Raw genomic sequence first — 41,964 nt, forward strand, 5'->3', positions numbered from 1 at the left:
CGACGATGAAGCCGTCGCACGCGCCGGTCTCGAAGACATACTGCAAATGATCGGCGATCTGCGAGGGCGTGCCGACGATCTCGTCGTTCTTGGCGTCCTTCACGGCCTCGGCGAGCGACAGGCCCTTGTCCGACATCGCTTGGCGGATGCGATCCTCCGCGCCGCGGATGCCCTGGGTGCCTTGCTGCTCGGCGAGGCCCTTCGCGTCGGCGATCTTGCTGACATCCGCGCCCAGGCTACCCGACACGCGCGCCGCCCAGAGCTCGGGCTTGATCAGGCTCCGGAGGTACTCCGCCCGTTCACGCGCGATCGATTCGGTCTCGCCGATGACGAAGGTGCTGGCCGCCAGGACGGCGCAGTCCTCGGGCCGCCGGCCGAATTGCGTCATGCGGCCCTTGATGTCCTCGTAGAACGCCTGCAGGGCGGCGAGGCTGCGCTGGTCGGTGAAGATCGCCTCGGCCCAGCGCGCGGCGAAGTCGCGTCCGCGATCTGAGCTGCCGGCCTGCATCAGCACCGGCCGCCCCTGCGGGCTGCGCGGCGTCGGCAGTGGCCCGCGGGTCCTGACCCATTTGCCCTGGTAGTCGACGTAATGGACTTTCTGCGGATCGGCGAACAGCCCGGCTTCCTTGTCGAGCACGAAGGCATCCGCGTCCCAGCTGTTCCACAGGGCGCAACAGGCCTCGAGCACCTCGTCAGCACGGTCGTAGCGCTCCTCGCGGGGCGGCAGGCTGCCGCCGACATTGCGCGCCTCGAGCTCGGCAGCCGAGGTGACGATGTTCCAGGCGACGCGGCCGCCGCTCATGACATCCATCGAGCCCAGCCAGCGGGCGAGATGATAGGGATTGTGGAAGGTCGTCGAGAGCGTGATGCCGAGGCCGAGATGACGGGTCTCCGCCGCCATCACCGGCAGGACGACCATCGGGTCGAGATAGCTGATCTGCCCGCCGTTCTGAACGTAGGTCTCGTAGCTGCCGCCGTAGATATCGTAGATGCCGATCAGGTCGGCAAAGAAGCAGCCATCGAACTTGGCGTCCTCTAGCGTGCGTGCGTATTGCACATAGCGGCTGGGCTTCAGGAAATCGTCGAGGACCGATTCAGGGTGACGCCAGCCCCCGACATGCCGGGCCGTCGGGCCCGTCTTGGAATAGGCAACGAGATGCATCTGACGTTTGGTCATCGCAACCGGACCACCTCTTGCCGTCCGTTGCCGGAACGCGCGACCGCGTGAGGCATCGGCCGCGCAGGCATTATTGTGTGTGTACGAACGGATGTCGATAGCACTGCCCGGCACGCTTCTTGCTGTGGCCGACAGCAGTGTAGGCGCGTCGTCCGCCGACACCGATGAAGCTGGTTCAAGATGGCCCGATCGAATCGCCTGGACAGCCGCGCGCTGACCGGGTGATTCGCTCCTGGCGCCCGTGCAATCGATTGCACGACCGCACGCCGCGCCGCCGAGCGCGCTGCGCCGCACCTTGGGTGAGACGGCGATCACCCGAAAAAATGCGAACCCATTCCCGGCGCGAGAGTATTGACACATGAAAAAGCCAATCATCACACGGAGTTGACCGACGGCCTCGCTCGCGTCGCGCTCACAGGAACAGGGAATTGCATCAGGGAATCCAGAAAAATTAACAGGGAAAAGATTTCGCGGAACAGGGAAGCGATTGCAATGGAGCAGGGATCGTGAAGCATCGCGACGAATGCTGCGACTTCCGGCAGCGCCGCGCTGCACCCGTGCGGACAAAGGTGAATCGACGGTTCGGAGCGCGACGCGAGCGCGGCAAGACAGACAGGCCGTCATGGAGGCCACGCTAGCGTGATCGTGCCAGCAGTCACCCCGTGTGTGCCGAGTTGGCTCCAGACTGCAGCCACGAGCGCGTGCAATCGAGTGCACAGGCCTTCCGGACCACGGGCCGGCGGAAGAGCGCCACGGAGAGTTTGTGAATTCACAACACATCGACCAGTCACTCAGCCGCAGAGCATGCTCGTTTCTGTCGTCCTGAGCCCAGCGAAGGATCTCATCGCCGCCTGCCACAGGTGCACTTTGAAACTTCCGGCGATGAGGTCCTTCGCTGCGCTCAGGATGACAAGAGAGATGCGCGTCCGCTCAATACTTTAACAGGCTCGGAGTGGTGCGGCGCATTCAAGGAAAAGACCCCGGACCCCGGATCCTGGTCACCCCACGGCCTGGAACGCGAGGCCGAACCGCCGCGGCGCCTTCGGCAGCGTAGGCCACTCGCCGCGCCGCATCGTCGTCACCGTGTCGACGGCCGGCAGCCCTGCCGCCGTCAGCCACTCCCCGAGGCGCGTGGCCTCGGCCGAGATATCGACGCGCAGCACGCCGGCCGGTGCGGCCTTGGCAGCGGCGGCGACCAGCGCAATGGCCGCGTCTTCGTCCGGGGCAACGACGGGACCGACCATCGTGCCGCGGCCGAACGGGCGAAGGATGGCAAAGCCAGTGGCGCCCGCTGCGCCTTGGCTCAGCCACGCGTCTCCACTCGCCAAAAGCCCATGGATCAGCGCGGAGCGGTCGGCGCCGAGGGCGGCAGCATCGAGGGCGCAGAGGGCGACATGGTCGGCCGGGGCGGCACGGCGCAGCGGGACGGCCGGAGCCGCCGGCACCACCGGTTTCTCGGCAAACCGCGCCTGGTGCTGTCGGACCAGCCCGGTCGGCACGAAGCCCAACTTCTCGTAGAGGCCCAGCCCTTCGGCCGTCGCGTTCAGCATCAGCGCACGAGAGCCGGAGTCGGCGATCAGCGACGTCATCAGGGCACGGCCGATACCCCTGCCCTGTCGCTCGCGTGCCACCAGCATCATGCCGATGGTGCCGGCGTCGTGGCCGAAGCTCCACCGCATGCCGACACCGACCGGGCCCTCTGCCCCATCGACGGCGACGATGCCGGCGCCGAGCTGGAGCAGCAGCGCACAGTCCTCCGGGCGATGCGGCCAGGACATCTGCTGTGCCAGGCGGTGCATCGTCGCAAGATCGCCGGCGTGCATCGGCTGAAATTTGGTCCCGGCGTCGCGCTGACGCACCTGATGATCGTTGCTCATGAATAGGCCAATGACCCCTCCGTTCGCGATTACGCGGATACCTCCCCAGCTTCGCTGGGGAGGAGTATGAAGGCGCGCCCAAATGTCCTGCCTGTTTCAGGGCATCCCGGCAGAGAAAGTCACTGCACGACACCGCGCATTTGGTGCCCGATCGCGCGCCGCGGCCGCTAAGGTCGCATCTCGCCGATCCGGCCGCAAACCTGGAGAGCCCGATGCCCGACGTCACCAAGTTCAACACGCTGACTTTCGATTGCTACGGCACGCTGATCGACTGGGAGCGCGGTATCCTGGCCGAGCTGCGCCCGTGGGTGGACCGCAATGGGCACCGCGACCTCGACGACAACGCGATCCTCGCGCTGTTCGGCAGCACCGAGGCGACCTGCGAGGCGGAGACGCCGGACAGGCTCTATCCGGACATCCTGGCCGAGGTGCACCGCCGGCTGGCGGACCAATGGGGCATCAAGGCCAACCCGGCCGAGGCGGCCGAATTCGGCCAATCGGTCGGGCGCTGGCCGGCCTTCGCCGACAGCGCGACGTCGCTGCAGTACCTCAAGCGCTACTACAGGCTGGTGATCCTCTCCAACGTCGATCGTGCCTCTTTTGCGCGCAGCAACGCGAAGCTGGGCATCGCCTTCGACCGCATCATCACTGCCCAGGACGTCGGCTCGTACAAGCCGAGCCCGCGCAATTTCGAGCATGCGCTGACCGACCTGGAACGCACCTTCGGCACCCGGAAGTCCGATATCCTGCACACCGCGCAGAGCCTCTTCCATGACGTCGCGCCGGCACGAACCATGGGGCTCGCCACAATGTGGATCAACCGGCGCAAGCTGGTCGGCGGCTGGGGCGCCACGCCGGCGCCGGAGTCCGCAGGCGCAGCGGCCACCCCCGACATCGAGGTCGCCAGCATGGCCGATTTCGTCATCTTGCATCAGGCCCATCTTCGCGGCGACCCTGCATGAGGCGCGGCCGATGGCCCGCGCAACCCAACGGGGGCGGGCATGAAACGCGGCGGCACGATCCGGCTCGACAGGATCGATCTGAAAATCCTGGCGACGCTGCAGACCACGGGCCGGATCAGCAACCTGGAGCTGGCCGAGACCGTCGGGCTTTCAGCCACTCCCTGCATGCAGCGGGTTCGCCGCCTCGAGGCGGCGGGCTACATCCGCGGCTACGACGCGCAACTCGATATCGACCGCATCTGCCGCAACATCGTGGTTTTCACCGAGATCACGCTGCGTAACCACCGCCGCGAGGACTTCCTGAAGTTCGAGCGCGCCATCCAGGAGGTCCCGCAGATCCTCAACGGCTTCCTGGTGACCGGCGGCTACGACTATCTGGTGCAATTCATTGCTCGCGACATTCACGACTATCAGACCGTCGTCGAGGATTTGCTCGACCGCGACCTCGGCGTCGAGAAGTACTTCAGCTACGTCACTATCAAGCAGGTCAAACGCGCCCAGGGCTATCCGCTCGCCGATCTGGTTTCTCCACTATAGTGTTGGCCGTTCCCCGCTCCCGCCCTCAAGGACCAAGTCGATGTCACCCCCGGTCACCCGCATCCCCAGCGACGAAAAGCTGCCTTCCTCCGCCGACATCGTCGTGATCGGCGGCGGCGTTGCCGGCATCACGGCCGCCTACAATCTCGCCAAGAAGGGACACTCGGTGGCGGTGGTGGAGAAGGGCCATGTCGCCGGCGAGCAATCCAGCCGCAACTGGGGCTGGTGCCGCCAGCAGAACCGTGACCTGCGCGAGCTGGAGCTGGCGCAGCGCGCGGTCGAGATGTGGAGCGGCATGAACGAGGAGCTCGGCGCCGAGACCGGCTTCCGGCGCACCGGGCTGGTCTATGTCACGACCAACCCGTCCGATCTCGACGCCTGGACGCGGTGGGGCAACGCCGCGCGCGAGCGGCAGATGCGGAGCCACGTTCTGTCCGCGGCCGAAGCCAAGGCGATGACCCCCGGCAGCACCGGCAACTGGATCGGCGGCATCCACTCGCCGACCGACGGCCGGGCCGAGCCTGCGCTTGCCGTGCCGGCGATCGCCCAGGGGGCGCGCCGGCTGGGCGTCACCATCCACCAGGAGTGCGCGGCGCGCGGGCTGGAGACCGCGGCGGGCCGCGTCTCCGGCGTGGCCACCGAGAAAGGCACGATCCGCACCAGCACGGTGCTCGTCGCCGGCGGTGTCTGGACCTCGATGTTCTGCCGCCATCACGGCATCGACCTGCCGCTGGCGGGCGTGCGCTCGACCTCGTTCTTCACCGCGCCGGCGCCGCAGATCACCGAAGGCGGCATCTCGACGCCGGACGTCACGTTCCGGCGCCGGCTCGATGGCGGCTACACGATCGGCATCAGCGGGCGCGGCCTGCTCGAGCTCACGCCGCAGGGCCTGATGTATGCCAGGCCGTTCTGGCGCAGCTTCAAGAAGCGCTACAAGCTCCTGACCATCCGCGCCGGGCGCTCGTTCTTCGACGGACCCGAGGCGTGGCTGCGCTGGGGTAACGACAGCGTCTCGCCGTTCGAGCGCATGCGCACCTACGACCCGCCGGCGCAGGAGAAGCTGGTCAGCTTCGCCCTGAAGCGGATCGCCGAGATCTACCCCGAGCTCGCCAAAATCCAGATCATGCACAAGTACGGCGGCCTGATCGACTTCACGCCGGACTGGCTGCCGGTGATCTCAGCCGTCGACAAGCTGCCCGGCCTGCATGTCTCTGCCGGCTTCAGCGGTCACGGCTTCGGCATCGGTCCGGGAGCGGGCCGCCTGGCGGCCGACATCGTCGCCGGCGACCCTCCAATCGTCGATCCGCGCCCGTTCCGCTACAGTCGCCTGGTCGACGGAACGGATCTCGGCGAGCCGGGAATGATGTGATCTGCCGTTGTGCGTGCTCACTGCGCCTCGCCCAGGAAGCGCCGGGCATTGCCCGACAGGACGAGCGCCTGGTCGGCGGCCGATAAAGCGAGCTTCTCCACCGCGGTGACCGGCTCGGTCTCCTCGATGGTGAACGGATGGTCGGTGCCGATGCAGAGCTGGGTGATGCCGAAGCGCTCGATCAGGAACTGCAACGTGTCGGTATCGTAGACCAGCGTGTCGTAGTAGAGCCGGCGTGCCATCTCGGCCGGTGAGCCTCCGGTCGCCTCCTTCATGCCGGGCAGCATCTTCCAGCCATGCATGAAGCGCGGCAGCACCAGGCCGAACACGCCGCCGCCATGGCTGAAGGCGATGCGCAGCTTGGGATGGCGGCCGATGATTCCGGCCATCATCAGCGACACGATCGCCGTCGAGGTCTCGCAAGGAAACAGCGCCAGCGCCGGCATGTTGGGCGGGCCGACCAGCCGCTCGGTGCCGGCCGGGTGCAGGGCATGCACGAAGATCGCCGCGCCGAGCCGCTCGGCGGCAGCGAAGAAGGTGGCGTAGCGCTTGTCGCCGATCGACACGCCGTTGACGTTGGTGCCGATCTCGACGCCCTTGAAGCCCATCGTCATCAGCCGCTCGAGCTCGGCCACCGCGCGATCGGGATCCTGCATCGGCACCATGCCGAGGCCGGCGAAGCGGCCCTTGCCGTCGGCCACCATGGTGGCGATGGTGTCGTTGACATGGCGCCCGAGCGATTCGGCGTCTTCCGCATCCAGCCAGTAGGACAGCAGCTCGGGCATCGGCGACAGCACCTGCCGCTCGATCCTCGCCGCCTCCATCACCTCGAGACGCCGGTCGAGGCTCCAGCAATGGTCGCTCACCGTGCGGAACACCTTACCGGCGATCATGACGTTGCAATGGTGGCAGTCGTGTGCCGGCGCCATCGACGGCCAGCGCGCATTGGCATGACGACCGGCATAGGCGGGAAAGCTCGCCGGCACGATGTGGGTGTGGATGTCGGTCGTGCCCGTCGTCATTCGTTCCCTCGATACCCTTGATGTATGTTGCATCGACGTTATGGGAGATCGCATGAAACTCAAAGACAAAGTCGCCCTCGTCACCGGGACCAGCCCCAACATCGGCGGCGGCATCGCCGAAGGGTTGGCCGCCGAAGGCGCGGCGTTGATCTGCGTCGATGCCTCGGCGGCCAATGCAACCGATTGCGCCAATTACCTGAAGAGCACCGGCGGCAAGGCGCTCGGCATCACCTGCGACGTCACCGATCAGGACGCGGTCGCGGCCGCGGTGCAGAAGGCGTGCGACACCTTCGGCCGGATCGACGTGCTGGTGAACAATGCGGTCGTCTTCAACAAGAAAGGCGTGCTCACCATGCCGCTCGACGAGTGGCGCAAGCAGATCGACGTGATCCTGACCGGCGCCTTCCTGTTCACCAAGCACGTCGCGCAGTCGATGATCGAGCGCAAGGTGCGCGGCAACATTATCAACGTCGTCTCGACCGCGGGCCACCAGGGCGAACCCAACAACATCGGCTACTCGACGGCCAAGAGCGGCCTGCTGAATTTCACGCGGTCCGCCGCGATGGAGCTGGTGAAGCACGGCATCCGAGTCAACAGCCTGACGCCGACCGCGACCGATCCCTCCGAATCGGTGGAGCGCGCCCAGCGCTGGGGTCGGCCGGCGCCCGATCTCTCGGCCGTCCGGCCGGTCTTCGAGATGTATCGCAGCCGCATCCCGATGCAGAAACTGCCCGCGCCCAGCGACTACGGGCGCGCCACGGCCTTCATCGCCTCGTCGGACGCCGAGATGATGACCGGCACCGACCTGCGCATCGACGCCGGCGCGATCGCCCGCTACTGGCCGTGGGATCCGGCGGCGGCCCGGTGACCCGCAAACCCCAGCCGGCCAAGCCCAAAGCCCTCAAACCCAAGCCCAGGCCGCGCGCCTTCGAGGAGATTTGCGAGCGCATCCGCCGGCAGCTCGCCAGCGGCAAGCTGAAGCCGGGCGACAAGCTGCCGGCCGAGCGCGAGCTCGCCCTGCAGCTCCAGGTGAGCCGCGCCGCGCTGCGCGAGGCGCTGCGCAGCCTCGAGATCGCCGGCGTGATCACCCTGCGCAAGGGCGTCAAGGGCGGCGCCTTCGTGCAGGCGGGCGATCCCGCCAACGTGACACGCGTCCTGCAGGACCTGGTCCATCTCGGCGCCCTCTCGCTCAGCGACCTCACCGAGGCGCGGCTGCTGATCCAGAGCGGCGTCGTGCGGCTCGCCTGCGAGCGGGCAACCGACGCCGATATCGAGGCGATCGGCCGCAACATCGAGCACACGGCCGAGATGTCGCGGCTCGGCCGCGGCGAGGAACGGCGCGAGGCGATCGCCGAGTTCTACCGCCTGCTGGCGCTCGCCACGCACAACGAGATCCTGAAGATCCTGGTCGATTCGATCACCGATATCCTGGTGCGCTACCTGCAGGGCGTGTCGGAGGACGTCGAGCTGCCCGGCCTGATCGCTCATCGCCGCCGATTCTACCGCCATCTCGAGGCGCGCGATGCCGCGAGCGCCAGCCGCGAGATGGAGCAGCATCTGAACAAGCTCCACCGGCTGCTGGCGCGGAATCGACAAAGAATGGTCTGACCATTATGGTGCGAGCAAGAAGACGGAGGAAACGTTGCCCGCTCGCCTGATGTTCAGCCTTCTGGCCCTTCTGGTCAGCAGCCTGCCGGCTCCGGCCCAGGACTGGCCCGACAAGCCGGTCAAGATCGTGCTGGGCGTACCGCCGGGCGGCGGCCTGGACGTGCTGGTGCGTGGCCTCGCCGCCGAGCTCTCGACCAAATGGGGCAAGTCCGTCGTGGTCGAAAACAAGCCCGGCGCCAGCGGTCTGATCGCCGCCGAGGGCGTCGCCAATGCGCCGCCCGACGGCTACACGCTGTTTGCGACGACCGACCAGATCTACCTGGGCAACCGATTCGTCTTCAAGACCCTGCCCTACGATCCCGACAAGAGCTTCGCCAACATCACCGTCATGGCGCGCGCCGAGCAATTCCTTCTGGCCAATCCGGAAGTGCCGGCCGAGACGCTGCCGGAGCTCATTGCCGCCGACAAGAAGAAGGCCGGCTCGCTCGCCTACGGCACGTGGGGCGACGGCAGCCCGCCACACCTGGTCTACGAGACGCTGAACAAGGGCGCCGGCACGAAGTTCCTGCACGTGCCCTACAAGGGGGTGGCGCCGGTGCTGAACGCGCTCGCCGCCAACGAGGTCCAGCTCTCGGTCGGCAGCAGCGGTGTGGCAGGCAGCCTCCTCAAGGCCGGCAAGCTGAAGGCGCTGGCGATCGCGGCCAGGCAGCGCTCGCCGCTGTTCCCCGACGTGCCGACCACGGCCGAGCTCGGCCATCCGGAGATCCTGGCCTTCATCTGGTTCGGCCTCGCGGCTCCTGCCGGCACGCCAACGGCGGTCGTCGACAAGATCAGCGCCGATGTCCGCGAGGCGCTGAAGCAGCCGGCCTTCATCGAACGATTCATCACCACGCCCGGCTGGTCGATGATCGCCACCACGCCCGCGGAGACCGACCAGCTCATCAAGAGCGAGCTGCCGATCATCCGCGACATGACCGCAGCCGCCGGCGTCAAGCCGCAGTGAGCCCGTCATGACGACCAACTCGACACTTCATTCTCCTCCCCAGCGAAGCTGGGGAGGTGTCGCCGCCTTCGGCGACGGAGGGGTCATGAGTCACGTGGGCGGCCTATGACCCCTCCGTCCGCGATTACGCGGACACCTCCCCAGCTGTGCTGGGGAGGAGAATGAAAGGCCCCAAGCAGGAGCAGCCATGCAGCTCAATGACCTCATCATCGACGATCGCCGCCAGGCGCGCTTCAAGGTCCATCGCAGCGCCTTCGTGTCCGACGAGATCCTGGCGCTGGAGCGCGAGCATGTGTTCGGCAAGTGCTGGCTCTATCTCGGCCACGTCTCGGAGCTCAAGAAGCCCGGCGACTTCATCTCGCGCCGCGTTGGCGGGCGGCCGCTGCTCTACACCCGTGACCGGGACGACAAGCTGCATGCACTCTACAACACCTGCCCGCATCGCGGCGCCCTGGTCTGTCGCGAGCGCTCGGGCAACCGGCGTGCCTTCACCTGCGGCTACCACGCCTGGACCTTCGACGAGAAAGGCCGCTTCGTGGGGATGCCGGGCCGCGAGGCGCTGCCGCCGGAGGCCACCGACGACTGCAAGCTCGATCTGGTGCCTGTCGAGCGCATGGAGGAGTTCCGCGGCTTCGTCTTCGTCTGCTTCGACCGCCGCGCGATGTCCTTGCGCGACTACCTCGCCGGCGCCGCCGAATATCTCGAATATGTCGCCGACCAGGGCCGCGACGGCATGGAGATCGTGATCGGCGCCCAGGATTACTGCGTCGGCGCCAACTGGAAGCTCTTGCAGGAGAACTCGGCCGACGGCTATCACGGCGTGCCGACTCATTCGACCTACTTCGATTACATCCGCTCGCGCGACAATTCGAGCTTCGGCGGCATGAACGCCAAGGGTTGGGTGAAGAACCTCGGCAACGGCCATGCCGTGTCCGAATCGATCGGCCTGCTGCCGTGGGGCCGGCCTTATGCCCGCTGGGCACCGGGCTGGGGCGAGGAGGCGCGCCAAGAGGTCGAGGCGCTGAACAAGGAGATCATGGACCGGCTCGGTCCCGAGCGCGGAAACGTCGTCGCCAACGGCGATCGCAATCTGCTGATCTTCCCCAATCTCGTCGTCAACGACGTGATGGCCACCACCATCCGAACCTTCTACCCGGTGCGACCGGATTACATGGAGGTCAGCGCCTGGTGCATCGCACCGACAGGCGAGTCCGAGACCTCGCGCGACCGGCGGCTGCGCAACTTCGTGGAATTCCTGGGACCGGCGGGTTTCGCCACGCCCGACGACGTCGAGATGCTGGAGCTCTGCCAGCGCGGCTACGCCAACGCGGCGTCGGCGCCCTACAACGACCTGTCGCGCGGCATGCTGAGCAACGCGCCGACCAAGACCGACGAGTTGCAGATGCGCACCTTCTGGCGGCGCTGGCACCAGCTGGTGTCGGACAATCCCGCGCGCGAGCTGGCGGGGCCGTGACCATGAAGCTGTCGCGTTCCGATGCCGAGGATTTCCTGATCCGCGAGGCCGCCCTGCTCGATTCCTGGAAGCTCCTGGAATGGGCCGACCTGTTCACCGAGGACGGCGAGTACCTGGTGCCGGCGACCGACGACCCCGAGGGTAAGGCCGGAAAGTCCCTCTTCCTGATCTATGACGACCGCCATCGCCTGGGCGAGCGCGCCAAGCGCCTGCTGAAGCCCACGGCGCACGCCGAATCGCCGCATTCGCGCACCCGCCACATGATCAGCAACGTGGTGACCGGAGAGGCCGCCGATGGCACCATCCCGGTCACCTGCAACTTCGTCGTCTTCCGCAGTCGCATGGAGGTGACCAACATCTATCCCGGTCACGCCGAGTATCGGCTGGTGCGGAACGGCGACGGGCTCCGGATCAGGAGCAAGAAGGCCGTGCTCGACGTCGACGCGCTCAGGCCGCACGGCAAGATCAGCATCATCCTCTGAGGAGGCCGCGATGGAAGGCTACGAGAAGCTGGGCTACCTCGCGCTGAACGTCACCGACGTCGGCCGCAGCCGCGACTTCTACCACAGCCAAGTCGGCCTGCAGGTGAGCGGCGAGGCCGACGGCATCGCCTTCCTGCGCTGCAGCGAGGATCATCACAGCCTGGCCTTGCATGCCTCGGACAAGCCCGGCCTCAAGCGCGCGGGCTTCGAGATGAAGAGCGCCAGGGCGCTCGACGATCTCGGCGCGCGCCTGGCCGGCGAAGGCTTGGCTGTCGTCGAGGTTCCTGCCGCCGAGCGCAAGCTGCTGGGGCTCGGCCGCGCCTTCCGCATCACCGAGCCGCATACCGGCGCCACCTACGAGTTCTACGACCACATGCGCCAGTGGGGCGGCCAGCCCTTCCGGCCGACCGTCGCCAAGATCCAGCGGCTCGGCCATTTCGTGCTGAAGGTGGCGGACTTCGACAGCGCCTGCCGCTTCCACACCGACATCCTCGGCTTTCGTGTCTCCGACATGATCGACGGCACGATCTGCTTCATGCGCTGCCATCCCAACCCGTATCATCACGGCGTCGGGCTGGGCCGCGCCAACGAAGTGCTGCTGCACCACGTCAACTTCATGGTGACCGAGGTCGACGACATCGGCCGCGCGATCTCGCGCTTCAACAAGGCACAGGTGCCCATCGTCAACGGTCCCGGCCGCCATCCGCCGTCCGGCAGCATGTTCCTCTACTACCTCGATCCCGACGGCATCACCGTCGAGTACAGCTTCGGCATGGAGGAATTCCCGGCCGAAGGCGCGCGCAAGCCGCGCGTGATGGAGCCGATCAAGGCCTCGATCGACTACTGGGACAGCTTCCTCGATCCGCGCAAGGCGACCGTGGGCGCAATCGAGAGCCTGAGCCACCGCGCCGCTTGAGATCCTTCGATCGGGCGTGCTTCGAGGACTGATCTACTCGCAGGTCATAGGATCACCGTTTGCCTTCTTGAGATAGGCGATCAGGTCAGCGCGCTCCTGCGGGTCCTTGACGCCGGCATAACCCATCTTTGTGCCGGGCACGGTCTTCAGCGGATTCTCGATGAAGTGGTCGAGCGTCTCCTCGGTCCAGGTGACGCCGTACTTCTTCATCGCCGGCGAGTAGGCGTAGTTGGGCACCGTGCCGGCCTTTCGCCCGAACAGGCCGCAATGGCGCGGCCCGACGCGGTTGTGTGGCAGCGCATGGCAGGCGAGGCAGCGCGTGTAGATCTCCTCGCCGCGCTCGACGTTGCCCTCGGCTGCCAGGGCGGGGGCGCTCATGAGCAGCGCAGCAAGGAACGCGGCGAGGAGGCCCATGATCACGACACGAACGCGTCTGGCACCGGGTTCTGGCCGAGCGCCTGGCGCAGCACCGCCCAGTGCATCGCCTCGTCGCCGAGGATCGAGGCCGCGGCCTTGGCGAGGTCACGGTCATTGAGAATCGGCACGGCCCCGAGGTAGGCACTGACCGCGCCCTTCTCGAGCGAGGCGGCGAAGGCCAGCACGTCGTTCTGGGACTTCAGCTTGTCCTTCGGGAAGCTGTAGTCATTCAGCGGCGCCACCGGCTTGCCGCCGAGCTTGGCCACCGCCTTGGCGAGCGCATCGGCATGCGCCTTGTGATGGCCCTGGAACTGGATGGCGAGGTCCTTCACGCCCCTCTGCAGCAGCCCGGAGTCGGCGCCGAGCTGGTAGGCGGCGATCGCCTGCTGCTCCGCGCCCAGCGCCGAATTCAGGATGGTAACGTCGTTGTTGGCGGTCTGCGCGGAGGCAGCTCCGACCACGCCGAGCCGCTCCTGGCCGGCCAGCAGGGCGATAGCCGTTGCCGACAATGTGAAGCCGGACAGGAAGGTCCGACGCTTGCCCTTGGCAGGCAGGGGGTCGAGTTTTGCGAGGATCATGGCTCTCTCCATGCACGAGGTCGACGAACTGCGGTCCGTCGTTCGGGAAACCCCGGCAAGCGGCGCCACGGATGCGCTTCTCGGCCGGTTCATTTTTCTGCCGCAGCCTGCATCCGTTCAGCGGGCGGCGGGGTAGTAGGGTTTGATGGGTGAGATCCTCAATCTCCGGCGCGGCATGGTGCAGCCCGGCATCATGGCGCCACCGGGGCCCGCTTCGGCCGACGCCGCCGCGTTCGATCCGCTGGCGCCGCTGCTGGCCGATGTTGCGATGGGCAACGAGCGCGCTTTCGCCCGCCTCTACGAGCTGAGCGGCAGCCGACTGCTGGCGATCGCCCGCGGCATCGTCGGCCGCAACGACATTGCGGAGGACGTGCTGCAGGACTCCCTCCTGCGCGTCTGGCGCTGGGCCCATCGCTTCGATCCGTCCAAGGGAACGGCCTATGCCTGGCTGGTCAAGGTGGTGCGCAACCGCGCGCTGTCGGCCACGTCGGTGCTGCAGCGGCGCGAGGGCGGGCTGGAGGTGCTCGACTCCGAGACCATGGTGCTGGACGAGCCCGATCCTGCCGACCGGGCGATGCGTAGCGAGGAGGCGCGGCGGGTCAATGGCTGCCTCGCCAATCTGCCGGCCAATCACCGGCGCTCGGTGACGCTGGTTTATTTCGAGGGCCTGACCCATCGCGAACTGGCGAAACGGCTGGGCGTACAGCTCGGCACCGCCAAGAGCTGGGTGCGGCGCGGCCTCGCTCAGATGCACCGTTGCTTGACCGGGACCGAGGCTGGCTGGCGCGAGCTGATCGCGGCCGAGTATGCCGCCGGCAGCTTGCAGGGCGCGGCACGTCGGGGCTTCGAGCGTCGCCGCGAGCGCGACGCCCGCTACTGCCGCGCCGTCGATGCGTGGGAAGATCGGCTGGCGCTGCTGACGGAATTCCTGCCGGATAACGGGCCGGCGCCGGCACACGTGTGGAGCCGCATCGAACAGAGGCTGGCGCGGGAGAGGATCGCCGTTCGCCGGCCGCTGCTCTGGCAGGTCACGAGCGGCGTGCTGGCACTGGCTCTCGCCCTCCTGTTGCTCAAGGTCCTGCGATAGCCACGTTCCTGATGGCCAGCAGCCCCGGATTCACAGACTGAGCGGTTGACCCGGCACCAGACGCCGGATAGGGTCCCGCCCCTTTTTTGCCACCCACAGGCGGACGGCCGCCCATGTCCCAGATCCTCGTCGAGGCGCTGGCCAAGACCTATCGTGTTGCTGAACGCGCACCTGGGTTGACCGGAGCGTTGCGCGGCCTCGTGCGCCGGCGATGGCGGGAGGTCCACGCCCTGGCCGACGTCTCGTTCAGTCTCGAGGCAGGCGAGCTGCTGGCCTTCATCGGCCCCAACGGCGCCGGAAAATCCACCACCGTGAAGATCCTGTCGGGCATCCTCCGGCCGACCAGCGGCCGAGTCGAGGTGGGCGGCCTCGTCCCCTACGAGGATCGCGTGCGCCACGTGGCGCGCATCGGCGTTGTGTTCGGCCAGCGCAGCCAGCTCTGGTGGGACCTGCCCGTCATCGACGGCTTCGATCTGCTGGCCGACATCTACCGCGTCGAGCCGCCGCGCTATCGCCGCCGGCGCGACGAGCTCGTCGCCATGCTGCGGCTCGAGCCGTTGCTCGACCAGCCGGTACGCCAGCTTTCGCTCGGCCAGCGCATGCGGGCGGAGTTCGCCGCCGCCCTGCTGCACGATCCCGCGATCCTGTTCCTCGACGAGCCGACCATCGGCCTCGATGCGCCCTCGAAGCTGGCGGTGCGCGCCTTCGTGCGGCAGCTCAACCGCGAGCAGGGCGTGACCGTGCTGCTCACGACCCACGACATGCATGACGTCGAGGCGCTCGCCGAGCGCGTCATCGTCATCGGCCAGGGCCGCCTGCTCGCCGACGGCCCGTTCGAGAGCCTGCGCGCCGGCGTTCTGGCCGAGCGACGCCTCTCTGTCGACTTCGCCGGTCCCGCACCCGACCTCGAGATGCCCGGCGTCACGATCCGGGCGCGCACCGAACGCTCACTCGAGCTCGCCTTCGACCCGGCGGACATCCCGGCGCCAAAACTGATCGCCGCCATCACCACCCGGCACGCCGTCGAGGACGTCCATGTCGACGAGCCTCCCATCGAGGAGGTGATCGCGCGTTTCTACGATCTGCACGACGCCCACGAGGCCTGACGATGCAGGCGATCCGGCCCTACCTCGCGGCCTTCCGCGCGCGCTTCCAGCTCATGCTGCAGTATCGCGCCGCGGCGCTGGCGGGCTTTGCCACACAGTGCTGGTGGGGCGCCATCAAGATCATGGTCCTCGCCGCGTTCTATGGCGTCCACGCCGCGGCGGCGCCGATCAGCCTAGCCGACGCCATCACCTATGTGTGGTTGGGCCAGGCGCTGCTGGCGCTGCTGCCCTGGGTGGCCGATCCGGAGATCGGCCAGGCGGTGCGCACCGGCGGCGTCGGCTACGACCGCCTGCGGCCGCTCGACGCCTACGGCTACTGGTATGCCCGAACCCTGGGATGGATGCTGGCCCGCGCCGCACCGCGCGCGGCGCTGATGGCGCTGGCGGCGGGCTTCGTCCTGCCGCTCGTCGGTCTCGGCGACTGGGCGTGGCGGCCGCCGTCAGGCATTGCAGCGGCGCTGCTGTTCATTCCCGCCTTCGTGCTCATGGCAGCGCTCGCAGCCGCCGTCCTGATGCTGGCGAACATCATCGTCGCTGCGTCGCTGAACGAACGCGGCGTGAACGCTGTCCTGACGCCGCTGGTGATCGTGTTTTCCGGTTCCCTCCTGCCGCTCGATTTTTTCCCGGATGCCCTGCGGCCCTTCCTGCACGTGCAGCCGTTCGCCGGCCTGGTCGACATCCCGTTCCGCATCTATTTCGCCGATCTGCGAGGCGTCGCGGCACTGCAGGGCCTGGCATTGCAGGCAGGCTGGACTTTGGTGCTGATAAGCCTCGGCCGGCTGGCCATGGAGCGCATGATGCGCCGGCTCGAGATGCAGGGCGGCTGACCATGAACGCGTTCGCGCTCTATGGCCGCTACGTCATGACCTCGCTGCGCGCGCAGGCGCAGTATCCGGCGGCGACCCTCATGCTCACCGTCGGCCACTGCGCAGCCACCGCGATCGAGATCCTGGGCGTATTCGCGTTGTTCGATCGCTTCGGATCGGTTGGCGGCTGGACGTTCGGCGAGGCCGCGCTGTTCTATGCGCTGGTCAACATCACCTTCTCGCTCGCCGACCTGCTCACCCGCGGTTTCGAGGTGTTCGGCAGCGACTTCGTGCGCACCGGCGCCTTCGACCGCGTCCTGCTGCGGCCACGCACGGCCGCGCTGCAACTGATCGGCTACGAGGTGCGGCTGTCGCGGCTGGGCCGATTTGCGCAGGCGTTCGCCGTGCTCATCCTCGCGACCAATCTGGTCCCGATCCACTGGGATGCCGCCGCGATCGCGACGGCGCTGTGGGCCGTGGCCGGCGGCGTGGCGCTGTTCAGCGGGATCCTGGTCCTGCAGGCCACGCTCGCCTTCTGGACCGTCGAGAGCCTGGAGATCGTGAACGTGCTCACCTACGGCGGCGTCCAGGCGGCACAGTATCCGCTCAACATCTATGCGGCCTGGTTCCGGCGCCTCCTCACTTTCGGCGTGCCGCTGGCCTGCGTGGCCTACTATCCGGTGCTCGCCATCCTGAAGCGGCCAGATCCGCTCGGCGCGCCCGACTGGCTCCTGCCGATCGCGCCGGCCGCAGGCTTCGCCTTCCTCGGCTTGTCATTCCTGGCCTGGCACGCCGGCATGGCGCGTTACGCGTCGACCGGCAGCTGAGATCGGGCCCTCAATGGGTTCGACCGTGGCCGCACGTCAGAGCATGTGAACACATTGAAAGGCCGCGCGCACTTCATGTCATCCTGAGCGTAGCGAAGGATCTCATCGCCAGGAGTTCCAAAGCACACCCGTGGCGAGCGGCGATGAGGTCCTTCGCTGCGCTCAGGACGACAAGAGGCCCTGACGGGTCCCACCTCACGCCGTCATCGCCTGGCGGTACTTCTCGAGCAGCCAGACATTGAACTGCTGCAGGGTCCGCTCCAGCGGGCCATAGATGCCGGCCGGCAGGAAGCGCGAGCTCTTCGCCGCTTGCATGCCGAGATTGACCGGCACGTCCTGCGCCCAGATCTTGGAACCGCCCTCGCTTACGGCCTTGCAGCGATCGAGGAAGTCCGGAAGCCCGATGGTGCTCTCAGGCAGCAGCCAGCCGCCGTAGGTGACGCGATCGGAGCCAGCGAAGGTTGCCGTCACGCCGGCGGGGCTGAAGGCGCCGCACGGTGCGCTGGCTCCGGCTGCGGCGCAATCCGACCCTGCAGCCTCGGTCGTGGATTTCCGAACTCGGCCGCGGTTTGATACCCGGGTAGTCGCTTCCGCGACAGATGCATGCCGTCGCGGAGTTTCTTGCCCGGTGGGGACGCCTTGACGCATCAGACCAACAGCACCGACCAGATCGCGGCATGGGCGGAAAGTCTCGGGACCGACCAGGTTCCGCCGGATGCCTTCGCCCTTGCCAAAAAAGCCTTCCTCGACACGCTCGCGGTGTCGCTGTCGGGATCGCAGCTCGACTCGACGCGCATCGTGACGGCACTCGCCCGCGAGCACGGCCCGGCGAATGGCCCGTGCTCGGTCATCGGGCATGGCTTCAAGACGGATGTTCTGGCCGCCGCCCTCGCCAACGGCACGGCCGCTCACGCCGAGCTGTTCGACGACAACAACGAGCCGATGATGTCGCATCCCAGCGCGTCGCTGGTATCGGCCCTGCTGCCGCTCGCCCAGTCGCGTGGCCTGGGCGGCGCCGCAGTGCTGCTGGCCTATGTCGTGGGCTTCGAGGTCAATGTCGTGCTGGGACGCCAGCTCAATCCGCGGCTTTACGAAGCGGGCTGGCACGTGACCCGTACCCTGGGCGTGCTGGGTGTCACGGCGGCGTGCTGCCGGCTGCTCGGGCTGGGACCCGGGCCGTTCCGGGCGGCCTTGGGGATCGCCGCCTCCATGGCGAGCGGCCTGCGGCAGAATTTCGGCACCATGACGATGGCACTGCACGCCGGCCTCACCGCCCGCGACGGCGTGCAGGCGGCCCTGCTGGCGGAGAAGGGCTTTCTGTCGGATGCGGAGGCGCTCGACGGAAGGTATGGCTTTTTCAACCTGTTCGCCGGTGGGCCGCCACCGTGCCTGCCCACGCCGTTGCCGCTCGGCGAGCCGTTCGAGCTCCTCCAGTCCGGCATCATCTTCAAGCCCTATCCTTCGGGTGCGCCGACCCATGCGGCAGTCCACGCCACACTCGCTTTGCACGGCAGGCTGGGTATCCACCTGCCGGAGGTGACGAGCATCGTCTGCCATGTCCACCGCTGGAATTTCATGACATTGCGGGAGGGCATCCCCGCCGACACGCTGCGGGCGCGCGTCAGCCTGCGCTACTGCGTTGCCGCAGCCCTGCGCTTCGGGACGCTGGGCAGCGCCCAATTCACCGACGACGCCCTCGGCGATCCGCTTGTTCAGAAATTCATGGGACTGATCGAGATCAGGCAGGCCGACGACCTGCCCGACAACGGCCTGTTCCCGGCCGCCGTCGAGGTGCGGCTGGTGAACGGCGAGACTGCCACGGTGCGCTGCGACGTCCCGCCGGGCGCGCCGGCCAATCCGTTGTCGGACGCCGACGCCGGCCAGAAGTACCGCAGCTGCGCCAGCGTCGTGCTCGATGCCGCAGCCATCGAGCATACCCGCGCCATGATCCTGGGCATCGACCGGCTGGCCGATATCGGCGATCTTTGCAGCGCGCTCGAGGGAGGAACGCGACCATGAACAAGAAGCAAGGAATTCCGACACGCGTTGCGGGGAGACGCCACGTTCTGGCGGGCGCCTTGCTGCCGGCCGGGCTGATGCTCGCCCCCTCGGCGGCGTACGCCGCCTGGCCGGAACGCCCGGTCCGCATGATCATTCCGTTCGTGGCAGGTGCCGGCGCCGACATCGTCGGACGCACCTATGCCGAGGAGCTTGCCAAGGCGCTCGGCCAGCCGGTCGTCGTCGACAACAAGGGCGGCGCAGGCGGCCTCATGGCGACCGCGGAAGGCGCGCGCGCGCCGGCCGACGGCTATACCCTGCTGCTGATCTCGCAGGGCACCACGGTGTTCAATCTCGGTCTCTACAAGACGCCGGGGTACGATCCGCTCAAGGACCTCGTGCCGGTGGCCATCTGCGGCACGCTCCCCAATGTCCTGGTCGTCGCGTCCAGCAATCCGGCGAGCAGCGTGGCCGACCTGATCGCCCAGGCACGCGCCAAGCCGGGCGAGCTCACGTACGGTTCGAGCGGCATCGGCAGCAGCCTTCACCTGTCCGGCGTCATCTTCGAGCAACGCACCGGTGCGCGCGTCCAGCACGTCCCCTACCGCGGCGCACCACCGGCAGTTCTTGCGGTGGTGAACGGTGAAGTGACGATGGGTTTCTTCAACACGCCGACGGTGCTGGGCCAGATCAAGGCGGGCAAGCTCAAGGCGCTCGCGGTCACCAGCAAAGATCGCTCGGCCCTGCTGCCGGACGTGCCGACGATGCGCGAGGCCGGCGTAGCCGATTTCGTGGTCGCCACATGGCTGGGCTACGCCGTGCCGGCAAACACGCCGGAGGCGATCGTGTCGCGCTTCAATGCCGAGATCAATCGCATCAGCGAGATGCCGCAGGTGAAGGAGAAGCTCGTCGTCCAGGGCTTCGAGATGCTGCCGCCGGGGTCACCCGCTGCCGCCCGCAAGCTGATCGAAGACGACCAGGCCGTCTGGCTGCCGATCATCCAGCAATCCGGCGCCAAGCCGGAGTAAGTCCGATTCCTGCTGAAAGTCCGTCGCATGCCGCGTCGGCCGCCTTCGTGGTGATCGACTGGGGCACCAGCAGCTTTCGCGGCTGGCTGATGTCGACGAATGGCGCGATGCTGGCGGAAAGCCGTGGCGGCGAAGGCATGCTGCACTGTATCGACGCCGGCTTTGCGCCGGTGCTGCGCGATCATCTCGTCAGGCTCGGCGCGACGGAGGAAACGCCCGTCCTGATCTGCGGCATGGCGGGCGCGCGGCAGGGTTGGGTCGAAGCCCCCTATCTCAGGACGCCGACGCGACTCGAGGCCCTGCACGAGGGCGCCATCCGAATCGACGCAGCCGCTGACATTCGCATCCTGCCGGGCATCGCCCAAGCCAAGCCTGAGCGGCCCGACGTCATGCGCGGGGAGGAAACCCAGCTTCTGGGCGTGACCGAACCCGACTTCACCGGCTACGTCTGCATCCCCGGCACCCACAGCAAATGGATCACGATCGAAGCCGGTCATGTCGTCGAGTTCTCGACCTACATGACCGGCGAGCTGTACTCGGTGATCTCGCAAAACAGCATTCTCAACCACGCAATCGACGCGACTGACCAAGGTGCGGAGGATGGCGAGCCGTTCCACGAGGGTCTTTCGAGAGCGCTGGCGACGCCGACGGCGTTGACGGCATCGCTGTTCCGGCTGCGCGCTTCCCAGCTCCTGGGTTTCGAGCAGCGCGCCGACGGCGCGGCGCGGCTGTCGGGACTTCTGATCGGAACCGAGATCGCCGATGTGATACAGCGGCATGGGTCGTTGCAATCGGTGCGGCTGATCGCGGCCGGTGCCTTGGGCCGACTGTACGCCGCCGCCTTGACCGCACGAGGCCTCGACGTGACGAAGCTCGATGCCGAGCAGGCGTCCCGACGGGGCCTCTGCAAGGCCGCAGGCCGCATCTGGGGGACGCAGCATTGACGTGAGTTGGCTGGTTTCCTGCCGGGAACGCGTCATGTGCCGGGCCCGCACCACTCGGCGGGCTCTGCGATCATCCGGTCAATTCGTTCCGAAGCAGTCGAGACCATGGGCGCTCACGTGTGAAACAGAATTCCTTTCAGCCTCCGGCGAACCCACGACCTCTGAGGCTCCGTCGACTTTAGCGGGAACCAGCGAGAGCTGGGCGAACGAACGCCCATTCTCGTCGTCCTCGAGAGCGTCGCCGGTCAACGCGCTGGCGACACGGCATGGCTGCCGAGGACGCCGTTCCACACGACTTCGTCCCATAGACGGATGCCGCCCGTGATGCCGGCATCATTGGAGGCGATGTGGACGGTGTCCGGCAGGTCGATAGTGACGTTGGCGGCGTTTCCTCCCCCCAGATGCAGAATGTCATAGTGCAGGAGCGCGTAGACGATCTCGATGGTCTTGCGGACCCGCTTGTTCCACCGTTTGCTGCCGACCGCGCGGCGTGCGGCGTTGCCGACATAGTCGTTGTAGGTTTCGCCCTTGCGGATCGGATGATGCGCCAGCTCGAGGTGCGGCGTGAGCGCGCCATTGCTGAATACCGCGCTTCCGAGGCCGGTGCCGAGGGTCAGCACGACCTCGAGCCCGCGCCCCTTCACGATTCCCAGCCCCTGCACCTCGGCGTCGTTGAGCAGTCGCGCCGGCTTGCCGAAACGGCGCGCCAGAGTTTCCGCCAGCGGATAGTCCACCCAGGCTTTGCCTTGGAAATGGGGAGCCGTGATGATCCTGCCGTCGCGCACGACGCCGGGAAAGCCGATGGAAATGCGGTCATAGGCCTCGAGAGGCGCGGTGAGCCCGGTGAGGGCCTCGACCAGGACATCCGGCGTGCAGGGATAGGGCGTCGCCACGCGCACGCGCTTTTCCAGCATCTCGCCCGATTCGCCGACCACCGAGGCCTTCAGCCCGGTTCCGCCGATATCGATCGCCAGGGTTCGCGGTGCGAGGGATTCAGGGTCACTTGCCGAGGTTTCTGCCATGGCGATCGTCCCATTCGATTTGTTCAAGGCCCGACGGCTTCGAGCGTGAACACGTTGTAGCGCCAAGCCGCCAGGTCGATGAAGAGGCCGGGATCGACCAGGCACGCGCCGTCCCGCTGGTAGACTTCGTTTCCCATCACATCGACGAGCCGGAATTGCCGGCCGGCCATCCCGGCGAAGGGCAGTCGCAGGCGGCACTGCGCCTGATGGTCCGAATAGTTGACGACGACGACGTGGCGAGCGCCGTGCGACGCCTGCCAGGCATAGGCCACAAAGTCCCGCCAGGTCGGATTGGCGTCCCACGCCCGGCGCGGCGGGATCGAGGACCAGTCGCCATCGCGAAAATCGTCGTTGCTCAGCACCTGAAGCAGCCTGTCGTAGAAATCCACGATATCGGTGTTCGGCGGTTCGACCGGGCCACGACCGAGGTGAACCGGCACGCGGACACGGGCGCCCTCCAATTGACCCTGATGCAAGAACCGCAGCCCCGGCGCAAAAGCCGTGGCGATGGCGGCCGCCTGATGCTGCGGCCAAGGGAAGACCGCGGCCGCGCGCGGCTCGTCGTGGTTCTCGAGAAAGCGCGCCAGCCGATCCTGATAGTCGAGCCCTGCAACCAGATGAGCGCGAATGGCGCCGGCGTCGGCACGACGGAGGCGGTCATACAGCCGCTTGTCGTAGCAATAGTCGAAGCCCTGCTGCTGCAGCTCCCATTCGAGGTCCCAATAGGCTTCGGCCAGGAAGGTGAACCCGCGGTGCTCATCGCGCACGGCTGCGATGGCCCGGGGCCAGAACGGCGGCGACGTCACGCCCCAGGTGCGCTGGAAGATATCCGGCAGCAGGAGCATCGCCATGTCACAGCGCACGCCGTCGCAGTGTCCGGCAATCGTGGCCAGCTCGGCTCTCTGCGCCGCCTGCAGCGCCGGGTTGGAATAGTCGAGCTGCAGCGTGTCCGGCCAGCCGGGGAAGTTGGGATCGCGGCCATGGGCCAGGATGCGCCCGCCCTGGCCGGTCTCGATCCGGCAGTAATCATGCGGCGCAGCAGCCATGGCCTGCTCGCTGCCGTGGAGATAGAAATCAGGCTGCGTCCTGACCCACGGATGATCGAGCGCCGTGTGATTGGGCACGAAATCGAGCATGAGGCGCAGGCCGCGCGCCGCAAGCCTGTTGCGGAACGCAGCCAGCGCCGCAGCCCCGCCTAGAGCCTCGTCGACCTCGTAGGCACCGATCGCGAAGCCCGAGCCGCAGATGTCGTCCTGTACCAGATCGGGCAATGTGGTGCGAAATTCGGCCTGCCAGGCGGGATTGCTGCGCGACATGGAGCGGCTGGCCGCGCCCGTCCGCCACACGCTCAAGAGCCAGATCCAGTCGAATCCCCGCCGTGCGAGGTCGTCCACGGTGGCGTCATCGACCGTCGCGAGCGTGACCGGCTTGCCGGCCTCCCGCGACAGGCGATCGAGCCAGACCCTGGTGTTGACCTCGTACAGCGAGGGATAGCGCACGCGCCCTTCCCTACTCATGCAGCTCCGCGATCATGTTGGCGACGAGAGCACTCCAGCCGGTCTGGTGAGAGGCGCCGAGGCCACGGCCAGTGTCGCCGTCGTAATATTCGTGGAACAGGATGTAATCCTTGAAGTGCGGGTCGGTCTGCATCTTCTCGCAGTTGCCGAAGACGGGCCGCCGCCCGTCCTTGTCGCGGCGAAAGATGTTGATCAGGCGGTTGCGCAGCTCGTCCGCGATCTTCCTCAGAGACAGCAGCTCGGGAGAGCCCGCCGGGCATTCCATCCGGAACTCCTCGCCGTAGAATCTGGCGAACTTGTTCACGCTTTCGATGAACAGGTAGTTGATCGGCATCCAGATCGGCCCCCGCCAATTGGAGTTTCCGCCGAACAGGTCGCTGTCCGAATCGCCCGGCACATACTTGACCTCCGAGCGGAAGTCGCCGGCCTCGAACACATAAGGATTATCGAGATGATATCGCGACAGCGAGCGGATCCCGTAGTCCGACAGGAACTCGTTCCTGTCGAGAACGCGCGCCAGGACCTTGGTCGAGCGGAAGGCGCGGGCGATGGCGAGCAGGCGCGTATCGTCGGCGCCCGGCGTGTTCACGCGGGAAACCAGGGTCGCAAGCTTGGGACGGTATCGCAGATACCAGTCACGCTGCCGGGTGAACGACGGCAGAGGCCTCAGCAGGGCGGCATCGATGGTGTCGACTGCGAGCGCCGGGATCAAGCCAACCAAGGACCGAACGCGCAGGGGAGTCGCATCGCCGTTGCTCATCACCAGCCAGTCGTAGAAGAAATTGTCGACGTCGTCCCACAAGCTCAGCCCCTTGCCGCCGAGATTCGTCATCGCGCCGCCGATCATCAGGAAATGCTCGAAGAACTTGGTCGCGATGTCCTGGTAAGCATCGTCCTCCTGCGCCAGCTCGATGGCGATACGCAGCATGTTCAGGCAGTACATCGCCATCCACGACGTGCCGTCGGACTGCACCTGCATGCCGTCGACCGGAAGCGCCGCCGACCGGTCGAAGACGCCGATATTGTCCATGCCGAGGAAGCCGCCTTCGAACACGTTGAGACCGCGCGGATCCTTGCGGTTCACCCACCAGGTGAAGTTGAGCAGCAACTTGGTGAAGACCTGCTGGAGAAACCTGCGATCACCCTGCCCCTTGCTCTTGCGCTCCGCCTCGTAGAGGCGGATTGCCGCCCAGGCCTGAACGGGCGGATTGACGTCGCCGAAGTTCCATTCGTAAGCGGGCAACTGTCCGTTGGGATGCATGTACCAGGACTGGCCGAGCAGGATCAGCTGATGCTTGGCGTCCTCCAGATCGAGATAGGCGAGCGTCGTCAGGTGAAAGGCCCAGTCCCAGGCCGCGAACCAGGGGAACTCCCACTTGTCCGGCATCGAGATGACGTCTTCCATCGTGGCATGGACCCACGCGCTGTTGCGTCCCTTCTGCCGGGTGCCGGGCGGCCTGGGCTCGGCCGGATCGCCGTCGAGCCACTCCGTGACGTCGCAGTAGAAATACTGCTTCGACCACAGGATGCCGGCGAATGCCTGCCGTTGAATGCGGCGCAGATCCCCGTCCAGCACCTTGCTTTGCAGCCCGGCATAGAAGGCATCCGCCTCGGATTTGCGCAGGCTGAAGATCCGCTCGAAATGGGCGAAAGGCGCCGACTTGGGCGGGCCCAGGCTCAACCTCACCTGGATGGTCGTGCTGGCGCCCGCCGCCACCGTCCTGCGGTAGATGCCGGCAACCTTGGTGCCTCCGTGCGTGCTGGCGGCGTCCTTGCGGCCTTCCACCAGATACTCGTGAAAGCCGTCCTTGTACGAATGTCCGGTCGCTTCGCCGCCGAACAGCTTTGCGACATTGGTCTCGTTCTCGCAGAACCTGATCTCGTCAGGCCCGTCGAAGTGGATCGCATAGGCGCCGAACGTCTCATGCCTGACCACGACATCGGCGCCGTCGCGCTCGAGGGCGGGCTTTGGCCGATCCGTGAACCAGCTCCACGTGTTGCGAAACCACGCCTGGGGCAGCACATGAATTGGCGCTTCGTCGGGACCGCGATTGGTGATGGTGAGCCGCAGCAGGATGTCGTCGGTGCCGGCCTTGGCATATTCGATATCGACATCGAAATAGCGGTCGTCGTCGAAGATTCCGGTATCGATGATCTCGAACTCTGGTTGCTTGCGATCGCGTCGCGCGTTCTCCTGGACCAGCAGGTCGTAGGGAAAAGCCGCCTGCGGGTATTTGTAGAGCATGCGGGCATAGCTGTAGGTCGGCACCGCGTCGAGGTAGTAGTAGAGCTCCTTGACGTCCTCGCCGTGATTGCCCTCGCGGTTGCTCAGGCCGAACATCCGCTCCTTCAGGATCGGATCCTTGCCATTCCACAGCGCGACCGCCAGGCAGAGGTGCTGCTTGGCGTCGCAAAATCCGCCGATCCCGTCCTCGCCCCAGCGATAGGCGCGGCTGCGCGCATGGTCGTGGGGAAAGTAATTCCAGGCGTCGCCCGTGGCGCTGTAGTCCTCGCGCACCGTGCCCCATTGGCGTTCGCTCACATAGGGGCCCCATTTGCGCCAGGCTTGCCGGCGCGCATCCGCTTCGTCCAGCCGGTCACGCTCGGGGTTGGTCGCAGCCGGCATAAGCCGATCCTTTCATGGGCCTATGCGCGCACCGCGCACCGGCCGACCGTTGCGGCATTGCCGAGCAGCCGGATGATCTCCGCGGCGACCTCGCCGGGCTCACCTCCCACATCGACAACCAGCGGATCCTCGTCTGCATGCGGCTCCTCGAGAGTATCGATCTGGCTTTGCAGCAGGCTCGCGGGCATGAAATGGCCCCGGCGCCCCGCCAGGTGGCGGGCGATGAGATCACGGCCGCCGCGCAGGTAGACCAGCCGCACTTCCGGCCGGTCGCCCACGATGACCTGCCGGTAGGCGCGCTTGAGCGCGGAACACGTGATGATCCCCGGCTGTTTCGCCGCGCGTTGTTGATCGATCCACGCCGCCACGGCCTCGAGCCACGGCTGTCGGTCGGCGTCGGTCAGCGGAATGCCGGCATGCATCTTGGCGACGTTGGCCTCGGGATGGAGCGTGTCGCCCTCCTCGAAGGGCCAACCCAGGCGCGCTGCCAATTCTTGCGCAACCGTCGACTTGCCCGCCCCCGACACCCCCATGATCACCAGGATCGGTGGATAACCGCGATGGGCGCGCGCACTGTCGAGGCGATGGACGCCGCTCGCATCGGCAACGAAGACCGGATCGGCACGGCTGATGAACAGACCGCTCTCGACCACGCCGACGACGCGGCGGATGCGATCCTCGAGCCGTGCCGGATCGGCGATCGGGCCGAAGCTGCAGTCCAGAATGCGATTGCCGCTGTCGGTGACGAAGGGCTCGCCGGCCAGCGACAGGCGTATGCGAACGCTGGCGCCCAGCGCCTCGAGGGCAGCCTGTGTCGCTTCGAGACCAAAGGCGACGACCTCCACCGGGACCGTTGCGCGCGTTCCCAGCCGGTCCACCAGCTTGACACCGTCGACGATGATGGCGAGGCGCCGGCTGGCGGCCGCGACGATCTTTTCCCGCAACAAGGCTCCGCCCAGCCCCTTGATCAGGTTGAGCGTGCCGCGTTCGACCTCGTCGGCGCCGTCAATGGTCAGGTCGATCAGGCGATGGGCGGCGAACGTGGTGAGCGGCAGCCCGGCATCGCGGGCGCGCGCCGCGGTTCGCTCCGATGTCGGGATGCCGACGAAGCTGAGCCCTTGCCGATGGCGCCGGGCCAGAGCGTCGACCGCGAATGCCGCCGTCGAGCCGGTGCCGAGCCCGACCACCATGCCATCCTGCACCAGTTCGACCGCCGCCTCCGCCGCGGCACGCTTCAGCGCATCGCGCCCGCCATCGGCTGTCGACGACACGGCACTCATGGCCTCGCCGCCCCTGCGACAGCGCTGGCGCGGATCGCATCGATGGCACGAACCTCCTCGCCCAGCCGCGCGAGGTCGGCCGACAGGACGGAGGGCGCTATCAGGATCGGCTGCATCTAGTCACCTTGATCAGGTACGTCCGAGCACTATGCCGTCCACTACAGATGAGGAAAAGGAAAGGTCCCCTCGCTGCGCTCGGGATGACATTATTGTTGTACTCGGGATGACACTATTGTTGTCATGGGCAACAGCATTGGTGTCATCCCGAGCGCAGCGAAGGACCTTTCTTTTCTTCATCATACCTGTCCCTCGCCGGCGGCCGCGCGGTCGACGAACCAGACGAGCTCGCCGACTGGCTTGACGCGGGCTGCCGGCACGTCGCTGCCTCCAGCGCGAACCGCCTTGAACATCGCCGCCTTCTCCTTGCCTGCCACCAGGAACGCCACGCGCCGGCTGCTCTCGATCGCCGGATAGGTCATCGTGATGCGGACCTCGGGCCGGCCGTGCGACACGGCGGCGACCCAGCGCTTGCGCTCCTCCAGCACCGGCTCGCCCGGCAGCAGGGAAGCGGTATGGCCGTCGGGGCCCATGCCGAGCAAGGTGATATCGAACATTGGCCGTGCCGGATCGAGCACGTCGGCGCCATAGGCCGACTGCAAGGTCCGCTGGTAACGCGCGGCCGCATCCTGCGGGGTGCCGTCCGCCGGCACGGGATGAATATTCGCGGGCGGTACCGGAGCCTTGGCGAGCATCGCCTCGCGCGTCATCCGGTAATTGCTGTCCGGATGATCGTACGGCACGAAGCGCTCGTCGCCCCAGAACCACGAGACCCGGTTCCAGGGAAAGCGTCCGACGAACAGGTCGGACGCGAGCAGCGTGAACAGGGCCTTCGGCGTCGAGCCGCCCGACAACGACACGCGAAAGTCGCCTTTCGCGGCAAGCGCCGCCGAGGTCATCCAATCGGCCACATGGCGCGCCAGTGCCGGCGGATCGGCAAGTGTCTCGATGCGCCCGTTCATTGCCATGCCGCACCTCAATTCAAAGAGCCGAGAACGAATCGTTCCATCGCCTTGGCGAAGCCTTCGTCGTTATAGGAATCCGTGACGACGCTGGCCTGCTGCTTGACCGCATCGGAAGCGTTGCCCATGGCGATGCTGAAGCCCGCGCGCTTGAACATGGGCACGTCGGTGGGCTGGTCGCCAATGGTGGCGATCTCCGAGATTGGTACCCCGAGATGGCGCGACAGGTACTCCACCACCGCGCCCTTGTTGGCGTCCTTGTTGGTCACGTCGAGGTAGTAGGGCTGCGAGCGGTTGGCTGTGGCACGCCCCCCGAATTCTGCGCGCGCGTCGGCCTCGCAGCGCTGCACCAGGTCGAGATTGTCGCTGACGCCGACGATCTTCGAGACCTGGTCGAGCTCGGCGGCGACATCGGTCACGACCTTCGGCGAGAACTTGACCGTCCAGGCTTCGTGGGCGACGTGCGGCCCGTCGGCCTTGCCGACCAGCCAGTCATTGCCGCGATAGACCCAGACATCGAGCTTGTGGTCCCGGATCAGCTCGACGGACCGGGCGGCAACGTCGTCCGGCACGGTCTTCCGCTCGATGATCGTGAGGTCGCGCTTGATGAGCAGCCCGCCGTTGAAGCCGGCGATCGGCGTACCGAGCTCGAGGGCCTCGAACAGCATGGCCATGCCGAGCGGCGGCCTGCCGCTGGTGATGGCGAAGCGGATTCCCGCCTCGCGCAGATGCCGTACGGCAGCCTGGGCGCGCTCGGTCAGCACCTTCTGCTCGGTGACCAGCGTGCCATCGACGTCGGCCAGCACCAGGGAAATCTTACGCTTGTCTGCCATCGTGACCTCGGTCGTGCTCGTCATTCAAGCGGGCGCCAGGCGCGCCCGTCGCGCGCCAGCAGCTCGTCCGCCGCATCAGGGCCGTTCGAGCCGGCGGCATAGTTCGGAAAATCGCCCGATGCGTTGCTTGTCCAGGCGTCCATGATCGGCTGCACCGCCCGCCATCCGGCTTCGATATTGTCGGCCCGCTGGAACAGCGTCGCGTCGCCGGTCATGCAGTCGTAGAGCAGCGTCTCGTAGCCCGTGCTGGGCGTGGTCGCGAAATAGGTCTTGTAGGCGAAGTCCATGCTGACATTGCCGAGGGTCACCGTCGGACCGGGGCGCTTGGCGGCGAACTGGAGCGCGATGCCCTCGTCGGGCTGCAGGCGCAGGATCATCCAGTTGGGATTCATGCGCTCCACGTTGGTGCCGCGAAACAGCGTGTAGGGCGCCTGGTGAAAGCGGATGGCGATCTCGGTCCAGCGGCGCTTCAGGTACTTGCCGGTGCGCAGGTAGAAGGGCACTCCGGCCCAGCGCCAATTGTCGATCTGCAGCTTCCACGCGATGTAGGTCTCGGTCGTCGACGTGGCGGCCACGTCGGGCTCGTTGCGATAGGCCTGGGCCGGTTTGCCCAGGACGGTGCCGGCGGCGTACTGGCCGCGCACGGCATCCTTCAGCGCACGCTCGGGCGTGACCGGCCGTATCGCCTGGATGACCTCCGCCTTCTTGTCGCGCACCGCGTCGGCATCGAAGGAGATCGGCGGCTCCATGGCGGTGAGCGACAGCAGCTGGAAGACGTGATTGGGCACCATGTCGCGCAGCGCGCCGGTCGCCTCGTAGAATTTGCCGCGCCGTTCGACCCCGACCGTCTCCGCCGCGGTGATCTGGACGTGGTCGATGTGCTGGCGATTCCACAACGGCTCGAACAGGCCGTTGGCAAAGCGCAGCGCCATGATGTTCTGGACCGTCTCCTTGCCGAGGAAATGATCCATCCGGTAGATCTGGTGCTCTTGCAGCACCTTCAGGATCCGCGCATTGAGCGCCTTGGCTGACGGTAGATCGTGCCCGAACGGCTTCTCGATGACGACGCGCCGCCATTGGCCACCCGTTTCGGTCACCATGTCGGCCGCCCCGAGAGCGGCCACCACGTCGCCGAAGAAGCGATCGGCGATGGCGAGATAGAACAGGTGGTTGCCGCCGGTGCCGGCCGTCTTGTCGAGCCCGGCAAGATGTTCCTTGAGGCGGTCGAAGGTTTGCGGCTCGGTGAAGTCGCCCGGCAGCCAGGACATGCGATCGGTCAGCCAGCGCCACGCAGCCTGGTCGATCCGGTCGGCCTGGAACTCGCCGTCGCGGCTGGCGACGAACTGATTCATCATGTCGGTGAGATTCTTGCGCCAATCGTCGACCGTCATGCTGCCGCGGCCGACGCCGACAAGGCGAAACCCGTCGGGCAGCCGCTTGGCGGTCGCCAGGTTGTAGAGCGCCGGCGCGACCAGGCGCTTGGTCAGATCGCCGGCGGCGCCGAAGATCACCATGGCGCAGGGCGGCGCAACGGCCACGGTCTCGGCCGTGCCCTGGCTCCGCGAGTCAGGCTTGTCCATCATGGCTTTCCATTCCTCCCGCCGTTCCTACGCGCCGCCGTTCCTACGCGCGCCCGAGCATCTCCAGCGCCGCCGCCACGACCTTGTCCGGCTCGAAGCCGAACTTGCGCTGCAGCTCCTTGAGCGGCGCCGAGGCGCCGAATGCCTTCATGCCGATAACCCGGCCATTGTCGCCGACATAGCGTTCCCATCCCAGCGCCGATGCTTGCTCGACGGCCAGTCGCGTTCTGGCCGACGGAGGCAGCACCTGCTCGCGATAGGATTGCGGCTGATGCTCGAAGATGTCCCAGGATGGCATCGAGACCGCGCGCGAGCGGATCCCCTTGGCGACCAGCGCCTCGTGGGCCTCGACGATCAGCGCGACCTCGCTGCCCGAGGCGATGAGGATGACCTCCGGCGCGCCGCCCTCTCCGCCGGGGGCATCCGCCATGACATAGGCGCCGCGGGCGACACCGGCCGCCGAGGCATACTTGCCACGATCGAACGTCGGCAGGGGTTGGCGCGACAGGGCGAGCACCGCCGGCTGGTGGCGCAGCTGCAGGACGTACCGGTAGGCCTCGACGACCTCGTTGGCGTCCGCCGGCCGCAGCACGACCAGGCCGGGAATGGCGCGCAGCGAGATCAGCTGCTCGACCGGCTGGTGCGTCGGCCCATCCTCGCCATCCCCCATGGCGTCGTGGGTGAAGACCAGCAGGGTCGGCAGCTCCATCAGCGCCGACAGCCGAATGGCCGGCCGCGCATAGTCGCTGAAGATGAAGAACGTCGCCCCGAAGGCCCGCAGCTTGGAAAGCGACAGTCCGCTGACGATCGCTGCCATGGCATGCTCGCGGATGCCGAAATGGAAGTTGCGGCCGCCCGGATTGCCGGGCTCGAAGTCGCCCGCGCCGGCGAATTTCAGCGTGGTCTTGTTGGACGAGCCGAGGTCCGCCGAGCCGCCCAGGAACCACGGGATGTTCTGGGCGAGGACGTTCAGCACCTCGCCCGAGGCATCGCGACCGGCAATGCCCTTGGGATCGGCCTTGAAGCTCGGCAGGTTGCGATCCCATCCCGCCGGCAGCTCGCGCCGCTGCATCTGGTCGATCTCGGCGGCAAGATCGGGGAACTGCTTGCGGTAGTCGGCGAACAAGGCCTCCCAGCGCTGCCGCGCCGCAGCGCCGCGGGCGCCGATGCCGGCATCGAAATGCTGCATGACACCGTCGGGCACGAGGAACCTGGCATCCTCCGGCCAGCCGTAGGCGCGCTTGGTGAGGCGGACCTCGTCCTCGCCGAGCGGTTCGCCGTGCGCTGCCGCGGTGTCGATCTTGTGCGGCGAGCCATAGCCGATATGGCTGTCCAGGATGATCAGCGTCGGCCGGCCCGTGGTCTTGCGGAATACCGCCAGCGCATCCTCGATGCGCTGCAGGTCGTTGGCGTCGCCGACCCGCAGCACGTTCCATCGATAGGCGAGGAAGCGCGCCGCGACATCCTCGGTGAAGGTGATGCTGGTCTTGCCTTCGATGGTGATGTGGTTGTTGTCGTAGACCCAGCACAGCTCATCGAGCTCGAGATGGCCGGCCAGGGAGGCTGCCTCCGAGCCGACGCCTTCCATCAGGCAGCCGTCGCCGCAGACCGCGTAGATGTCATAGTCGAACAGCTCGAAGCCCGGCTTGTTGTAGCGGCTGGCGAGCCACTTGCGGGCGATCGCCATGCCGACGCTGGTGGCGATTCCCTGGCCCAGCGGACCGGTCGTCGTCTCGACCCCGGACACCCAGTGATACTCCGGATGGCCTGGCGCCTTGCTGTCGAGCTGGCGGAAGCGGCGGATGTCGTCGAGGCTGACCGATGGCTTGCCGAGCCGCTCGTACTGCGCGTTCACGGCCTGGGTGCGCGTCAGAAAAAGCATCGACCACAACAGCATCGAGGCATGGCCGTTGGAGAGCACGAAGCGGTCGCGACCGGGCCAGATCGGGTCCTGCGGGTCGAAGCGCATCACCCGGTTCCAGAGAGTATAGACCAGCGGCGCCAGCGCCATCGGCGTGCCGGGATGGCCCGACCTCGCCTGCTGGACGGCATCGATGGACAGCGTGCGGATGGTGTTGATCGCCAGCTGATCGAGCTCTTCCGTGTTCATGCCTTTTGACTCCCGTCCCGCTTCAGCCCTTCGACCCGTTGCGACTTGGCCGGCGCCTATGACCCGCTTGGCTTCTCGATGTGGCCGCCGAACTCGTAGCGCATGGCCGAGAGCAGCTTGTCGGCAAAATCCGCTTCGCCGCGCGAGCTGAACCTCTCGTAGAGCGCCGACGACAGCACGTGGGCCGGCACGCCTTCGTCGATGGCGGCCTTGATCGTCCAGCGGCCTTCGCCGGAGTCCGACACCCGTCCCCCGAACTTGGACAAGTCAGGGTCCTTGATCAGGGCCGCGGCCTGGAGATCGAGCAGCCAGGACGCGATCACGCTGCCGCGTCGCCACAGCTCCGCAATGTCCGGCAGGTTGAGATCGTATTTATAGTGCTCGGGGTCGCGCAGCGGCGTGGTTTCTGCATCGGCTGCACCAGCCTTGTTGCCGATATTGGCCGCCTTGAGAACGGCCAGGCCCTCGGCGTAAGCCGCCATCACGCCGTACTCGATGCCGTTGTGCACCATCTTGACGAAGTGACCGGAGCCGTTCGGGCCGCAATGCAGCCATCCCTGCTCGGCTGTGCCGCCGGCTTTCTCGCGACCCGGAGTACGCGGAATGTCGCCCGGGCCGGGCGCCAGGGTGGCGAAGACCGGCGCGAGATGCGTCACGACGCCGGCTTCGCCGCCGATCATCATGCAGTAGCCGCGCTCCAGGCCCCACACGCCGCCGCTGGTGCCGACATCGACATAGTGAATGCCCTGGGGCGTCAGCTCCCTGGCGCGCCGGATGTCGTCGACATAATAGGAATTGCCGCCGTCGATCAGGATATCGCCCGACTCGAGATGGGGTAGCAGGTCGGCAATCGTCTTGTCCACGACGGCGGCCGGCACCATCAGCCACACCGCGCGCGGCCTGGCGAGCGTCCTGGCGAACTCGGCGAGCGTCGCGGCGCCCACGGCCTTCTCCTCGACGAGCCGGGCGACCGCCTTTGCCGACATGTCGTAGACCACGCATCGATGGCCGCCCTTCAACAGGCGGCGCACCATGTTCGCTCCCATCCGGCCCAGCCCGATCATTCCCAGCTGCATGCGTAGCCCTCCTTGAGAGACTCGGTCGTTGATCAGGTCGGCGCGCGGCGGTTGCCCGCGCCAGGGACGGATTTCGGCCTTTCTCGAAGAGATTTACCCGGAGCCTCGTGTCATCAGGCGGCCCCTTTGAGCTTGCGGTAGCGTCGGATCAGGGCGTTGGTCGAGCTGTCGTGCTCGAGCTTGGGCTCCGCAGCCTCTTCCAGCTCGGGAATGATCCGCTGCGCCAGAGCCTTACCCAGCTCAACGCCCCATTGATCGAAGGAATCGATCCGCCAGATCGTGCCTTGCGTGAACACGCTGTGCTCGTAGAGCGCGACCAGCTTGCCGAGCGCCGCCGGCGTCAGCTCGTCGAGCAGGATGGTGTTCGACGGGCGATTGCCCTCGAACAGCCGATGCGGGGCCAGCCAGTCGGGCGTGCCTTCCGCCGCGACCTGCTTGGCGGTCTTGCCGAAGGCCAGCGCCTCGCTCTGGGCAAAGACATTGGCAAGCAGCATGTCCTGGTGCCGGCCCAACGGGTTCAGGGTGCGGGCGAACGCGATGAAGTCGCAGGGGATGAGCCGGGTCCCTTGGTGGATCAGCTGGTAGAAGGAGTGCTGGCCGTTCGTCCCGGGCTCGCCCCAGAAGATCGGCCCGGTGTCGTAGTCGACCGCGACGCCGTCCCACGTCACATGCTTGCCGTTGCTCTCCATGGTGAGCTGCTGGAGGTAGGCCGGGAAGCGCTTCAGATATTGCTGATAGGGCATCACGCCGACGGTCTGGGCACCGAAGAAATTGCTGTACCAGACCGACAACAAGGCCATCAGCACCGGCACGTTGCGCTCGAACGGTGCCGTGCGGAAATGCTCGTCGATCTCATGGAAGCCTGCCAGCATGGCGCGGAAATTGTCCGACCCGACGGCGAGCATGGTCGACAGTCCGATCGCGGAATCCATCGAATAGCGTCCGCCAACCCAGTCCCAGAAGCCGAACATGTTGGCCGTGTCGATGCCGAACTTCGACACCTCCTGGGCATTGGTCGACACGGCGACGAAATGCCGGGCGGTCGCCTGCGAATCGCCATTCAGCCCGGCCAGCAGCCAGTCGCGCGCCGTGTGCGCGTTGGTCATGGTCTCGAGCGTGGTGAAGGTCTTCGAGGAGATGATGAACAACGTCTCGGCGGGATCGAGCCCCTGCACGGCCTCGGCGAAGTCCGTGCCGTCGACATTGGAGACGAAGCGGAAGGTCATGTCGCGCGCGCTGTAGTGCCGGAGCGCTTCGTAAGCCATTACGGGGCCGAGATCGGAGCCGCCGATGCCGACATTGATCACGTTGCGGATGCGCTTGCCCGTGTGGCCCGTCCAGGCGCCGGTCCGGACGCGCTCGGCAAAACCTGCCATCTTGTCGAGAACGGCATGGACCTCGGGCACCACGTTCCGGCCGTCGTGGAGGATGGAAGCGTCGCGCGGCGCGCGCAGCGCCACGTGAAGCACCGCGCGCTTCTCCGAGGTGTTGATCTTGTCGCCGCGGAACATGGCGTCGATGTGCTCGCGCAACCCCGACTCCCGGGCAAGCTGAAGCAGCAGCGCCAGGGTTTCATCGGTGATACGGTTCTTTGAGTAGTCGAGATAGAGTCCGGCCGTTTCGACCGCCATCCTCTCGCCGCGCTCGCGGTCCTTGGCGAAGAGCTGCCTGAGGTGGACACGCCTGATCTTCTGGTAGTGCTTCTTCAGCGCCGCCCAGGCGGGGCGCTGCTGCAAAGCCTGAACACTCATCGACGATTTCCTTGCGGACAGGAGGACAAGTTGGCGCTCAGCTGGCCTTGCGGATCGCGACGCGCTTGGACTCGATACGGGCCATCAGATCGTGCCACGATTTGACGAACGAGGCGGCGCCCTCATCCTGGAGCCGGGACGCGAGGGCGGCGATATCGATGCCCGCCTTGGCGAAGCTCGCCAGAACCGTCTCGCAGTCGCCGCCGTCGGGCGCGAGCGCCCGGCCGACCTCGCCATGATCGGCGAACGCCTTGAGGGTGCCTTCCGGCATGGTGTCGACCGTGAAGGGCGCGGCGAGCGCCTGCACGTAGAGCGTGTCGGACGCCTTCGGGTCCTTGGTGCCGGTGCTGGCCCACAGCAGGCGCTGGGCGCGGGCGCCGGCATTGGCCGCGCGCTGGAAGCGCGGCGATGCCAGCAACTCGAGATAGGCCTTGTAGGCGCGCTGGCCGACGGCGATGCCCAGGCGGTTGGTGAGCTCGGCCGGGACCTTGCCGCTCACCGCGACATCCCATCGACTGATGAAGAGCGAGGCCACCGAGGCAACGGCGGGGTTCAACCCTGCTGCGATGCGGCGCTCGACGCCGCGCAGGTAGGCTTCGGCCGCCGCGACATACTGCTCGCTGGAGAACAGCAATGTGACATTGACCGGCACGCCGGCGAAGATCGCGGCCTCGATGGCCGGCAGTCCCTCCGCGGTGCCGGGGATCTTGATGAAGAGGTTGGGCTTGCCGGCGCGCTTGTGAAGGTCGAGCGCGGCCGCGAGCGTGCTGTCGGTGTCATGGGCCAGCAGAGGCGAAACCTCGAGCGACACCCAGCCGTCGACGCCATCGGTCCGGGCAAAGATCGGCTTGAACAGCTCGGCGGCGCGGGCCAGATCCGCCAGAGCCAGGGGAAAGAACAGGTCTTCTGCAGAGGTCGCCGAGGATCCCGCCCGGGAGATGTCCTCGTCGTACATCGCGCTGCTCTTGATCGCGTTGTCGAAGATCGTGGGATTCGACGTCAGCCCGGTCACCGAGAGATCGTCGATGTAGCGCTTCAGCGTGCCGCTATTCAGCAGCTCGCGCGTAATGTTGTCGAGCCACAAGCTCTGGCCGAGATCGTGCAGCGTCTTGGTTGGTTTCATGATGTCACCTTCAGGCTGAATCGCGCCAAGTCGTAGTCGAGCAGATCACCGATGCGCTCGATCGTCACATCGGGCGGCGGCAAGGCGGCGAGAACTTTTGCGTCGTGCGCATACTGGCCCTGCCGCGGCAACACGGTCGTCACGCGCCCGCGCCATATCTTCTTGACGGCATCCAGGATCCGCGGCTTGTCGTCGATCAGAACATAGTGCGTGGCCGGGAAGCGCCGCTCGACGTCGTCGAGCGCCTCTTCCTTGTGGATGTAGACCAGCACGTCTCCCTCCGCGACGTTGCCGAGGCCTGCATGCTCGACCTTGCGCGGCTGGAAGACGACATCGCCGTCCGTCAGGATCACGGTCGTGCCCACGCTGCGCAGCCGTTTCAGCACGGCCAGGGCATGCGGGTAAAGCCGTTCGGCGAAGGGGTAATCCATGAGGAAGGAGGACATCGACAGCAATTCGATCTCGCGCGGGTGCTCCACGCGGAATTTCTGCAGGGCGCCGATATAGTCGCGATAGCCAAGCTCGACCATGAGATCCTCGAGGATCCGCCAATAGCGCTCGCGCGCGGCGAGGCCATAAGTGCGCTCGAGATGGTCCTTCAGATCTTGTTGGATCCCGTCATTGTCGACCAACGTATTGTCGACATCGACAAGGAAGACGATCGGATGAAGCCGTGCCATGCAGCGCTTCCTCGGGATGTCAACGACGGATAAGGCCTGCGGCAAGAGCCTGGCGCGAAGCGATCGCGGCTGTCCGCGACAACGGCCCGTCGTCCCGCGCCCTTCGCAGGCCGGGAACGACGACCCTCGAATATCAGATGCCTCGACTGGAAGAAGACATGGGACCGGACCACGACAGGCCGCCGTTCGCCGCGATCAGCGGCGGCCCCTTCGTGTGCTGCAGCGGCGGCACGCAGGCCGACGAAACACGCTCCGTTCCTGAGGCTATTCTCTTCTCGGCGACCTCAAGCTGGCTCATGGCGACCCTCCGATTGAGTTGGCGTCAGCGTGGCACACAGAACCTGCGTTTTCCAGACCACGCGACACACAGCAGACCACACCGGAATAGGCCCTCCGGTACTGCCGGCGCCGGCTCGATGGTTGCCCGGATCGCGGCGCCTGCCACCTCATGGAGCTTTGCACCGGCCGGCCAGCAGGCCATCGCACTTCCGCGGCGCGGTCAGGGTGAACTGCGAGGCGAACCATCGGACCGAGGACCGCTCGCCCTGACTATCAAGACGAGCGGAGAAAGCTCGACGATGAACGATGGCAGCGCGAGTGGAATAGCTCGTCACCTGCCTGCAGCACCTTCGATCTGCTTCTGGATGCTGCTGAGGTTGAAGCTGCCCGCCGCCTGGCTGGGCGGAAACTCCTTCATGCTCTCAAGGAACTTGGCGGCCAGCGCCTGGATCGGTACCAGCACGAACACGCGGTCCATGAACCAGTCGTTATAGGTGTTGGAATTGTGCTGCGACTTCTCGAACGGATCGCGCCGCAGGTTGAACAGCAGCGGCACCCGGAGTTCCACGAAGGGCTCGCGCCACACACCGAATGCCTGGCCGCGGTTCTCCAGGAAGTTCACCTTCCAGTCCTGCCACCGCGCAGCCACAACCTGACCGTCGTCGTTGACGTACCAGAACTCGTTCCGCGGCGAGTCCTTCGCCCGGCCGCTCAAGTAGTCGAGCTGGTTGTAGCCGTCGAGATGGTTCCTGTACTGCCGGCCATTCAGCGTGACGCCTTGCAGCAGCTTTTCCTTGATATCAGTCGCGCCGGCGGCGGCTGCGAACGTCGGCAGCCAGTCCTCGTGAGCGACAATGCCGTTAAGCGTCTTCCCGGCCGGGAACTGGCCGGGCCAACGCACGAACGCCGGGACGCGATAGGCGCCTTCCCAGTTGGAGTTCTTCTCGCTGCGGAACGGCGTCGTGCCGGCGTCGGGCCAGGTGTTGTAGTGCGGGCCGTTGTCGGTCGAGTACATCACGATCGTGTTGTTGGCGATGCCGAGATCGTCGATCGCCTTCAGGAGCACGCCGACGTGGCCGTCATGCTCGACCATGCCGTCGCTGTACTCGTCCTGGCCGGACTTGCCGCGATTGGCCTCCTTGACGTGGGTCCGAAGATGCATGCGCGTGGCGTTCCACCACAGAAAAGTCGGCGTACCGGCGCGCACGTTGCGCTCGAGGAATTCCTTGGCGCCCGCCAGGCTCTCCTCGTCGATCGTCTCCATGCGCTTCCTGGTGAGCGGGCCGGTGTTCTCGATCGTCTGGCCCCCCTTGCCGTCGGCCTTGGTCTTCAGCACGCCGCGCGGGCCGAACTTCTTGCGGAACTCGGGATCCTTTGGATAGTCGAAGTGTTCCGGTTCCTCCTCGGCGTTGAGGTGGTAGAGGTTGCCGAAGAACTCGTCGAAGCCGTGCATGGTCGGCAGGTGCTCGTCGAGATCGCCCTGGTGGTTCTTGCCGAACTGGCCGGTGGCGTAGCCCTGGCTCTTCAGCACCGTCGCCATGGTGACGTCGGTCTTCTGCCAGCCCTGCTTGGCGCCCGGCAGGCCGACCTTGGTCATGCCGCTGCGCACGGGCACGCTGCCGCCGATGAAGGCGGCACGCCCGGCGGTGCAGCTCTGCTGGGCGTAGTAGTCGGTGAAGCCCACGCCTTCGCGGGCGATGCGGTCGATGTTGGGCGTCTGATAGCCCATCATGCCGCGGCTGTTGTGACTGATGTTCCAGGTGCCGATGTCGTCACCCCAGATGACCACGATATGGGGCTTCTGCGGCACCTGCTGGGCCAGCGTGAGCGCCGGCAGGCTGGCGGTCAGGGCCGTTCCCACCGCCAAGGCTAGCAATGAGCTCTTCATCGATCCTCCTTCGGGGCGAGCCCCTTGAATGGCGCGGCCGAAGATGCGCGGCGCACGCGGGATTCCTGAAGCAACCAGCGTCAATTATCCAGTAGCGGGCCTGCATCAGGCGATAGCGTCGCCCGCCGAAGCGCTGCTTCAGGCGGGTTCGGTTGCCGTAGAGTTGCCGTTCAAGGCTTGCTCGCACCGACGGGCGGCGTCGCGGAAGGTCTTGAGGGCGGGATGGGGCATGCGATCCCGCCGCCACATCACGGCCTGCCCTGTGCAGAGCCACGGAGCTTCAAAGGGCAGGACAGCGATGCCGGGGCGCTTCTGCATCCGCGTCACCGCGGTGAGCGGCACAATGCCCAGGGCATCCGAAGACTCGACCAGATCGCCGATGCCAACCAGGGATTCGCACAAGATGGCCGGCTGGAACGACAGACCACCATTGACCAGCGAGCCCAGAGCCGACTGCGCAGGAAAGTGCGTGGCGATCCGCCTCGGCATGACGGGCGCCGCCAGGGGGAAGAAAGTCGAACCGTCGCCGTTGCGGCTCAGGCGATCGAGGCGCAGCCGTCCTCTGGCCAGATCAGCCCAGAGAGAGGCCGTGGGTCGCGCGCTGAACACCATTCTCGCGAGAAGTCGTGGCCAACCTGAAGGCTCCTGAGCAAGAGGTCCGGCGCACCAAGCGAAGAGACGGCGGCCAAGGCGTAGAATAAAGACGCATCGTATTGGGCAATCGGAGCACGCAAGACCACACAGCGGTTGCTTGTAGCCGCATCAAGTGCCCAATGTCGACGCGCTCAACGAGGGCGCACACCCATCGGCTGGAAAACGCGATCTGTGTTCCACAGCGTCATCTGCTTGGCGGCAGACGGCAAGAGCGTCACTTGACCTGGTCGTGCCGCTACTCAATCAACGAGTGAGGTGCACGCCCCCTCGCGGACTGGCCGCCGATGGCAGGGACGAATAGCGCCAAGCCAGCGAATGCGGGCTTCTACTTTGCGACGCTCGCGAGCGAAACGCGTCGTCAGCAAATGGCCACCTGGGAGCCGAATCTGGTTGCGAGTCACTCGCACTCGCTCTAGAAACAAGATATTGGTTGGTTACCAACCAATATCTTGCGGGAGCCTTCAATGTGGAGAAGACAGCAAAGCCGGCGGGTGTGCGTCCTGGCAGCCTGCGGATTGGCGCCAGTACTCGCAGCGGCATCCGTCGCGGCGCAGACATCCACCTCCACCTCTTCGGCGCAGCCTCCCGTCGTCCTGGCCCCGGTGACGGTAACGCAGACATCCACCTCCACCTCTTCGGCGCAGCCTCCCGTCGTCCTGGCCCCGGTGACGGTAACCTCGCGCCGCTTCGAGGAACCGATCCAGAAGGTGCCGTTCAGCGTCACGGCGGTGACCGGCGAGGACCTGCGTGACCGGAACATTCGCGGCAGCCGGGACCTCTATCGCTCGATCCCCAACTTCAACTTCACCGACTCAGGGATCCCCGAGGCGAACCTGCTGAACATCCGCGGCATCGGCTCGTCGTCGGCGCTGATCTCCCCCTCGATCACCTACTACATCGACGGCGTGCCGCTGCCGCAGCGCGCCTTCGACATCCGCTTCCTCGACCTGTCGCGCATCGAGGTGCTGCGCGGCCCACAGGGAACGCTGTTCGGCCAGAACTCCCAGGCCGGCGCGATCAGCCTCACCAGCAACGATCCGACAAAGGAGCGCGCCTTCGAGATCGGCGCGGAATACGGCAGCTACAATCTGCGCCAACTGACGGCGACGGCGAACGGCGCGCTCGCCGACAACATCACGGCGCGCGTCGCCGCCCAGTTCTACGGAACCGATGGCGACATCAGCAACCTGCTCTTCAGCAGCCCGGCGGCGACCTACAGCGGCGGCATGCTGCGCCAGCAGACGCTCGGCGCCGCCAGCGGCAAGGTGAATGTCGAGCTGGGGCCGAACACGACAGCGACCCTGGCCG

At 66.5% G+C, this 41,964-nt stretch carries 38 protein-coding genes (1 of these 38 cut by a window edge); 17 read left to right on the forward strand and 21 right to left on the reverse strand.

The features are described from left to right. Both ACILR9_RS14310 and ACILR9_RS14315 read right to left on the reverse strand, forming a co-directional pair. A protein-coding gene (locus ACILR9_RS14310; protein ID WP_395710607.1) for an NtaA/DmoA family FMN-dependent monooxygenase crosses the window boundary here: on the reverse strand, positions 1 to 1,177 show its 5' portion. It extends 137 nt beyond the left edge of the window; the window shows 1,177 of its 1,314 coding nt (coding positions 1–1,177); it begins with the start codon at positions 1,175 to 1,177; the stop codon falls past the left edge of the window. 998 nt (positions 1,178 to 2,175) lie between these two features. Beyond that, entirely contained in the window at positions 2,176 to 3,054 is an 879-nt protein-coding gene (locus ACILR9_RS14315; RefSeq protein ID WP_395710608.1) for a GNAT family N-acetyltransferase, read from the reverse strand. A gap of 212 nt (positions 3,055 to 3,266) precedes the next feature. On the opposite strand from ACILR9_RS14315, the gene ACILR9_RS14320 reads away from it, so the two are divergent. Genes ACILR9_RS14320 through ACILR9_RS14330 form a run of 3 tightly spaced genes read left to right on the forward strand, consistent with a single transcriptional unit; the run spans position 3,267 to position 5,922 of the window. Then, positions 3,267 to 4,016 (forward strand): haloacid dehalogenase type II, encoded by a 750-nt coding sequence (locus ACILR9_RS14320; RefSeq protein WP_395710609.1) that lies wholly within the window; start codon positions 3,267 to 3,269, stop codon positions 4,014 to 4,016. Between the two features lie 39 nt (positions 4,017 to 4,055). Beyond that, complete coding sequence (locus ACILR9_RS14325) at positions 4,056 to 4,553, forward strand: Lrp/AsnC family transcriptional regulator (protein WP_395710610.1); 498 nt, start codon at positions 4,056 to 4,058, stop codon at positions 4,551 to 4,553. A 40-nt stretch (positions 4,554 to 4,593) separates the two neighbouring features. Continuing rightward, the gene (locus ACILR9_RS14330; RefSeq protein ID WP_395710611.1) at positions 4,594 to 5,922 is read left to right on the forward strand and encodes an NAD(P)/FAD-dependent oxidoreductase; all 1,329 of its coding nucleotides are present in this window, start codon (positions 4,594 to 4,596) and stop codon (positions 5,920 to 5,922) included. Between the two features lie 17 nt (positions 5,923 to 5,939). On the opposite strand, the gene ACILR9_RS14335 is transcribed toward ACILR9_RS14330, so the two are convergent. Then, on the reverse strand, positions 5,940 to 6,944 hold the full coding sequence (locus tag ACILR9_RS14335; protein ID WP_395710612.1) for an amidohydrolase family protein: 1,005 nt from the start codon (positions 6,942 to 6,944) through the stop codon (positions 5,940 to 5,942). A gap of 52 nt (positions 6,945 to 6,996) precedes the next feature. Between ACILR9_RS14335 and ACILR9_RS14340 the strand changes: the two genes are divergently transcribed. The 6 genes from ACILR9_RS14340 (at position 6,997) to ACILR9_RS14365 (ending at position 12,427) form a co-directional block, all read left to right on the forward strand. After that, positions 6,997 to 7,812 (forward strand): SDR family NAD(P)-dependent oxidoreductase, encoded by an 816-nt coding sequence (locus ACILR9_RS14340; protein WP_395710613.1) that lies wholly within the window; start codon positions 6,997 to 6,999, stop codon positions 7,810 to 7,812. Next, positions 7,809 to 8,552, forward strand: a complete 744-nt coding sequence (locus ACILR9_RS14345) for a FadR/GntR family transcriptional regulator (RefSeq protein WP_395710614.1) — start codon at positions 7,809 to 7,811, stop codon at positions 8,550 to 8,552. The genes ACILR9_RS14340 and ACILR9_RS14345 overlap by 4 nt, the downstream gene beginning before the upstream one ends. A gap of 34 nt (positions 8,553 to 8,586) precedes the next feature. Then, positions 8,587 to 9,555 (forward strand): Bug family tripartite tricarboxylate transporter substrate binding protein, encoded by a 969-nt coding sequence (locus ACILR9_RS14350; protein ID WP_395710615.1) that lies wholly within the window; start codon positions 8,587 to 8,589, stop codon positions 9,553 to 9,555. Between the two features lie 187 nt (positions 9,556 to 9,742). Continuing rightward, the gene (locus tag ACILR9_RS14355) at positions 9,743 to 11,029 is read left to right on the forward strand and encodes an aromatic ring-hydroxylating dioxygenase subunit alpha (protein ID WP_395710616.1); all 1,287 of its coding nucleotides are present in this window, start codon (positions 9,743 to 9,745) and stop codon (positions 11,027 to 11,029) included. 2 nt (positions 11,030 to 11,031) lie between these two features. After that, on the forward strand, positions 11,032 to 11,511 hold the full coding sequence (locus tag ACILR9_RS14360; RefSeq protein ID WP_395710617.1) for an aromatic-ring-hydroxylating dioxygenase subunit beta: 480 nt from the start codon (positions 11,032 to 11,034) through the stop codon (positions 11,509 to 11,511). A gap of 10 nt (positions 11,512 to 11,521) precedes the next feature. Further along, positions 11,522 to 12,427, forward strand: coding sequence for a VOC family protein (locus ACILR9_RS14365; RefSeq protein ID WP_395710618.1), 906 nt, complete (start codon positions 11,522 to 11,524; stop codon positions 12,425 to 12,427). A 33-nt stretch (positions 12,428 to 12,460) separates the two neighbouring features. On the opposite strand, the gene ACILR9_RS14370 is transcribed toward ACILR9_RS14365, so the two are convergent. Together ACILR9_RS14370 and ACILR9_RS14375 are read right to left on the reverse strand one after the other, a co-directional pair. Continuing rightward, positions 12,461 to 12,841 carry a c-type cytochrome gene (locus ACILR9_RS14370; protein ID WP_395710647.1) on the reverse strand — a complete coding sequence of 127 codons (381 nt, stop codon included), beginning with the start codon at positions 12,839 to 12,841 and terminating at the stop codon, positions 12,461 to 12,463. 2 nt (positions 12,842 to 12,843) lie between these two features. After that, positions 12,844 to 13,422, reverse strand: a complete 579-nt coding sequence (locus ACILR9_RS14375; RefSeq protein ID WP_395710619.1) for a ferritin-like domain-containing protein — start codon at positions 13,420 to 13,422, stop codon at positions 12,844 to 12,846. Between the two features lie 145 nt (positions 13,423 to 13,567). Between ACILR9_RS14375 and ACILR9_RS14380 the strand changes: the two genes are divergently transcribed. From ACILR9_RS14380 to ACILR9_RS14395, 4 genes are all read left to right on the forward strand, one after another. Then, complete coding sequence (locus ACILR9_RS14380; RefSeq protein WP_395710620.1) at positions 13,568 to 14,509, forward strand: sigma-70 family RNA polymerase sigma factor; 942 nt, start codon at positions 13,568 to 13,570, stop codon at positions 14,507 to 14,509. 113 nt (positions 14,510 to 14,622) lie between these two features. After that, positions 14,623 to 15,615, forward strand: coding sequence for an ATP-binding cassette domain-containing protein (locus ACILR9_RS14385; protein ID WP_395710621.1), 993 nt, complete (start codon positions 14,623 to 14,625; stop codon positions 15,613 to 15,615). Positions 15,616 to 15,617: 2 nt separating this feature from the next. Further along, positions 15,618 to 16,442: an ABC transporter permease gene (locus tag ACILR9_RS14390; RefSeq protein ID WP_395710622.1), complete on the forward strand. Its 825-nt coding sequence runs from the start codon at positions 15,618 to 15,620 to the stop codon at positions 16,440 to 16,442. 2 nt (positions 16,443 to 16,444) lie between these two features. Further along, positions 16,445 to 17,248, forward strand: a complete 804-nt coding sequence (locus tag ACILR9_RS14395) for an ABC transporter permease (RefSeq protein ID WP_395710623.1) — start codon at positions 16,445 to 16,447, stop codon at positions 17,246 to 17,248. Positions 17,249 to 17,443: 195 nt separating this feature from the next. On the opposite strand, the gene ACILR9_RS14400 is transcribed toward ACILR9_RS14395, so the two are convergent. After that, positions 17,444 to 17,719 carry a hypothetical protein gene (locus ACILR9_RS14400; RefSeq protein WP_395710624.1) on the reverse strand — a complete coding sequence of 92 codons (276 nt, stop codon included), beginning with the start codon at positions 17,717 to 17,719 and terminating at the stop codon, positions 17,444 to 17,446. A 168-nt stretch (positions 17,720 to 17,887) separates the two neighbouring features. On the opposite strand from ACILR9_RS14400, the gene ACILR9_RS14405 reads away from it, so the two are divergent. Genes ACILR9_RS14405 through ACILR9_RS14415 form a run of 3 tightly spaced genes read left to right on the forward strand, consistent with a single transcriptional unit; the run spans position 17,888 to position 21,218 of the window. Next, positions 17,888 to 19,267 carry an MmgE/PrpD family protein gene (locus ACILR9_RS14405; RefSeq protein WP_395710625.1) on the forward strand — a complete coding sequence of 460 codons (1,380 nt, stop codon included), beginning with the start codon at positions 17,888 to 17,890 and terminating at the stop codon, positions 19,265 to 19,267. Further along, positions 19,264 to 20,274, forward strand: coding sequence for a Bug family tripartite tricarboxylate transporter substrate binding protein (locus ACILR9_RS14410; RefSeq protein WP_395710626.1), 1,011 nt, complete (start codon positions 19,264 to 19,266; stop codon positions 20,272 to 20,274). Before ACILR9_RS14405 ends, ACILR9_RS14410 begins: the two co-directional genes overlap by 4 nt. 47 nt (positions 20,275 to 20,321) lie before the next feature. Beyond that, on the forward strand, positions 20,322 to 21,218 hold the full coding sequence (locus tag ACILR9_RS14415; RefSeq protein WP_395710627.1) for a 2-dehydro-3-deoxygalactonokinase: 897 nt from the start codon (positions 20,322 to 20,324) through the stop codon (positions 21,216 to 21,218). Positions 21,219 to 21,463: 245 nt separating this feature from the next. Here ACILR9_RS14415 and ACILR9_RS14420 read toward each other — a convergent pair whose 3' ends face one another. The 15 genes from ACILR9_RS14420 to ACILR9_RS14490 all read right to left on the reverse strand — a co-directional run bounded on the left by ACILR9_RS14420 (position 21,464) and on the right by ACILR9_RS14490 (position 40,614). After that, positions 21,464 to 22,240, reverse strand: a complete 777-nt coding sequence (locus ACILR9_RS14420; protein WP_395710628.1) for an ROK family protein — start codon at positions 22,238 to 22,240, stop codon at positions 21,464 to 21,466. A 23-nt stretch (positions 22,241 to 22,263) separates the two neighbouring features. Next, positions 22,264 to 23,739: an alpha-amylase family glycosyl hydrolase gene (locus ACILR9_RS14425; protein WP_395710629.1), complete on the reverse strand. Its 1,476-nt coding sequence runs from the start codon at positions 23,737 to 23,739 to the stop codon at positions 22,264 to 22,266. Positions 23,740 to 23,749: 10 nt separating this feature from the next. Then, positions 23,750 to 26,383, reverse strand: a complete 2,634-nt coding sequence (locus ACILR9_RS14430) for an MGH1-like glycoside hydrolase domain-containing protein (RefSeq protein WP_395710630.1) — start codon at positions 26,381 to 26,383, stop codon at positions 23,750 to 23,752. Between the two features lie 20 nt (positions 26,384 to 26,403). Continuing rightward, a complete protein-coding gene (gene rpiA / locus ACILR9_RS14435) occupies positions 26,404 to 27,663 on the reverse strand; it encodes a ribose-5-phosphate isomerase RpiA (RefSeq protein ID WP_395710631.1) in 1,260 nt (419 codons plus the stop codon). A 296-nt stretch (positions 27,664 to 27,959) separates the two neighbouring features. Further along, entirely contained in the window at positions 27,960 to 28,688 is a 729-nt protein-coding gene (gene pgl / locus ACILR9_RS14440) for a 6-phosphogluconolactonase (protein ID WP_395710632.1), read from the reverse strand. Between the two features lie 8 nt (positions 28,689 to 28,696). Beyond that, positions 28,697 to 29,515, reverse strand: coding sequence for a Cof-type HAD-IIB family hydrolase (locus ACILR9_RS14445; RefSeq protein WP_395710633.1), 819 nt, complete (start codon positions 29,513 to 29,515; stop codon positions 28,697 to 28,699). A gap of 20 nt (positions 29,516 to 29,535) precedes the next feature. Next, the gene (gene zwf / locus ACILR9_RS14450; RefSeq protein WP_395710634.1) at positions 29,536 to 31,098 is read right to left on the reverse strand and encodes a glucose-6-phosphate dehydrogenase; all 1,563 of its coding nucleotides are present in this window, start codon (positions 31,096 to 31,098) and stop codon (positions 29,536 to 29,538) included. Between the two features lie 40 nt (positions 31,099 to 31,138). After that, positions 31,139 to 33,205 carry a transketolase gene (gene tkt, locus ACILR9_RS14455; RefSeq protein WP_395710635.1) on the reverse strand — a complete coding sequence of 689 codons (2,067 nt, stop codon included), beginning with the start codon at positions 33,203 to 33,205 and terminating at the stop codon, positions 31,139 to 31,141. A 56-nt stretch (positions 33,206 to 33,261) separates the two neighbouring features. Further along, entirely contained in the window at positions 33,262 to 34,281 is a 1,020-nt protein-coding gene (gnd, locus tag ACILR9_RS14460; RefSeq protein ID WP_395710636.1) for a phosphogluconate dehydrogenase (NAD(+)-dependent, decarboxylating), read from the reverse strand. A gap of 113 nt (positions 34,282 to 34,394) precedes the next feature. Beyond that, positions 34,395 to 36,032: a glucose-6-phosphate isomerase gene (gene pgi / locus ACILR9_RS14465; RefSeq protein ID WP_395710637.1), complete on the reverse strand. Its 1,638-nt coding sequence runs from the start codon at positions 36,030 to 36,032 to the stop codon at positions 34,395 to 34,397. A gap of 37 nt (positions 36,033 to 36,069) precedes the next feature. Further along, positions 36,070 to 37,155, reverse strand: coding sequence for a transaldolase (tal, locus tag ACILR9_RS14470; protein WP_395710638.1), 1,086 nt, complete (start codon positions 37,153 to 37,155; stop codon positions 36,070 to 36,072). Further along, a complete protein-coding gene (locus ACILR9_RS14475; protein ID WP_395710639.1) occupies positions 37,152 to 37,835 on the reverse strand; it encodes an HAD family hydrolase in 684 nt (227 codons plus the stop codon). Before ACILR9_RS14475 ends, tal begins: the two co-directional genes overlap by 4 nt. 133 nt (positions 37,836 to 37,968) lie before the next feature. Beyond that, on the reverse strand, positions 37,969 to 38,133 hold the full coding sequence (locus tag ACILR9_RS14480; protein WP_395710640.1) for a hypothetical protein: 165 nt from the start codon (positions 38,131 to 38,133) through the stop codon (positions 37,969 to 37,971). Positions 38,134 to 38,445: 312 nt separating this feature from the next. Beyond that, positions 38,446 to 40,002, reverse strand: a complete 1,557-nt coding sequence (locus ACILR9_RS14485) for an arylsulfatase (RefSeq protein ID WP_395710641.1) — start codon at positions 40,000 to 40,002, stop codon at positions 38,446 to 38,448. Positions 40,003 to 40,140: 138 nt separating this feature from the next. Further along, positions 40,141 to 40,614, reverse strand: coding sequence for a LysR substrate-binding domain-containing protein (locus ACILR9_RS14490; RefSeq protein ID WP_395710642.1), 474 nt, complete (start codon positions 40,612 to 40,614; stop codon positions 40,141 to 40,143). Positions 40,615 to 41,321: 707 nt separating this feature from the next. On the opposite strand from ACILR9_RS14490, the gene ACILR9_RS14495 reads away from it, so the two are divergent. Next, a partial coding sequence (locus tag ACILR9_RS14495) for a TonB-dependent receptor plug domain-containing protein (RefSeq protein WP_395710643.1) occupies positions 41,322 to 41,964 on the forward strand: 643 nt, incomplete at its 3' end.

The sequence above is a fragment of the Reyranella sp. genome (assembly GCF_044224635.1).
In the GTDB taxonomy this organism is placed as follows: domain Bacteria; phylum Pseudomonadota; class Alphaproteobacteria; order Reyranellales; family Reyranellaceae; genus Reyranella.

Excerpts from the sequence above, each read along its gene's own strand:
- ACILR9_RS14315 (WP_395710608.1), bottom strand. The coding sequence starts at position 3,054 with ATGAGCAACGATCATCAGGTGCGTCAGCGCGACGCCGGGACCAAATTT.
- ACILR9_RS14320 (WP_395710609.1), top strand. The coding sequence starts at position 3,267 with ATGCCCGACGTCACCAAGTTCAACACGCTGACTTTCGATTGCTACGGC.
- ACILR9_RS14325 (WP_395710610.1), top strand. The coding sequence starts at position 4,056 with ATGAAACGCGGCGGCACGATCCGGCTCGACAGGATCGATCTGAAAATC.
- ACILR9_RS14330 (WP_395710611.1), top strand. The coding sequence starts at position 4,594 with ATGTCACCCCCGGTCACCCGCATCCCCAGCGACGAAAAGCTGCCTTCC.
- ACILR9_RS14335 (WP_395710612.1), bottom strand. The coding sequence starts at position 6,944 with ATGACGACGGGCACGACCGACATCCACACCCACATCGTGCCGGCGAGC.
- ACILR9_RS14340 (WP_395710613.1), top strand. The coding sequence starts at position 6,997 with ATGAAACTCAAAGACAAAGTCGCCCTCGTCACCGGGACCAGCCCCAAC.
- ACILR9_RS14355 (WP_395710616.1), top strand. The coding sequence starts at position 9,743 with ATGCAGCTCAATGACCTCATCATCGACGATCGCCGCCAGGCGCGCTTC.
- ACILR9_RS14360 (WP_395710617.1), top strand. The coding sequence starts at position 11,032 with ATGAAGCTGTCGCGTTCCGATGCCGAGGATTTCCTGATCCGCGAGGCC.
- ACILR9_RS14365 (WP_395710618.1), top strand. The coding sequence starts at position 11,522 with ATGGAAGGCTACGAGAAGCTGGGCTACCTCGCGCTGAACGTCACCGAC.
- ACILR9_RS14370 (WP_395710647.1), bottom strand. The coding sequence starts at position 12,841 with ATGGGCCTCCTCGCCGCGTTCCTTGCTGCGCTGCTCATGAGCGCCCCC.
- ACILR9_RS14375 (WP_395710619.1), bottom strand. The coding sequence starts at position 13,422 with ATGATCCTCGCAAAACTCGACCCCCTGCCTGCCAAGGGCAAGCGTCGG.
- ACILR9_RS14380 (WP_395710620.1), top strand. The coding sequence starts at position 13,568 with ATGGGTGAGATCCTCAATCTCCGGCGCGGCATGGTGCAGCCCGGCATC.
- ACILR9_RS14385 (WP_395710621.1), top strand. The coding sequence starts at position 14,623 with ATGTCCCAGATCCTCGTCGAGGCGCTGGCCAAGACCTATCGTGTTGCT.
- ACILR9_RS14390 (WP_395710622.1), top strand. The coding sequence starts at position 15,618 with ATGCAGGCGATCCGGCCCTACCTCGCGGCCTTCCGCGCGCGCTTCCAG.
- ACILR9_RS14395 (WP_395710623.1), top strand. The coding sequence starts at position 16,445 with ATGAACGCGTTCGCGCTCTATGGCCGCTACGTCATGACCTCGCTGCGC.
- ACILR9_RS14410 (WP_395710626.1), top strand. The coding sequence starts at position 19,264 with ATGAACAAGAAGCAAGGAATTCCGACACGCGTTGCGGGGAGACGCCAC.
- ACILR9_RS14420 (WP_395710628.1), bottom strand. The coding sequence starts at position 22,240 with ATGGCAGAAACCTCGGCAAGTGACCCTGAATCCCTCGCACCGCGAACC.
- ACILR9_RS14430 (WP_395710630.1), bottom strand. The coding sequence starts at position 26,383 with ATGCCGGCTGCGACCAACCCCGAGCGTGACCGGCTGGACGAAGCGGAT.
- rpiA (WP_395710631.1), bottom strand. The coding sequence starts at position 27,663 with ATGAGTGCCGTGTCGTCGACAGCCGATGGCGGGCGCGATGCGCTGAAG.
- pgl (WP_395710632.1), bottom strand. The coding sequence starts at position 28,688 with ATGGCAATGAACGGGCGCATCGAGACACTTGCCGATCCGCCGGCACTG.
- ACILR9_RS14445 (WP_395710633.1), bottom strand. The coding sequence starts at position 29,515 with ATGGCAGACAAGCGTAAGATTTCCCTGGTGCTGGCCGACGTCGATGGC.
- zwf (WP_395710634.1), bottom strand. The coding sequence starts at position 31,098 with ATGATGGACAAGCCTGACTCGCGGAGCCAGGGCACGGCCGAGACCGTG.
- tkt (WP_395710635.1), bottom strand. The coding sequence starts at position 33,205 with ATGAACACGGAAGAGCTCGATCAGCTGGCGATCAACACCATCCGCACG.
- gnd (WP_395710636.1), bottom strand. The coding sequence starts at position 34,281 with ATGCAGCTGGGAATGATCGGGCTGGGCCGGATGGGAGCGAACATGGTG.
- pgi (WP_395710637.1), bottom strand. The coding sequence starts at position 36,032 with ATGAGTGTTCAGGCTTTGCAGCAGCGCCCCGCCTGGGCGGCGCTGAAG.
- tal (WP_395710638.1), bottom strand. The coding sequence starts at position 37,155 with ATGAAACCAACCAAGACGCTGCACGATCTCGGCCAGAGCTTGTGGCTC.
- ACILR9_RS14475 (WP_395710639.1), bottom strand. The coding sequence starts at position 37,835 with ATGGCACGGCTTCATCCGATCGTCTTCCTTGTCGATGTCGACAATACG.
- ACILR9_RS14480 (WP_395710640.1), bottom strand. The coding sequence starts at position 38,133 with ATGAGCCAGCTTGAGGTCGCCGAGAAGAGAATAGCCTCAGGAACGGAG.
- ACILR9_RS14485 (WP_395710641.1), bottom strand. The coding sequence starts at position 40,002 with ATGAAGAGCTCATTGCTAGCCTTGGCGGTGGGAACGGCCCTGACCGCC.
- ACILR9_RS14490 (WP_395710642.1), bottom strand. The coding sequence starts at position 40,614 with ATGGTGTTCAGCGCGCGACCCACGGCCTCTCTCTGGGCTGATCTGGCC.